The sequence below is a fragment of the Paenibacillus sp. YAE3 genome (genome assembly GCF_057546105.1).
Window position 1 is genome coordinate 115,343 of record NZ_BAAIYF010000013.1, and the last position, 57,671, is coordinate 173,013.

Genomic DNA, 57,671 nt, shown 5'->3' on the forward strand with positions numbered 1-57,671 from the left:
TCATGCCGTCAAGGACCGACCGCAAACCGTCGATCATTTGCTCCTTGCTCGCGGGTTGCGGCGGCGTATACGCCGGGGATGGCGGGACTTGGATCCGGATGTTCGGAAACTCCCCGTTTAAGAAGGCAATCCTCCCCCGTTCCGTCTTCTCTCCGGCCGTGGCGACGCCCTCCGCGGATTCGGCGCATGCCCGGACGTTCCTTAAATGCAGATGCAGGGATGCCTGAATCAAATGCATGTACATTTGCCCAAGCGACCATTCCTCTTCGCCGGGCTTGCGGTGCAATTCCTCCAGGCTGAAGCGTTCCAGCTCCCCGATGTAATGCCCGGTGATGTTCTCCAGGCTGCGGATCGTTTCTTTTGTATTCATCGCAATCACTCCTTGGTTCTTGGTTCTTGGTTCTGGAATAACCATAACAAAACGCTACTGACACCGTTATGTCAGTAGCGTTTCAGGAGTTTTTCGGCTTCTTTCCGAATGCGCTCGCGAAGGGCTTCCGGCTCGAGCACGGTCATGTCCGACCCCCAGCCCATGATCCAATGCAGAACCTCCTCGATGCGACGGACGCGCATCCGGATATGGAGTCCGTCCGGATGTTCCTCCAAAGCGTCGATATAGTAGTTGTCCGACTCTCTGATTCGGCCTTCGATCGTACGGTCGGCCGACAGGAGAATCACAAGTTCGCGATCATCGGCCGGCCTGTATTTCTCCAGGTCGAATCCGCCCGGAAGCTCATAGCCACACGCCAACACGCGAAGTTCGGACATGCGGGATACCCGAAAATGGCGGATATCCCCGCGCAGCTCGCAGGCCGCGACCAGCAGCCAGGCTCCCCGGTCATAGATCAAGCCATAAGGAGCAGCCGTGCGTTCGCTCACCCGGCTCCCCTCCGTCCCCGGACCGGCTTTGACGTAGCGGAAGCGGATTTTCTTCCGCTCCAGGAGCGCCCGGCGCACCAGCTCCAAGTTTTCCCGCTCCATCCTGCCGGCGTCCGCCTCCGGGGTCTGCAGCAGGCGCATGGTGGCCCGGATCCGGCCGGCTTCGGCGCGTACGGCTTCGGGGAGAACGGCTTCGATTTTGGCGTTGGCGGATACGGCATGAACGCCGTAATTCGGCTCCAGCTTCTTTTGCACGAACTCGCCGCCCAGCAGCAGGGCGACCGCCTCAGCGGCCGTCAAGCTGACGGGAGGCAAAAAAAATCCCTCCATCAGGGAGTAGCCTTGCCCGGGAGCGCCCACAACCGGCACGTTCGCCTCGCTGAGCGCTTGCATATCGCGGTAGATCGTGCGGACGCTTGTTTCGAACCGCTCGGCCAGCTCTTCGGCCCGAACGATTTTTCGGCTTTGCAGCTCCAGCACGATCGCCAGCAGCCGGTCTGTTCTGTTCATAGGGACGTCGGCTCCTTGCTCATCAATTTCGGCTTATTTTTCCGGTTCGGTCCGCCAATGCGCGAAGGCCTTCAAGCGCTCCTTCCCAGTGGCTTTTCATCGTTTCCCTGGCATGCATGTCCTCCAGCTTTTCCTGATGAAAACTGACGGTCGCCTTCCCCTGCGCGGCAGGCAGCACGCGGATTTGCAGCGTGGACGGATGATTCCAACCGGGACGCTGCCATCTCATCCGCAGCTGCTCCGGCGGCTTGACCACCCTGAGCTCTCCCGTAACTCCCTCTGCCGCGGCAAAGGTTTCTCCCGGTTTCAGGTCCAGCCCGTCCGCCTCGCCGATCCACAGCTTCATTCCCTCGGGGGAGACCAAAAGCGACCAAGCCTCCTGCACCGACAAGGGCAAGGTTCTTCGTACTCCGATTTGAAAACCCGCGGCGGCCGTCAAACCGACCGGTTTGGCCTGCTGCCCGTTCCCTGATTCTTGCTCCGTTCCGGACTTAACCATGGTGCGTCGCCTCCAATCTTTGAATGGGCCCTGCGTTCATAAAAAAATCAGGGCGATGAAGCCCTGACAAATCATTCGACGCCGATTCCTTAAACTCCTTGAGGCCGTTGCTATTCGGCCATATTTGTTCACAGCAGAAATATCGCTAAAACCGTCGTCGCAAGCAGTCCGATCAGCACCGGCTTCAGATTGCGGCGGGCGAGCTCGAACGGGCTGACCCCGCAAATGGCCGCCGCCGGGATCAACGCCCACGGGATCAGCGTGCCGCCTCCGACCCAAATCGCCGCCACTTGGCCCAATGCCGTCAGCGTTGCCGCACCCGTATGCGTCGCCGCCGCAAACAGCTGGGCGATGGAGCCTGCAAGCGAGATGCCGGAGAAGCCCGAGCCGTCCAGGCCGGTGATCGCGCCCATAATCGTCAGCGTCACGGCTCCGACCGCCCCGTTGAGGGGAACCAAGCCGGCCAGCGCTACGCCGAGGTCGTTGACGATGCCATGCGAGGCCTGGGGCAGAACCTTCCCGAACAAGTCGGTGAACGCCGAATCGCCCAAGTAAAAAAAGGCGGCGATCGGAATGACCGGGCCAAACACCTTAAAACCGAAGACGAAGCCGTCGATCAAATAGGAGGTGATTTTCTCCAGCCCCCGGTTTTGATGGGCAATAAGCGATATCACGATCAGAATGAGCACCGCCGTGCCTCCGACGAGCGCCGTCGCATCGCCGCCTTGGAGCTTAAGCACGAACATGGCCGCGACGTCGGCCAGGAAAAGGAGCAAAATCGCCACGGCCAGCATGTTTTTGGTTCCGGCAGGCAGCTTCACGCCTTGTTCATCCTCTTCGCCGCTGGAGGCGAGGGTGTTGCCTGCGCTTTTGACGGTCACCAATCCGTCCCTCCACGTTCCTTTTTTCAGGTCCTTTCGCATCATCCAAAATGCCGTTACGGTCGTGACGACCCCCATGCAGATCACAAGCGGCACGCTGGCTTCCATGACGCTCGCCACCGGAATTCCGGCCGCGTCGGCCGTGAGCTTCGGCGCTCCCTGGATAATATAGTCGCCGGACAACGCGATGCCGTGGCCGAACAAATTCATCGCCATCGCCGCGCCCAAGGCGGGCAAGCCGACCCGAAGCGCAACCGGAAGCAGCACCGCGCCGATCAGCGCGACGGCCGGCGAAGGCCAGAAAAAAAAGGACGTCGCCATCATGATGATCCCGATGCCCCAGTAGGCCAATGCCGGCGTCCGCAGGAACCTCGTGAGCGGCGCCACCATCGCCTCATTGATGCCGGTTCGGATCAGCACGCGGCTCATCGCGACGATAATGGAGATGATCATGATCGTCCCCATCAGCTCTTTAGTCGCATAAATAAACGAATTGAACACCCCGGATACGGAGCCGCTGATCGTGCCCGTCGCCAGCATGCCGAGCGCAAAAATGCCCGCGACGCAAATCATCGTCGTATCCCGCCGCCGGATAAGCAGCGCCATAATAAACACGATAAACGCCAGATACACGTAATGAATAGCCGTTAAATGAATGACCATGTCAGGGTCACTCCCTTCCCCTGCTGCAAAGTGTGCTATATGTTATGCAGGGGCCTGGGCATGGGTTCATGGCCTGGCTTTTTGGGCGTCCAAGCAAGCTCGGGGAAAATCAAGGGTACTGCTACAAGCAACATTCTATATTACAAATGGAGGGATATATCGCCCATCAATATCCGTAAAACCATACTCCAGCGCAAGGTCGCCTACCTGCAGCACCTGCCCGTGTTTCTCGTGCCTGTTAGGGTCTGCCGCTAATGCGGATACGGCCCGCCCGACATAATAGGTCGACTCGGTACGGCTGAGGGCCTCCACCTCTTGCCAATGATCTTCGTCGGTGCCGAAATTTTTCAGCACAAGCTCTGTTCTCATCCAACCGGGAGAAACCGCCGCCACCGTGATGCCGGTATTTTTCAGGTCGTGAGAGAGGCCGAACACGGTTCGATGGATTGCATTTTTGGCAAGATCGTAATAAAAGGTCGACAAATACTTGTCCTGATCCCGGAAGGTGGTATGCACGATGATGCCCCTGCCGGTTTCCAGCATCAGCGGAATGGCGTAGTGATTGGTCGCTATTTGGGCACGCACGCCGCTCTGAAATACCGCATCCCACATCTTTAACGGGTATTCCCAAAAAGTCTGCGGCTTTAGATTTGCTTCGAAATCATGCAGTCCCCAAACGTTGTTTACCAAAATATCAAGCCGCCCCTGCTCTTGGCGGATTCTTTCGATCAGCGCTTTTGTATCCTCGTCCCGCGTATGATCGCACCGGCATGGCACCGCCTGGCCTCCTAAAAGGAGTATTTCTTCGGCGGTTTCGTCGATGCTTCCGGGAAAACCGTTGGTCGACTCGCCGCGCAAGCTCCTTCCGGAAACGTAAACAACCGCTCCGGCCTTCCCAAGCTCTATCGCGATTCCCCGTCCCGCTCCGCGGCTCCCTCCGGTAACGAGAGCAATCTTCCCATCAAGCGGTCTTTCCATCGTATCAGCTCCTTCATTGTCATTGTTTATACTGATCATACAGGGGAACTACGTCACCAAATGTCATAAATGCAAAAAAAATATGCCGTCACGGAAGGCGCGGCTATCCGCACCGTCTGTAACGGCAATAGGGTTAAACCAACCGATACGTCGCAAAAGGCTTGCCGTACCGGAATGGCTCGCTGATCTCGTTCAGCCGGCTCAAAGCCTCCGCGTCCGGATTCAGCTCCAAGCTCTTCAGGTTTTCGTCCAGCTGCTCGGGACGGGTCGCCCCGACGATGACGGTCGAAACGGCAGGCTGTTCCATCAGCCAGGCGAGCGATAGCGTGCTGGGCGTGCAGCCGTGTTCTCCGGCAATCCGGCTCACTTGCTCGGAAAGCGTCAACGTCTGATCGTTGATGAACCGGCCAAAGCTCGGGTCCGTTTGCGCCCGCGATTTCAGCGGTGCCCGGTCGGCGAAGCTGTATTTGCCGGTCAGAATGCCCCCGGCCAGCGGGAAATACGGAATGATGCCTACGCCTTGATCCAGACAGAGGGGGATCATCTCCTGCTCCGGCGTACGATCGGCGAGCGAATAGCTGGTTTGAAGGGATACATAACGGGTGAGCCCTTTCATCTCGCTGATCCCAAGCGCCTTCATGAGCTCCCAGGCTGCATAATTGGAAGCGCCGATATAACGCACCTTGCCGGCACGCACCATGTCGTCCAGCGCCCGAAGCGTCTCTTCAAGCGGCGTGTGCGGGTCAAACGTATGGATCTGGTACAAATCCACGTAATCCGTTTGCAGCCGTTTCAGGCTGCCATCGAGCTCACGCATCAGGTGATACCGCGAGGAGCCCCGCTCGTTAGGACCTTCGCCGCGAACCAGGCCTGCTTTCGTCGCCAGCACCACTTCATGCCTTCTCCCCGCCAGAGCCTCCCCGATGATCCGTTCCGACTCCGTACCAGCGTAAATGTTGGCCGTATCGATAAAGTTGATGCCCCGATCGAGGGCATGATGGAGAATCCGGGTCGAAGTCTCCTGGTCCGCGCGTTTGCCGAACGCGTTGGTCCCGAGACCAAGCAAAGATACTTCGACCCCGCTGTTTCCAAGACGGCGAAATTTCATGAACATCCGCTCCTTTGCGCAACTTTTTGGTAACGTTTGGGCTAAATCCCGACGCATAAAATAACTAACACGATTGTTCCGCCGAACCGATCCTGCCCGAAAAGACGATAAAACGTCAAAACATATGCCGTTTCAAATCCCGCCGGCGGGGTAGCGGCACCTTCTTCACCAAGCATACCTCAATCGGCATCAGAGCTCCAAGCGTAAACCGGTAACCCGCGGACAGAACCGGCGGAAACACCCCGTTCGAAAATAACGCGCCTTTAAGCAACCCTTTTGTTGTTAGGAAACAATACGTTCTCCGCCCGGATTTGTCAATGATGCTCTTCAACAGGCAAAAGGAGACCCGGCTGCCTTGAGTTCGGGCCGCGCCGGGTCTTATCCTATCACTCTTCGTTTATGCCGACTGATGGGCAGACAGGTTCCGATCCGATGTTTTACGGCTCCGTGAAGCCTTGTTCGCCACCAGCGTAACCGCAAACGCGAGCAGCAGCGCAGCCGCCATGGAGATCGTAAACCCAACCGCGTTATTGGACAAGAGCGGCCCCATGAACGACGGGACGTAGGCCGTGCCGCGGACCTGAAACACGCCGACCAAACCGCCGCCGACCCCGGCCGCCGCTATCGCTCCCCCGAAGACCCACTTATTCGAAAACATGAACGGATAGGCTGCCTCCACAAAGGTGCCGAAGCCCATGTTAATCAGGAAACCCGGGGCAGCCACCGCCGCTTCGCCTTTGTCTCTCGGCGCCACCAGATTGGCCAATGTAATGCCTGCCGATACCATGACCAGCCCGACCATATCGATGGCCCCGAGGAAGCTGTTGCCCGTCTTCTCCATTTCAAGGAGTACGATCGGCAAAATCGCGGCGTGGTACACTCCGCCGAGAATCGCCGGCCAGATCAGCAGGCCGCCGATCACGCCCGCCACGATCGGGTTGAAGGAAATCGCCAGATTGATCAGGTACTTGATGAATTCTCCGGCCTGCAGCGCAAACGGAGCCACCAAATAATACATGATGAGCCCGGAAACCAGACCGGCGAACCCTCCGGCCACGATATTGACCGTGGTCATCGGAAAACGCCACTGCACGCATTTGACGAACAGGAACTGCACCAGCAGTCCCGCCCCGATTCCGCCGAGAATCCCCCCGATAATCCCGCCGTTCATGGACAGCGTTCCGGCGATGACGCCGGCTACGATGGACACTTCGTCCATATCGGATATTTGCTTCGCCGCGATTACCGCCAGCACGACCGGCAAAGCCTTCAGCATAATGTCAAACACGGCGCTTAAACCTTGAAGGGCCGGAATTTGGCTGAGCGCCAACACGATCGCCATGGCGATAAAACCGGGAAGGGATGACTGCATGATCCCTTTCAGATTGATCCTCCGCCAGGAATTGCCCTCAGGCTGCTTGTAGCCGTCGGGGCTTCCAAGCACAGGGACGTATTTCATCCCCCAATGCTTGCATAACGACGTTATAAACGACACCGCTCGCGTGCGGTTGGTCGTGCCCGTCGTACCCGAAGCGGCGATGACCTTCGCGCCTTTCGAGCCGATCAGCGCCATGGAGGTCCCGCCCGTGCCGACGACGGGGATGGACTTCTCCGCCGCTGCCCGGATCGCCTGGCCGTTGGCGCCTTCGGGATCGGCGCTCATGACGATCAAGCCGTCGATTTGTCCGGACCCGATCAGCGCAGCCATATCGGCGTCCAACTCAAAGGCGGCCTCGTTGACTTCCTTTAACGTGCCTTCCATGCGTTTTGCCAATCGGCATTCTTCCGTATTCCAACCATATAAAACGGCCGCCGTCGTTTCTTTGGCCGTATCCATCGATTCCGAGGCAGCGATAAATTGCACTGCTCCCAATTCCATGCCGGCGCTGCTGCATTGGGCCGCAATTTCCCCGACCAGCTTGTCCGGGTTTTTGCCCCCTAAATTATATAAATTGCCGCCGCTGCTGCCGATGACCGCTATTCGTTTCATGATGTGCTCCTCTATTCGCCATTTATTCGCTTTATTATGGTACCGTATTACCATATTATAAGAGTAAAATGTAATAGCGACAACCTTTATTCCGATAAAATGTCCGGTCAACCGGGAAGCGGCAGAACACCTATCATTGTTAACATTTTTGATGAACAAAAAAAGAGAGGGGCGCATCCCCCTCCACGATAATTTACCACCAGAACCGGTTCGGCTCCATCCGCCACGGGTGCGGCATCTCCGGGCCTGAAGGCCGCTGCTCCTGCCCATAACCCGGCTGCAGTCCCGGATAGGAGCGCGCATCATCCCCCTCATAAAACGAACCCTGCGAAACGCCGGGAACGTTCTCCCGATTCCGGGATTCGACGGGCGGGCCCAGGACGACGGATTGCCGGATCGGCGCCACCGCCTGCGCGAACTCCTCCGGATTGACGCCGTAAGCCAGTCCCATGATCTCTTTGGGCGTAAACCGGAGAAAATCCGCCGCGTATACGATATCCGAATTCGGACGGTCAAAGATCGCCATGATAAAGGTATCGTCCGTCAACGAAACGATCCAGTGGAACCATCCCTTCGGAAATTGGGCAACCTTTCCCGGCCCGAGCCGGTATGTCATTAACCGCTGCGTATTGGGGTTAAAGACCGAAGTCGTCACTTCGCCGGCAATTACCACGACCATTTCGCTCGAGTTCGTATGCCAGTGCGGCGTAATCATCACGCCCCGGCTCATGCGGATATTAAAAAACCCGATCTCGGCCGCAGGCAGCTGCGGGGAAAAAAGCTGGGTAATGTAATTCCGCGAATCCCGGCGATAAGTCACCACCTCGTTCGAATCCGCGCTTAAGTTCAAGGATGGGGATGTTAAGTCAACCGCCACTTCCGAAGCCTCCCTCCACAGGATCATGTCATCAATCCTTGGGTCAATGTCTACCCTAATGTATGCGCCGGTTCCTCCTCATGCTCCTAACGCTTTGCTAGGCATAGTCTAAAAAAATCGCTTCTTGTCGGCCGCCGGAATCCGCTATAATAAAACTCATAGCATGGAATGGATATCTTTAACAATGGTGGAGGGTTCTATGAAGCAGCAAAACGCAGCATCGTTATCGGACATCATCACGGAAGGAATCGACAAGACGCTCGCCAAGGAAATGCCAAACGCCGGCCCGAACGAGCTGGAACAACGGCGGCAGCAAATGAGCAAAGCAGAACTTATGGACGCATATCTTCTATCGTTCGATCAGGACTTGACGGGGCAGGTCATTCATAAGGTCGTGCTGCGGGTTTTTGGTTTGGATCTGGATCATGCCTTGGTGCTCCCGGAAGCCGAACGCAGGCTAGGGGGAATGCAAGCTGGCAGCAGCCCGATCCCTCCCCGCGACGTCATCGATTTGCAGCTGGCCGAATGCGGCAGGCGGCTGGCAGGCCCTGAAGTTCGCCGCCTGCTGAACCAGCTGTTCGGCGTGAATCTTGACGCCATATCGGCTTTGGACAAAGCAAGAATATCGCTGTTCTCCAAAGGCCAATGGATCGTGCGGCAAGATCGGGATTTGTTCGTCGTGTATACGGGCGAAGGGGACATCGATGTCAGCGTGTATCCCACGGCATATTTCCGGGAGCAGACAGGACAGGACGAACTGCCGGAGGACCTGGGACAGGCTTTGGCCGATCTGGGTTACAGCCCTGTTGCGGAGGGGCAGAGATATTATTATGTCAATCCGGACGGACAAGCCGTGCCGGATGCCTTTAAAGGCCAAACGATGGGTGCGATTATGGCCTCCATCCGGAATGCATACAGCCATCTATAACTTGCGCTTTCCTCATCGGCGTTCACTCAGCCGCCTCCCCGGCTGCGTTCCACGCTTTTGCCGCGCCAAAAAAAGGGCCCTGATCGAAGATCAGAGCCCTTTTTATCATACCGGTTATTATTTACCGAAAGAGGACAAAAACTTCACGCGGTCGCCCATCGGAGGGGTGTTGTTGTCCACCAATGCGATTTCGAGAAGCGCAGGTCCGCCGGCATTCAGCAGTCCGCTGAGCGCTTCCTTGTTCAGGTCACCCATTTCCTGGACGCGGTAGCTTGGAATGCCCATGGCTTCCGCCATTGCCGCAATGCTGATTTCCTTCTGGGCAAAGGTCGCGTGCGACCGCTTGTACTGCAGCTCATGCCCGTGATATACCATGCCCAACCGCGCATTGTTCATGATGACGAACAGGATCGGCAAATTGTATTCCTTGGCCGTCAGAATCTCCATGCCGTGCATGAAGAAGCAGCCGTCTCCCGTGATGCATACCACCGGACGGTCCGGATCGGCGAATTTCGATCCGATGGCGGAGCCGATGCCGCTGCCCATCGCCCCGAAATGGACGTTAATGTCGAACGTGTTGTAATCCAGAACGTTCATGTAATGGATCACGTAGGACATGAACTCCCCGATATCGACGGTGTAGCGCGTATCCGCCGGGAGATGCTTCTGCAGGTTTTTCAGCACGTTTTGCGTGTTGTATTCCTCTGTCGCGACGTAACTTTGCGGTTTTTCCAACGCTTTTGCGCCTTCTTTAGGCAGTCCGAGCGCTTTCAGCTCCTCGAGCAGGAACATCAGGCTCAGGTTGATGTCGCCCAGGACTGGGATGTCGATTTCGTATTTGCGGCCGAATACGGTCTTGTCAAAATCCATCTGCACGCAGAACCGATTTTTGGTCAGATTCATATTCCAGTTGTTTGTTGCAGTTTCGCCCAAGCTGGAGCCGAGAATCAGCAGGGCTTGTCCATCGCCATCATTGATGAGCACCGAAGTCCCTTCATGGCCCGCGAAACCGAATACCCCGGACAGAAGCGGATGCTCTTCGGGAATGAATCCCTTCGCCTGCGGCGTGGTCACGATCGGCCAGTTGAGAAGCTCCGCAAGCTCAAGCACCTGATCCACCGAACTGCGTACGCCTTGCCCGATGAAAATATATCCGCTCTCGCGTTTCGCCAGCTCCTCCGCAACCTTCTTGATCGTATCCAGTTCCGGCACGATCGGCGTTCTTTTCGGCGGCTCGGGAATCGTAACCTGCACTTCGCCCTGCTGCACGTCGATCGGCATCGCTACATGGACCGGCCCGGGCACGCCGGATATCGCGATTTCAACCGCTTTTGCCACCTCGGCCAGCAGATCCTTGGATTCGCGCACCGTCACGCTGTATTTGGTGACCGACCGGTATACCGGCTCGGCGTCCAATTCCTGCGACGCGTTCAATCCCACCGTATTGACCGGAACCGCACCCGTCAAAAACAATACCGGCAGATGCTCGCGCATCGCGTTGGCCGCGCCAGTGACAAGATTGGTTCCCCCCGGCCCGCTGCAGCCGATGGCTACGCTAAGCTGGCCCGAATATTTGGCATAGGCCGCCGCCATATAGGACGCAGCCCCTTCATGTTTGGTAACGACCGGCGTAATTTCGGGCATCTCCACCAGCTGGTCGAACAGGACGTTGACGGAACCGGCGGGAATGCCGAAAATATGCCTTACGCCTAATCCTTTCAAATACTCCAATACTGCGCGTGCTGCTTTCATAAAAAAACCTCCTAATAAATTTCTATTTATCTATGGTGTAAAGGAGTGACCGGGCCGAAAAGAAGGCTCAGTTCACTCCGCAGGATAGGTACAATTGAGCGATGTCCTCCGCCTTCATCGGACGGCTGAAATAATAGCCCTGCATCAGATAACAGCTGCGGGCAGCCAAAAACTCGGCCTGCTCCTTGGTCTCGACCCCTTCGGCAATGACGTTCAGGTTCAAATTCTGGGCCAGCGTAATAATCGTGTTCGTGATGGCCGCATTGTCGTCGTCCTTGATGATGTCCTGCACGAAGGATTTATCGATCTTCAGCGTGCTGATCGGAAAGTTTTTCAAATACCCCAGGGAGGAATAGCCCGTCCCGAAATCATCGATGGCAATATTAATGCCCAGGCCCTTAAGCTGCTCCATCGTTCTGAGCGTCACGTCGGTGTTTTTGATGATCTGGTTTTCGGTGACCTCCAGGTGCAGGAATTCCGGCGACAGGTCGGTTTTTTTCAAAATGTTTTTCACGACGGTGAACAGGTTGTTCTGCTCGAACTGCCTGACCGACAAATTGACGGATACGCTGATCGGCGGGAATCCTTTTTTATGCCACTTCTTGATCTGCATGCATGCGTTCCGCAGCACCCATTCTCCGATCGGGACAATGAGCCCCGTCTCTTCGGCGATCGGAATGAACTCGTCCGGCGGCACCATGCCCTCTTTCGGATGATTCCAGCGCAGAAGCGCCTCCACGCCGACGATCGTATTCGTTTTATAATTGATTTGGGGCTGGTAATAGAGAATGAGCTCGTCCTGATCAAGCGCTTTGTATAACGCATTTTCGAACTTGACGATTTCGAACGTTCTCGTGTCCATGCCCGTGCTGAAAAAATGATAGCTGTTCCCGGAGATCTCTTTCGATTTATACATCGCGGTGTCCGCATTTTTGATCAGCGTTTCGCTGGTGTCCCCATGGTCCGGAAAGAGGCTGATGCCGATGCTCGTTTTGATGTACACTTCATGGTCTTTGACGTAAAACGGTTCCTCGAACGAAGCGATGACCTGGTTAACGACCTTCAAAATCTCTTTTTTGCTTTTGATGTTCGGCAGGAAAATCGTAAACTCATCCCCGCCTTGGCGCGAAACGGTCGCGCTTTTCGGAATGGAGTCGACGAGCCGTTTGGCAACGTCCCGCAGCAGCAAATCGCCGTAGGTATGCCCCAGCGTGTCGTTAATGAATTTGAAACGGTCCAAATCCAGGTACAGAAGCGCTATTTTCCCTCCGTTCGCTTGGGCGTATTTAATGCCCTGATCGAGCCTGTCTTTGAGCAAAACCCGGTTAGGCAGGTCCGTCACGCTGTCAAAGTAGGCATGGTATCTGATTTCCTCCTCCATCTGCTTTCGTTCCGTAATGTCTTTGAAAGTCACGACGTCGCCGACGATATCGTCCCCTTCCTTGATGGATGAAATGACGTATTCGACCGGAAAGCTGGAGCCGTTCTTGCGGTAAAAGCAGTCGTCCGCATGGCATTTATCCCATTTGCGGTAATCCATGCCGTCCCCCCGCTCCCTATCTTCACCCTTGCCGTAAAAAATAACGTTGGCTGGCTGGCCGATCAGCTCCCTGGCTCCATAACCGAGCATCGCCTCGCCGGCGGGGTTGCAAAAGGTGATGTTGCCCTGAAGGTCAAGGCCGAAAATCCCTTCCCCGGCCGAGTTGAGGATAAGCTCCTTCTCCCGGCTCAGATGCTGAAGCTCGGCCACGACCCGCTCCAGTTCCCTGTTCTTGAACGTAATTTCCGAGGTCCTTTCCTCGATGATGACTTCCTGCTTCTCCATGTAAAGCAAATTCGACAACGTCGAAGCCGTGGCTTCCACAATGGATTGGCACAGCTGGATCGTAGCTTCCGAATACGTCATGATTTTTTCGCCGAGATTGACCACCGCGATGACGCCGAGCACTTCGCCCATCGAAACCAGCGGAAACATGTACATCCCTTTGATCCCGAAATCCCGGCAAGCCTCATGGTTAGGCCTGTCGTCCTTGGAAACGTCGGGAATGATGATCACTTTTTTCGTGCGCACGACCTCGTGGAAAACGCGATCATTTTCCGGGTCGATTTTCACCCTTTGATGCGTTCGCATCCAGTCTTCCTCGGACCAGTCGCTGTCCTTGCTCAGCTTGGCGGGCTTGATTCTTTTCCCGGCGAGCGGGTCCAGCAAATGGGCCCCGATGTTGTAGTTGTTCAGCACTTTGGCGATATAATAAAAGCTTGTGTCCAGCCCCTGCTGCATGGTCGAGCACATCGATAAGTTGCGTGTCACGTCAAGCAGAAGCTGCTTCTCGGCGATCAGATTTTCCTTATGCGTCAAATTGTTGGCGTTGCGGATGGCCACGGCCGCCATATTGACGTAGGCCTCGACCGTCTGAATCTCCGATTCCGTCAAATTCATCGGAATGCCGTAATCAAAAAGAAACACGAGCCCAAACAGCTCCTGCTCATACGAGATGGGAAGAACGAGCAGCGATTTGATCTCGAAGCCTTCGATCGCCCAGGAGTCGGGGCGCCGATCTTGTGATGTGTCCGGAATGTAGATCGTTTTTTGCGTTTCGATCACTTCTTTGGCGAGCTGATCGCGGTTGGTGTCGATGATATGCATGTCCAGCGTCATCCCGTTGATGATCTCGGGTTTGCCGACATACCCCCTAAAGGTCCCATCGCCTTGCGGCAGATAAATGCCAACCGAATCGCATTGGACGATCTCCTCCGAAATAGCTGTCGTTACATGCTGCAATACCTCTCGCAATTCCAATTTGGTGTTGATCAGTTTCGTAATATTCGCGAGCCGGGAATACCTCGTTTGCTCCTTAACCATCACACGCTCTCCCCTTGTCATCTTCGTTTGACATCGATGTATGGTCCTGCTAAATATGAACTATTTATGTTATATAGGCGTATGATCTCCCTATCCTAGACTTCCGTCATGCGTGATGAAAAAATATAAGGTCCTATTTTCCTTATTTTAACTCAGAACGGTATCTTTTTTATATATCGAATACTAAAAAAAATAGTAATTTTTAGTTATTTCCCCTACGATCAGCGAATTTGGGACGTTAAAGGGGGAAAATGCGTCGGAAAAGGCGGTTTTCGAGAAAGGAAAGTTTGCAAGTTTAAGGTGAATTCAAGCAATAATGTAATTAAAAGGAATCCTTTTTCCGGGAAGAGCCTTTTGCATTTCAGGTGCCTCGGACTGGATTTTTCCTGATCGGGGATGATTCAATGGGAATCGGATCCGTGTCCTCTTCCCGATAACGAAAAAAAGCCCCCTCGCTTTGAGACAAAAGGACTTTCTATCGGTTCGCGGTTTACCCCATCATTTTTTTGACGAGCTCCCGGTTTCTGTCTTTGAATGCTTCGTTATGCGAGGAAACCATGGCGACCGCGTCGGCGTCCGGCTGAAGGAACCGTTTCGCCTTGTTGACGGCGTTGGCCGCATCCTGGAAGGCTCCCGCAATGAGGTGCAGCTTGCCTTCATGTTTGAGGATATCCCCGGCGGCGTACAATCCTGGAACGGAGGACTCGCTGTTAGGCGTGCCCGCTATGAAATATTCGTCGGCGATGTCGATTTTGAGGTCGCTTTGCTGCAGCAAGGTCGTGTCGCGTTCATATCCGTGATTGATGATCACGTCATCCACGTACAGCTCCATCACATCACCCGTCTGCTGATGGGTCAGTTCGACCCGTTCGATCGCTTCATGGTCTGCGCGGGCATGCAGCTTGGTAATCGTCCGATGGAACAAACATTCCACCGAGCTGTTCAGCAGCTGCTCCACGGAAGCCTCGTGCCCGTTCAGCGCGTCCTTGCGGTAGGCGACGTAGACCTTTTTCGCGATGGGTTCCAGCTCGTTGGCCCAGTCGACCGCGGCATTGCCCCCGCCGGAAATGATCACCGTCTTATCCTTGAACCGCTTCAGCGATTTGACCGTATAATGCAGGTTGCTGATCTCGAAACGGCTTGCGCCTTCGATCTCCAGCTTTTGCGGGTTCAGAATGCCGCCGCCGACGGCGATGATGACCGTCTTGGAGAGATGGAGGCGCCCCGAACTGCCATGAAGCTCGAATATTCCGTCCCGGCGCCGCGTAATGGACTCGACCTTTTCGTTAAGCACGACCTCGGGGTTAAACGTCAGCCCCTGCTGCACCAGCTGCTCGATCAGTTTCGCGCCGGGAATCGGCGTCAAGCCGCCGACGTCCCAAATCATTTTCTCCGGGTACACATGTATTTTGCCGCCCAACTCGGGCTGGAACTCGATGATTTTGGTCTTCATTTCCCGCAGCCCGCTATAAAAAGCGGAATAAAGCCCGGCCGGCCCCCCGCCGACCACTGTCATATCGAAAATTTCTTCCTGACCCATACCCGCTCGCTCCTCGACATTTATTTATAATCATTCTTATTAATGATAACAATTCTCATTCTCAATAAAAATATACATGGATTTTCCTTGATTTTCAAGATTCTATTGACATCTGCGCAAAATCAACTTATTCTTTTAACGATATTGAGAATCATTATCAGTCATGTCCGAACATATTATGCTCCATTTAGGAGGGTTTATTTCGGCAATCATATCTTGTCTCTAAAAAATATTTTGCTATATGAGGGAGGGCCACTCATGGTTCGGCTGTACACTACGGAACTCAGCATCGGCTACGGCGAACGCTCTATCGTCAAAAATCTCAGCGTCAGCATTCCCGACAAAAAAATCACCGCCATCATCGGCTCCAACGGATGCGGCAAATCGACGCTGCTGAAAGCGATCACCCGCATCATTCCGCATCAGGGGGGCACGGTGATTCTCGACGGAGAGGACATCGCCAAGGAGAATACGAAGCTGCTGGCCAAAAAAATGGCCATTCTGCCGCAAACGCCCGAAAGCGCGGCGGGATTGACCGTCGGCGAGCTGGTGTCTTACGGTCGGTTTCCGTACCAAAAAGGCTTCGGGCGCCTGACGCCGCACGACGTCGAGGTGATCGACTGGGCGCTTGCGGAGACGGGCACGAAGGATTTCAAGTACCGCTCGGTCGATACGCTTTCCGGCGGACAACGCCAGCGGGTATGGATCGCGATGGCGCTCGCCCAGGAAACCGATATCATCTTCCTCGACGAGCCGACTACATACCTGGACATGGCGCATCAGCTGGAGGTGCTGGAACTGTTGCAGAAGCTCAACACAGAGCAGCAGCGCACCATCGTGATGGTGCTTCACGACATCAACCAGGCCGCCCGTTTCGCCGATTACCTCATCGCGCTGAAGGACGGGGAAATCGTCAAAACCGGCAGCGGCGAGGAAGTGATCCGCCCCGAAGTGCTGAAGCAGGTCTATTCCATCGATGCGGCCGTCGGCCGCGACCCGCGGACCGGTAAACCGATGTGCGTCACCTATGATTTGATCAAAACCTAGCGGAATCCAAAACATATATTTTGAGAAGGAGCGTCAATCCAATGAAAAAAGCATTTTTACCCCTTTTATTATGCCTTATCCTCGCTTTAAGCGCCTGCAGCAGCAAAAACGGAGCCGACGGTAAGGTGGAAGGAAACGCCGCCGCGGAACAAGCAAGCTCCGAAACGATCACCTACCAATCGGAAAACGGCCCCGTGAAGGTGCCGGCCCATCCGAAACGCGTCGTCGTTCTCTCCAGCTTCACCGGCAACGTATTGGCGCTTGGCGTCAACGTGGTCGGCGCCGACTCCTGGTCGAAAATGAACCCGAACTTCAAAGACAAGCTGAAAGATGCGGAAGAAGTTTCGGACGAAAACCTGGAAAAAATCATCGAACTGAACCCCGACCTCATCATCGGACTGTCCAACATCAAAAACGTCGACAAGCTGAAACAGATTGCGCCTACGGTCACATACACCTATGGAAAAGTCGATTATTTGACGCAGCAGCTGGAAATCGGCAAACTGCTGAACAAGGAAAAAGAGGCGCAGGCCTGGATAGAAGATTTCAAAAAACGCGCCGATGAGGCCGGCAAACAGATCAAAGCCAAAATCGGCGACAAGGCGACCGTGTCCGTCATGGAAGTTTTCAACAAGCAGCTGTACGTCTACGGCGACAACTGGGGCCGCGGCACCGAAATTCTGTATCAGCAGATGAAGCTGAACATGCCCGAGAAGGTCAAGGAAACCGCTCTGAAGGAAGGGTATTACGCGCTTTCTCCCGAAGTGCTGCCCGAATTTGCCGGCGATTACGTCATTTTCAGCAAGGACCAGGATTCCGGCAATTCCCTGGAGGAGACGGAGACGTACAAAAACATGCCTGCCGTTAAAAACGGCCGTGTTTTCGTCGCGGATGCCAAAGCGTTTTATTTCAACGATCCGATCACGCTGGACTACCAGCTCGATTTCTTTATCAAACATTTCCTCGGGAAGTAGTGCGCGATGGACAAGAAAACTGGACGAATCCCATTTACGTATAAAATGCTTGCGGCGCTGCTGCTGCTGATTGCCGTCTTCGTGCTGGCGATGCTGGTCGGAGCCGCCGACGTTTCGGCCAAGGACGTATGGATGGCCTTGACCAGCAAAAGCGCCGGGGAAAAGCTGTCGATGATCCGGGAAATCCGCCTGCCGCGGGAGGTCGCCGCGATCTTCGTCGGGGCGGCGCTGGCCGTCGCCGGGGCGATCATGCAGGGCATGACCCGCAACCCGCTGGCCGACCCGGGGCTCCTCGGCTTGACGGCGGGCGCCAATGCCGCGCTGGCTGTCACGCTGGCGTTCCTGTCCTCCGTCAATTATTTCGGCCTGATGATCGCCTGCTTTATCGGCGCGGCCGCAGGCGCGGCGCTCGTCTTCGGGATCAGCGCCGTCAAACGGGGCGGCTTCTCCCCGCTGCGGATCGTGCTGGCGGGCGCCGCCATCTCCGCCTTTTTGAACGCCGTTGCGGACGGGGTAGGAATTACCTTCAAAATTTCCAAAAGCGTCTCCATGTGGACCTCCGGCGGCCTGATCGGGGCGAACTGGAGCCAGCTTCAGGTGATCGTGCCCTTTATCGTCGCCGGCATCATCGTTGCGATGCTGCTGTCCAAGCAGCTGACGATCCTCAGCCTGAGCGAGGAAGTGGCCGTCGGCCTCGGCCAGAAAACCGCGCGGATCAAAGCGATCCTGTTCGTGGTGACGGTCCTGCTTGCGGGCGCTTCGGTCGCGCTCGTCGGCAGCCTCACCTTCCTCGGGCTGATGATTCCGCATATCGTGCGCGCCATCGTCGGCACCGATTATCGGTTTGCGATCCCGATGGCGGCCGTCATGGGAGGAGCTTTCATGATGATCGCCGATACGCTGGCGCGCACGATCACTGCCCCGTACGAGGCGCCCGTCGCAGCCATTGTGGCGGTGCTGGGTCTTCCGTTCTTCCTCGTCATTGCACGGAAAGGAGGGCGGGCAAGCTCATGATCCATCCGTCACTAATCCGTAAGCAGCGTCTTATTATGCTGGCCCTGCTTATATTGATTGTACTGACCGTCGTCGTCGGCATGGGGCTCGGTTACGCTTCCCTATCCTTCGACCGGCTGATTCCGACGCTCCTTGGCCAAGGCACGTTCAAGGAAAATTTCGTATTGTTCTCCGTACGGCTGCCGCGAATCGTCATTACGCTGCTGGCCGGGATGGCGCTGGCCCTTTCCGGTTCGATTTTGCAGGGAATTACGCGCAACGACCTGGCCGACCCCGGCATCGTCGGCATCAATTCCGGCGCAGGCGTCGCCGTATCGATCTTCTTTCTCTTTGCTCCGATCGAGGCCGGCTCGTTCATCTATCTGCTGCCGCTGATGGCTTTCGTGGGAGCGATGGTAACCGCCCTCCTGATCTATGTCAGTTCGTACAGCCGCAAATCCGGCCTGCAGCCGGTGCGGATGGTGCTGATGGGCGTCGGCTTCTCCATGGCGCTTTCCGGCATCATGGTCGTGCTGATTTCGTCCGCCAACCGGGAGAAGGTCGATTTCATTTCCAAGTGGATCGCGGGCAGCATCTGGGGGACCGACTGGCCGTTTATCTGGGCGCTTCTCCCTTGGCTCGTCGTGCTGATTCCTTTTACGATGTACAAGGCCAACAAGCTGAACATGCTGTCGCTGAGCGAACCCGTTGCCATCGGCGCCGGCGTATCGCTGAACAAAGAGCGCGTTGTGCTGCTGCTGACGGCCGTTGCCCTGGCGGCTTCCGCCGTGTCGGTAACGGGCGGCATTGCCTTTATCGGCCTGATGGCGCCGCATATCGCCAAAGCGCTGGTCGGCCCGCGGAACCAGTTGTTTATTCCGGTGGCGATCCTGACCGGGGGCTGGCTGCTCGTGCTGGCCGATACGATCGGCCGCCAGGTCGCGAGTCCGGACGGATTGGCGGCGGGCATCGTGGTCGCGCTCATCGGCGCGCCGTATTTCATCTATTTGCTGCTGAAAAAGTAGCAGGTTTTCTTATAGAAAAAGCTCAAGCAAAGACGCGAATTCACCTCGCATCGCTTGAGCTTTTTTACACATATATTCATGTTATAATTCTCGGAACAACAGATAGCTTATGGGCGGTCGGCCTTTGTTTATTTATACGCGTCTTTACAATGTAGCATACCCTCACGGCATCGAACAGACAATTCATTTGCCGTATTTGCGTCCTTATCCTCTTTGCAGCGGCTCGATTCGGTACACGCCAGGCTTGCCGGCTTCCTCGCGAATGACCCAGCCGAACGACATGACGGACGCAAGGCGTTCCTTCTGTTCGGGAGTCAGCTCGGCGATCACCGCTTCTTGCCCCGGCTCGCGAATGACCTCCGGCTCGAAGCCGCAGGCAACCAAAATCCAGGAGCGGAGGCCGCCAAGCGTGTTGTACTTGATGGAATAACCTTTCGTTACCGCAGACTCGAACAACTCAGGTTCGGCCGCCGCCAATTCGGCCAATGCCTGATAATCGAACTCAAACATGCTCGTATCCTTCGGCAAATCGCGCTCGCGGACTCTGCGCAGCAGCTCTTCGTTGGACCAGCCGTATGCGCGGAGGCCTTCCAGCATTAATGCATCCCATTGGGACAGTTTGACGCGCTCATTTTTCTCCATGCTTCAATCAGCACCTCTAATCTTTTAATGGTCTGCCACGAAATGGCCCGGGCTCACTTCACGCAGCTCGGGCACCACGCCGTCATCGGCCGTGGGCACCTCGTATTTCACCGCCATTGTTTCGTTTGCCGTGCGCGGATCGGGAATCGGAATGGACGACAGCAGCGCCTTCGTATACGGATGCAGCGGGTTGTCGTACAGCTCGTCGCTTTCCGCCACTTCGACCAGGCGGCCTCTGTACATAACGCCGATCCGGTCGGAAATGTGGCGCACCATGGACAAATCATGCGCGATAAACAGGTACGTCAGACCGAATTCGGCCTGCAAGTCCTCCAGCATGTTGACCACCTGCGCCTGCACGGACACGTCCAGCGCGGAGATCGGCTCGTCGCATACGACGAAGTCCGGACGGACGGAAAGCGCCCGCGCGATCGAAATCCGCTGCCGCTGCCCGCCGCTGAATTCATGCGGGTAACGGTACAGATGCTCCCGTTTGAGCCCGACCTTTTCCAAGAGCCCCGCCACGAACTCCTTGCGCTCATCCGCCTTTTTATATATGCCGTGGATATCCATCGGTTCCCCGATCAAATCCAGCACGCTCATGCTCGGGTTCAACGAGGAGTACGGGTCCTGAAAAATCGTCTGAATCCGCCGGCGGAACGGCTTGAGCTGCTTGTCCCGCAGCTTGGACAGGTTTTGCCCGTCAAAAAACACTTCCCCTTCCGTATAATCGTACAGCCGGATCAGGCAGCGTCCGACCGTCGATTTGCCGCTCCCGGATTCGCCGACGAGGCCGAACGTCTCGCCCTTGCGGATTTGGAAGCTGACGCCGTCGACGGCTTTCAGCACTTCGCCGCCTTTCGTGAAATGTTTCTTCAGGTTGCGCACATCAACCATGATATTTTCGTTCATTGGCCGGTTTCCTCCTCCCCGAGCGCTTCTTTCAGCGTGCTTTTGTCCTGCACGAGCCAGCACAAGGAGCGGTGGCCTTCGCCAAGGTCCGCCATCGGCGGAAGCTCCGAGCATTTGCCGAACGCGTACGGACAGCGGTCCCGGAACGGACATCCCGCAGGCGGGTCGATCAGGTCGGGAGGCGATCCTTCGATCGGCACGAGCCGCTCGCGGTTTGCGCCTACGCGTTTCGGAACCGAACGCAGCAGCCCTTGCGTGTACGGGTGACCGGTCCGGTAGAAAATATCTTCGACCGTCCCCTCTTCCATGACCATGCCGCCGTACATGACGACGACGCGGGAGCAGACCTGGGCAACGACGCCGAGATCATGCGTGATGAGCAGCACGGCGGTATCCGACTCCGTCTTGAGCTGCTTTAGCAAATCGAGAATTTGCGCCTGAATCGTCACGTCCAGCGCCGTCGTCGGCTCGTCGGCAATCAGCAGCTCCGGACTGCAGGACAACGCCATCGCGATCATGACCCGCTGGCGCATCCCGCCGCTGAATTCATGCGGATATTGCTTGACGCGGCGCTCCGGCTCGGTGATGCCGACCTTGCGCAGCATTTCCACCGCTTCCGAAATCGCCTCTTTTTTTCCGAGCCCGCGGTGGCGCCGGATGACTTCCGCCATCTGGAAGCCGATCGTCTTGACCGGGTTCAGCGACGTCATCGGGTCCTGGAACACCATCGCAATCCGGTTGCCCCGGAGCTTGCGCCACTCTTTTTCGGTAAGGCCGCTCAAATCCTCCCCTTGGAACAAAACCTTGCCTTCCGTGATTTTCCCCGGAGGAGCAATCAGTCCCATAATCGCCTTGGCGGTCACGCTTTTCCCGCTTCCCGATTCGCCGACGATGCCGACCGTTTCGCCGGCACCCACATGAAAGCTGACGCCGCGGACCGCTTGGTTTTGCCCGTCCCTGGTCTGGAATGAGACCTTGAGCCCATCGACGGTTAGCAGTTGTTTTGTCATCTTGGTTTCTCACTCCTTCATCGCCTTACGCCGGCGGTTTATCTTTTGCCAAGCTTCGGTTCGAGACCGATGCGCAGTATATCGCCAAGTATGTTGAAGCAAAGCACGGTCACGAAAATGAGCAAGCCCGGGAACACCGCCATATACGGCGCATTGACCACGTACCCCTGCGCGCCGTTGAGCATGCTGCCCCAGGTCGCGTTTGGCGCCTGCACGCCGAAGCCCAGAAAGCTGAGGGACGACTCCATCATGATCGCCGAAGCGATGTTGTTGGTGGCACTCACGATGATGACCGACAACAGTCCCGGCAGAATATGCTTCCGTATGATTCCGAATGCGCTTTGACCGGAAGCCTTGGCGTACAGGACGTATTCCCTCTCCTTCAGCGCCATCGTCTCCGCCCGGACGACCCGGGCGATGCTCATCCACATCAGCAGCGAAATAATGACGATGATGTTGCCCACGCTCGGTTTCAAGTACACGCTGAGCAGGAGCAGAATGAGGAAGGACGGGATCGACATGATGATATCCAGCAGGCGCATCAACAGGCTGTCGAGCCACCCGCCGAAATAACCGCTGATGATGCCGACCGTCACGCCGATCGCCGTCGCAAAAATCATGGACAGAAAACCGACCGCCAGCGAGACGCGGCCGCCGTAAAGCGCCCTTGTGAACGTATCCCGCCCGTAATCGTCGGTGCCGAACCAATGCGCCTTGCTCGGCGGCTTCAGCCGGTCGAGCGCATTGATCTGGTTCGGATCCTTGGAGGACAGGAAAGCAAAGATCGCAGCCAAAGCGATGATCAGCAACACGATAACGGCGGCGATCCCCAGCTTGTTTCCTTTAAGCTCACGGGCAACATTAATCCATTTACTCCGTTTCATGAGATCACCTCGTTGTTTTAATTCTCGGATCGACGATGCCGTATAAAATGTCCGCGAGCAGGTTCCCCAGAATCAACAGAACGGACGAGAACAATGTGATGCCCATAATGACCGGATAATCCATGCCCCGCACGGCCGTCATGCCAAGCGATCCGATGCCCGGCCACGAAAATACCGTTTCGGTTACGATCGCTCCGGCAACCAAATCGCCCATGGACATGCCGACCAGCGTAATGACCGGCAGCACCACGTGCTTCAGCACGTGCCGGAACAAGATGATCCGTTTCGCCGAACCGAATGCGTACTGGATTTGCACATAGTCCTCTTTCAGCTGGCTGATGGTGCTCGAACGGATATACCGCACGTAGACCGTCAAAAAGCCGATCGCCAGCACCACGCAAGGCAAAATGCCGTGCCTGATGACGTCCAGCGCCGAATTGACGCCAATCGTGCGCATGCCCATGCTCGGCAGCCAGTGCATCTTAATGGAGAAAAAGTACATCAGCAATATCGCCAGCCAAAAAAGCGGAAGCGAAATGCCGATGTACGCGATCATGTTGACCAGTTTGTCGACCCAGCGGTTGCGGTTCGCGCCCGCGGCCAAACCGAGCGGAATCGCCAAAATGACGGCCAGCGCGATCGCCGACCCCATCAGTCCGGCCGTTGCGGGCAGCCGCTCCAAAATCTGTCCCATGACCGGTTTGTGGTTCACGAGCGAATAACCGAAATTGCCCGTCAAACCATTTTTGAGCCATATGAAATATTGAATGTACGCAGGCTTGTCCAAGCCGAGATTATGCCTGACGCGTTCAATGTCCTCCGCATGCATGTTCGGTGTAATAAAAGAACGCACGGGATCCCCGGGCGCCGCTTTCACCAAAATGAAGCAGACGATCGACACAAAAAACAGCATCGGCACGGTTTGCAACAATCTTCTGACGATCAGTCTTTTCATGCTCTTAGTCCCCCAGCTTAACATCCTGGATTTTGAATATGCCTATCTATCGTTTACCCACCTGAAAAAAATAAAGCTGGTTCCAGCACCGGAGGAGGGATAACCCCTGCTTCCAATGCTGGATGACCGGCTTGATTGTCGTTGATCTTCCCGGCTTTCGCGTCCGGTTTTATCGAAACCCTTATTTCTGGTACAGCTTGGACGGATCTTCAAAAATCACGACCGGCTTCAGCACGGCTTCGTCCAGGCCGCCGAATTTTTTATCCACGGCAACGATTGTTTTCGTATAGGCGATCGGGTAAATGACCGCATCGGCGGCAATCGTTTCCTGAAGTTTTTTGTAGATCTCTCCGCGTTTGGCCGTGTCGGCTTCGCCGGCGCCTTCCTGGAAGAGCTTGTCGACTTCCGGATTCGAGTAATGCGCGTAGTTGGAGTCGCTTCCCGTCGTGTACAAAATGCTGTATGCGTCAGGATCGAAGCCCATGATGTAACCCCCGACGGTCAGTTCGTAATCGCTGGTTTCCGGATTCGTGAACTTGTCGCTGAACGCGGATGCATCCATCGACTGGATTTCCACGTTGACACCGACATCCTTCAGCTTCTGTTGCACATAGAGCGCAATCGCCTCTTGGGCCTTGTTGCCGCTCGTTACGATAAAGCGCAGCGTTTTGCCGACGACGCCGTTTTTCTGCAGCAGTTCCTTCGCTTTTTCTACGTCGTTGTCGTACGTCGTGACGTTGTTGTCATGATACAGCCCGTCCGGCGTGACGAAGGATTTGGCCGGATCGGCATAATCAGGCGACGTGTAAGCCACTTGAATCAGCTCTTCGCGGTTCAGGGCGTAGGACAGCCCTTGTCTTACTTCCTTGTTTTTCATCAGGCCCGTGTCGCTGTTTTCGTTGAACAGCATGTAAGCCAGGCGGCCTTCGCTGTAGTTCTTCATTTCGAAATTGCCCGTCGCTTCGATCGTCGCCGCATCCTGCGGATCGACGTATTTGATGTTGATTTCGCCGTTTTGCAGGGCGAGGTTCGAGGCGTTCGCATCCTTGGAAATACGGTACGTGATCGTGTCCAGATGCGGCTTGCCGCCGAAGTAGTTGTCGAAGCGCTCCAGCGTCACGTATTCGCCCGTTTTGTATTCCTTGAACTTGAACGGACCGGAACCGACCGGCGTATTGTTTTTAGGACTCTTTTCGATGTCCGCTTCATGTTCGAAAATATGCTTCGGAATCGGCGTGACCTGAACGAGCGTCGCTTCGAATGCCGGGCTCACCTGCGGCAGCTTGAATTCCACCGTCGTGTCGTCGACTTTTACCGCTTTGATCGGTTTGCCGTGAATGATGAAGTTGCCTCTCAGCATGCTGTTTTGTTTCTCGTCCAAAATCTTGTCGATGGTGAACACCACGTCATCCGCCGTCAGCTTCTCTCCATCGTGCCAAGTCAGGCCGCTTTTCAGCTTCAATGTATACGTCAAGTTATCCGCGGACGGCTCCAGGCTGTCGGCGAGATAAAAGGTTTTCTTGCCATTATTCACTTGGAAAAGAGGCGCATAAAGGGCTTGGTCAATCGTCAAGCTGACGCGGTCCCCTGCATAGTTCGGGTTCAAAATGACCGGATCGGCCTGTACCCCGATGATCAGATTGCCTCCGTCTTTAGGCTGGTCGCCGGTTGTTTGCGAAGACCCGGAAGACGAAGCGTCCGAAGGTGCTGCCGAATTGCCGGCATCCCCGGAGCAAGCCGTGACCAGCATGGTCAGCAGCGTCAAAATAACGACCCCTGAAAAATATTTACGCATGATGTCTTATCCCCCACTCTCTATTGACTGTTTTCCATTGTATATCGGATTACTAGGAATTACAATCCTTATCCGATGCTTGCGATTTTTTCCCATTTTAGCCTTTTAACCGACTAAAACATCTACTAACTTTATTTTAGTGCCAAACTGTAAAAAATGCTATAACTATTTTCGAATTTTGTCGAAGTTTCGTGTCGAAATAAGGTGGTTTTAAGAAAAAAAGCCCTGCCGGCTTCCATCGGTAATACCGACATAACCGGGCGGGCTTAATCAGGTGTTTCATGCAGTATTTGGATCGCTTGCAAGCCGCCTGAATCATAGCTGCCTGGAGACGACGTCAAGCAATTCCCGCACGCGGTTCAGCAAATGATGCACATAACCGGCATGCGGCGAACGCCGGGCCACGATCCCTAACCTCCTCACGCCGATCCAGACGGCCCAAAGATCGATCTCCAGCTGATCCCATGCCGTCAGGGGAACGACGCTTCGGTATCCTTCGCTTAACGCCGGAAAACCTTTATACCGCTGTCCATCGTGAAGTTTGAAATGCCCCAGATCGTATAAAGGGCTGCTTCCCTGAATCTCGCCGAAATCAATGATCCCCGTGTAGGTCCCGTTGTCCTGGAAAATATGCGAATCGTCGAAATCCCCGTGAACAAGCCGCGGCTCATGCCGGCCCATCAGCGGGAGCCCACGTTCCATGACCCTGCGAATAATAGAGCCCTCCGCTTTGCTGAACAGCTTTTCCGATAAAAATTGCACGTCGTCCTCCAAAAATTCCAGAAGGTGTTCATCCGCCGAACGGTTCTCCCCCCGCAATACCGCGCCGTCTTCGTTCCGCCCTCTCCTGATCCAGCCAAAACCGTCTACCGGTATCCCGTGCACCAAGGCAAGCTGGCTGCCGGCATTCTCCATGACCCGTTCGTATGACGCTTGAGACGTTACCTGCCCGGCATGAACCCCAGGGATCTCCCGCACCAGCATCACGGACAAGCCAAGCTCCTCCTGAACAGGCTCAAAATGAAGCACTTCCGGCACCTGCACGCCTTTTTGCAGGAGCAGCCGATGAACAAGTACCTCGGGGGCAAAGCTCATATTCTGCTCCGGCAGAACCCGCAAATAAAAAATCCCGCCGTTCGCGGCAATGCGATATACATAAGTGGATACGCCCGACGGCTCCCTTTCGATTTGAAATGCGGTTGAACGAAAATATCGGCGGGCCAGGGCCGAAACTTGTTCCAGCTCCGGTTCTTGGTTTTTGTTCATAGGGACTCCTCCTCCGTTTTTCCTAGCTGGATTGTATACGACGGCGGTGCATTTCTCCCGGGAAAAAACGTTTATAGGGAAAAATTACGGAGTGTTCGGAAGGCCCGCTGCCTGGGCGAACCCGTGACGAAAAAAAAGAGGAGCTCATGGGCGGACCATGGACTCCTCTTCGGGGTCAAAACCTTATTCTTTCGTAAATTCAATCGTGCTGCGCACGGTGTCGATCGGACGGACCAGCTTCTCGATTTGTGCGCGTTTGGGCTCGAGGAACGGAGGCAGCGACAGCTTTTCGCCAAGCGTTTCATACGGCTCGTCGCCCATGAAGCCCGGACCGTCGGTCGCGAACTCGAACAAAATTTGCGGCGCCACCCGCGCGTACAGCGATTCGAAGAAATGGCGGTCGACATAACCGGAAGTCGAAAATCCGAACTGGCCCATCCGCTTGATCCAATGCTCCAGCGCGCTTCGGTCTTCGACGCGGAACGCCGCATGGTGAACGGTGCCGAAGCCTTGCCGGGACGGAGGCAGCACGGCGTTGTATTCCACGACGACCTGCGCCCCGTTGCCGCCTTCGCCGACCTCAAACAGATGGAAGGAGCCTTCTTTTGCAATCTCCTTGAATTCCATCGCTTTTTCCAGCACTTCCTTGAAGTAATCGAAGTTTGCGATCCGCACGAAAATCGGGCCAAGGCCGGTAATCGCGTATTCCAGCGGAATCGGTCCCTTTTGCCATGGCGTGCCGGACGGTACGCCCTCGTTGTTTTCGTCGGAAATCAGCTGGTACTGCTGATCGTCGAAGTCCACGAAGGACAGCGTCTTTTTCCCGAACATCTCTTTGATGCCGAAATGCTTGACGTTCATCCGGTCGAACCGTTTTACCCAATAGTCGAGCGCCGCGTCGCTGGGTACGCGGAACGAGGTTTTGGAGATTTCGTTCGTGCCGTGCACCCCTTTCGGAATGCCGGGGAAATCGAAAAACGTCATATCCGTGCCCGCGCTTCCTTTATCGTCGGCAAAAAACAGATGGTACGTTTGAATGTCGTCCTGATTGACGGTTTTTTTCACCAGGCGCATGCCCAGCACGAAGGTAAAAAATTGGTAGTTTTTCTCGGCGCTGCTCGTGATCGCCGTAACGTGGTGGATTCCTTTTAATCCATTCATGGCAGATTCCTCCTTGGGATTAACGTTCCCATTCGTTGTATTTAAAATCAATAAACTGAAGCTTACATAATTTATATTAAAGAATCTTTAATTCGAGATAAATATAACACTGAAGATCTTTCTTGTCAACAAATTTGCGAATGGATATAAACACCCCAAAAAACTGCCGCAAGCTTTGGGCTGGCATGGAGCATGACCTCGCCGCGGGGCATCCGGACCAGAGTGGACCGAAGTTTCCCGGGCCGGCACAAAAATAAGGCCACCCCTGACCGGGATGGCCTCTTTGCCGAAGGAACCGGGTATTTCCGTCAAGCGGTTTTCGATGCCGCTCCTTTTTCGGCGCGCCGGGCGAACCAGGTGGCCAGCAGCGAGCCGGAGATGTTGTGCCAGACGCTGAAAATCGCGCTCGGAACGGCCGCAACCGGATTAAAATGCGCCGATGCCAGCGTGGCCCCGAGACCGGAGTTCTGCATGCCGGTTTCGAACAATATCGCTTTGCGTTTGCTCAAGTTCATGCGGAAAAGTTTTGCGAACAAATAGCCCAGCGCATACCCGAGCAAGTTGTGCAGGATGACGACCGCGAAGATCAGCAGCCCGCTTTCGATGATTTTCGTTCTGCTGCCGCCGACGACGATCGCCACGATCAGCACGATCGCCAGCGTGGACACGAGCGGAAGGGCCTGGGCGCTCGCTTCGGCCTGCTTTTTGAACAGGGTCTTGACGATGACGCCGAGAACGATCGGCAAAATGACGACCATCAGGATGTCCTTGATCAGCGCGCCGCCGTCGATCGGCATCCAGCGACCCGCCAGCAGGCTGATCAGCGCCGGCGTGGCGAGCGGAGCGATCACCGTCGATACGGATGCGATCGATACGCCCAGCGCGACGTCGCCTTTGGCGAGCAGCGTCATGACGTTCGAAGAGGTGCCGCTCGGGCAGCAGCCGACCAGAATGACGCCCACGGCGATATCCGGCGGCAAATTCAGCACCAGCGCCAGCACGTAGGCAAGCAGCGGCATGATGATAAAATGGCCGACGACGCCGATCAGCACTTCAAACGGACGGCGAAAAACCTCGCGGAAATCGGCGGAGGACAACGTGAGCCCCATGCCGAACATGACGATCCCGAGAAAAAGCGATACGTACCCCTTTAAAGGGATAAAGACCTCCGGCATAAAAAAACCGAAACAAGCGAACAAAATGACCCATACGGAAAACGTTCCTCCGACAAAACGGCTTACTTTTGCTACGGCGTTCATGGCCTAACCTCACTTCCGGTGTAATGTCAACGTAAGAGTATTAGGCATCATTTTACGCCGATATGAAGATATTGACAATGGTAAAAATTTCATATTTCAGTCCGATATTATGATTTGAATTCACATAAAAAAAGAGAGGCATTACGCCCCTCTTTTGGCTGCCTTATTCCTGCGGCTCGCCCGCAGCTTCCCATTTTGCGACCTCTTCGCGCACGATCGGCGCGACCTTCGTTCCAAGCAGCTCGATGGCTTTCATCACGTCGTCATGCGGCATGCTGCCTACGGGAACGTGGAGGAAAAACCGGGTAATGCCCACCCGTTTGCGAAGATGGATGATTTTCCGGGCCACCGTCTCCGGATCGCCGACGTACAGCGCTCCCTCGAAGCTCCGTGCCATGTCAAAGCTGCTGCGGTCATAAGGCCCCCAGCCCCGCTCCCGGGCAAGGATATTCATGCTGTATTGCGTCGACGGGTAAAACTTATCCGCCGCAAGCTCCGTTTCCTCCGCCACGAAACCATGGGAATGGGAAGCCACGGGCAGCTTCGACAGATCATGTCCCGCATGCGCGGCCGCCCGCTTGTACAGCTGCACCAGCGGCGCAAACTGCGTCGGTCTGCCGCCGATGATCGCCAGCACGAGCGGCAGGCCGAGAAGGCCGGCGCGCACGACGGACTCCTGGTTGCCGCCGCTGCCGATCCAGACCGGGAGCGGATCCTGAACGGGACGCGGATAGACGCCGCGGTCCTGGATCGCCGGGCGGTGCCCGCCCTTCCAGGTTACCTTCTCCGACGCCCTGATCTTAAGCAGCAGCTCCAATTTCTCGTCGAACAACTCGTCGTAATCGTTCAGGTCATAACCGAACAACGGGAACGATTCGATGAAGGATCCCCTTCCCGCCATAATTTCGGCGCGTCCGTTCGAAATGCCGTCCAGCGTAGCGAAGTCCTGGAATACCCGCACCGGGTCGGCGGAAGACAGCACCGTCACCGCGCTCGTCAGCCGAATCCGCTTCGTTTGCGGCGCGGCGGCCGCAAGCACCATCGCCGGCGAAGAAACGGCATAGTCCTTCCGGTGATGCTCTCCGACGCCAAATACGTCTAGTCCCACCTGATCCGCCAGGATGATTTCCTCCACGACCTCCCGAATGCGCTCGGCATGGCTGAGTACGTTGCCGGTGCGGACGTCCGGCGTCGTTTCCGCAAAGGTACTGATTCCGATCTCCATGGGTGAGCCCCTCCCTTATCCATATATGTTTCGCTGCCAGGCAGCAGCTTAAACATGTGTATTTTAATAATTGATATCTTTATATTGAACTATTTGGCAGGGTTTTTCAAGCACCTGATTTCCTTCTATATTATGGCGGCATTATGGCGGCCGTTTCCCTTGCCATCATTTGGCACAAAACCAATTCGACATGGCGTCGTCCAACTATACGAAGAGAAATGTTGGGAACTCTTAACATCAGTCAACAAGGAGATGAAAGTATGTCCAAAAGCAAAGCGTTGCTTCTTTCTCTGTTAACGGCTTCGCTGCTTCACGCTGCCCCGACGCATGCTGCAAATGTGGCTCAGGTTCAGGAGGAAGCCAAGTCGGTATCGATTTTTCTGGACGGGCGCCAGCTTCAGCCTGAAGTGGAGCCTTACAACGTAAACGGTACCTTGCTCGTTCCGATGCGCGGGCTGTTTGAGGCGGAAGGCGCCCGATTGACTTGGGATAACGCCACCAAAACCGTCACCGCCAAAAAAGGGGACGCGACGCTTGTTTACCGCATTGGCGAGCACACCGCTTCCTTAAACGGACAAGCTTTATCCGTCGACGTTCCCGGCCAAATCGTAAGCGGGTATACGCTTGTTCCCCTTCGTTTCGTAAGCGAAGCGCTCGGGGGCACCGTAAAATGGGACCCGGGCTCGCGCACCGTTACCGTTACCTCGGCCATCCATGCGGAAACGTCCATTCTGTGGGGAGTGAACTTGCGCGACAAGCCCGACGCCGAGAAAGGCGCTTCGCTTGCCATGCTGGCCGCCGGGACGAAGGTCCATGTCCTGCAGGAGGTCAACGCCTCGTGGCTGAAGGTGCAAACGCCGGACAAAATCACCGGATACATATCGGCCAAACCGAAATATACCGATTATGCGAGCCCGAGCCTCGCCGAACTGCAGGGGGACGCACTGATCGCTTACGAGAAGACCTTTTGGGGCGCGCCGTATGTTTTCGGAGCTTCGCCGGACCAGACGAAAACGTTCGACTGCTCTTCCTTCGTCAAACGCGTCTTCCAAGACACGCTCGGGATCGATCTGCCGCGCGTTTCGTACGACCAAGCCAAAGTCGGCAAAGAAGTGCCGGTCGATCAGCTTCGCAAAGGGGACCTGCTCTTTTTCACCGCTCGCAATTTGCCCATCGGCCATGTGGCTATTTACGCGGGCGATAACCAAATCCTGCACACCTATTCCAAAGAGCTCGGCGTTCATATGGAAGCCTTTGACGGCCAGTGGAAGAAACGGTTCGTCACCGCGCGGAGAGTGTTTTAAAGTCTTATCCCCGAACCTTTTTCAGGGCCGCCTGCGGGCGGCCTTGTTTCTTTTTCCCGGAGCTTTCAACCTTTCCAACGCATTTTGCATGTAACCTAAACCCGTTTTTTCCGTATATAGGCATATAAAACACGCTGTTGCTTTCAAAGTAGCCGGACGCGTATAGTGAGATTGGTTTTCTTATTCTTAAAAAATCCAATGGCATGGGAGGGAAATGATTGATTTCGACTACCGATCAGGATTGCATTCATGAACGCGCCGATCGGCGTATGGAGCCTTTTTACTGGATACTGACCTTCGAGGTCATGACGTTCGTGTTGGCGCTTGGCGCCGGGCTTGTCATCGGCCCGCTGTACTTCGCCTACAGGTACCAATCCTGGGCCTTCCTGCTGCTGATCCTGCTGGTGCCGGGGTTCTGGCTGATCCGGTTCTCCGTCCGTTACTTGCGGTCCGCGATTCGCAAAAACCGTCTTCTAAGCCGGTACAGATTGTGCCGCGACCGGATCGAATACCGGATATACCATCATCCCGATCCCGAAGTCAGCGAAGGGACGATCCCGCTGGATCGGGTTGAACGGATTTACGTTTCGTATTATGTCGCGCTGTACCATTATGCCTACCGAAAAAGCAAATTCAATGAACAACAGCCGACGTATCATATTTTGCCGATGATCAACGTCGTTTACCGGGAAGAGACGGACCGGCGCGTGCTGGGCGTTCCCTTTTTCGAATATTTCGATGCCGAGCAATGGCTGAAAGAGCTGCAGAGCCGGGACATTCCGATTTGGGCGACCGCCGTGCTGCCAAATGCCCTGCCAAAAGAGGAGCAGCTGCCCCAGCTTGAAGACGAATCCAATTCAAGGCCTTTTCCTTTCCACCATCATCTGCAAAAAGAACTGGAGCAGCTTGTCAGGGAAATCGAACACGGCAGACCGGGTCAAGCCGCCAATGCAGAGAGCCCTCCCCAGCAGGAGGCCGGTACTCGCCATCCCGCAGGGATCAAGAGATTCAAGCCGCAATGGACGACACCGATCATTTTTGCGCTTTTATTCGCTTTCGTATACGTTTTTCTGAAGATTGCCTTCAAGGGAAGCATTGCATCGGACGGCGTCGGCATTTGCTTTGCCGTTTCGCTCGTCGGCGGACTAATCTATCTGTCTTTGGCAAAACGACTGACGTACTGGGTTCCGCTGCGCTATGCGATCATATTGTTTTTCGGATGGGCCCTGATCGGCGCAATGATGCCGGAAACCGATACCGGTGCCGGCGAAGAGTATTACGTCTCCACGTTGACGGCCGCCATCTTCGCAGCGTTTGCCATTTGGCCGGTCTTCGGCATCCTGTACTGGATTCGCCGCCGGCGCCGGAGCCGCTCTTAACATGAAAAGCCGGTCGGACTTGAAGCACAAGCAAAGCAAGATGAAAGGAGGCGTCGGCACTGTCGCTCTATACGGAAATGTTTTTTTCCAAGTGGCATCTGATTACCCTTGTCCTGATCGTGATCGCTTGGGTGGCGCTGATTGCGGGCGGATATGAACGGCGCGTGGTGCTCCGCAGCGGTTTCGGGGCGGTCGTCATGCTGTACATCGTTACGACGATTCCCATCGCTACGATCACGTACAACGAAAAATCGATGGAAATGAAAATGCGCGCGGAAGTCGCCCGCCACTATGAATATAAAATGGAGCAGCTCGGCGATTCCGTGCGCGAAATCGACCGTTTGGCGCTGGCCGCCGGGTCGTTCCGCGATGACAAATCATTCAAAATCAAATTATATGCCGGAAACTACAACGATTCGTACCGATTCACGGGAACCTTGATCGTCACAACCTATGATGAGCAGGACAAAGAGCTGGATCGGAGAACCTACGAAAAGGTGACCGTTGAACCCGGCGAAGTCAAGGAAATCGATACGTATTATTCATCAACGTCGTTCGAAAAGTATAGATACGAATTTATACCGCAAAATGAATGAAGCGCTTGGAAGGGGTATCGATTCGTTACATGTATGATGCAAGGGGCGCCCGTCGGGTGCCCCTTGGCTTTTCATCCTTTCCGAATGGTTTCGGGAACCAGCCCCACCTTCTCCTTATCCCGCGCTTTGCTCCGCCTCGCCGTAGGCGTCCAAAACGGCGCGGAAGCTTGCCGCAACATCCCTGGGATTTTCGTAGCCGGCTTCGTACATAAACGGGCCGTCGTAACCGATGTCGACAAGCGCGCGCAGCACGGCCCCCCAGTTGACGATCCCGCGGCCCGGGATCCAGTGCCGTTCGTCCACGCCGTCATAGTCGGACGCATGCAGCGTCCTGATGCGGCGGCCGATGGCACGGATGAAGTCCTCCGGCGTTTCCGTCAGCAGATGGTTCGTATCGCAGCACACGGCCGCTTCGGGGGCGTCCTTGATGAGCGCCGCGATTTCCGCGGCGTGGTTGCCCAAGCAGGTCCGCGGAAGATCCTCCACGGCCAGGCGCAATCCCCGCTTCGCGGCCTCGCCGCTTAACAGACGGACGGCTTCTCCGGCTCTTGCAAGCCGCTCTGCCCGCTCCTCGTCCGGAATCGGTTCAAAGCTCGGATGGATGACGAGCATTTTCGGTCCCCAGCCCTTGGCCCAATCCATGATCTCGACAAGCCCCTCGATGGCGGGGCCGCGAACCGCGTCATCCAGATCGGAAATGTCCCAGAGGCTGCCGAACGGCAGGTGCACCGACCAGATTTCGAGCCCCAGCTCCGTCGCCGCCTGTACCGCCCTGCCGTAACGCGCGAAATTCGCCTGCGTCACCGTATCCGCAGGCGCTTGGTAGTTGTCCAGGTTCAGCTCGATGCAGGAAAAACCGGCCTCCCGGATCTCCTCAAGGGAGTGCCCCTCCTTGTCGTCCCAATACGTGCCCAGCTTCCATTCCGCGGGATTGATCCCCATGACGTTTGAACCTCCATTCAAATATTCTGGTCATTGATGTGTTTTTCCCATCTTACACCGCAGCAACTTGCGAAATCACTCTTATTTTTTAAAAAATCGGCAAAACCTTAACGTCATGTTCGTAACAATCCATTCATGAAAAACAGCCCCCGCAGTAAACCGCGAGGGCTGTTTCGATTTTGCCGAATCGTAAAAAAATACAAGGCTTAGTCAATCAATTTCGTGACTTTCAATAGGCGTTCCATCAAGGCTACCGTCTCGGCGCGCGTCATTGGCGATTTCGGAGCCAAATCCTTTGCGTTGCCTTGGGCAATGCCTTCGGACAGCAGCGTCGCCACGGATGGCTTCGCCCATTTGGCTACATTGGACCCGTCTGGGTATCCTGCAAGCAGGCTATTGATCTCGGTCTCGCCGATGGCGTGGCCCGGACGGATCAATTGATAACCGCGGGCAATCATTGCCATGCCTTCTTCACGCGTGATATTCTGGTTGCCACGGAACGCGCCGTCGTCGTAACCGAGGACGATGCCGAATTCGCTGGCGATGGAGATGGCGCTGCGGTACCAAGCATCGGATCGTACATCGTCGAACGTATTCTTCGGTTCCTCCTGACGCATCAATCCGAGTCCCAAAACAACGATCTCCGCAAATTCGGCGCGGGTTACGTTGCGGTTTGGCGAGAACGTGTTGTCACCGTTTCCTTCCAAATCAAGCCGGGCCGAAATATTGTTAACATTGCGCTGCGCCCAGTGGCTTCTTACGTCATCAAAATCTTGAGGATTCCAAATGACCGAATAGGTACCGCTGCTGCGCAGATCATGGATTTCCGCATAATAACGGTTGCCGATTTTCGTCACAACCGTCGGCAAATGGAATACGGTTCCGTCCGGATTGACGACGACGCCGGTCGTAATCCGGTTCGGATCGATGCCTTCCGGCAGCGCGATGTATTTTACGGCATATCCGTTTAATTGTCCGGATCTTACCGTAGATCCTTTATGCGTAAAGGTCATGTCCAGATCAACCGGATCCACCAGCAAATCGTATCCTTTTGATTTCGCCTGGTTTTTGGCGTTTGCGATGACGGCATCCGCAGAACGTTTAATGTCGATATGCACGGCGATATCGCCTGCTGCCGCGTTGCCCAGCTGCTGGGCGATTTTGCTTACATCCAGCTGTCCGCCCGGAACCGGATAAATGGCGAGCTGGTTGCCGATTTCAAGGCTGGCTTTTTTGTCGGCCAGTTTTTGCACATCGGCTGCCGTCAAGCCGTCGACGCTCAGGCTGCCTTCGTTCGGGGATTGGATGGCAAGTTTTTGCCCATTTCCGCCCGATAAAATATCGTTCAGTTTAGAAGAATCAACTTGAACGGATGTCTGCTTTCCGTTATCGGTTGTGGTCGTTTTGCCCGTGGCAAATGGCGTATCGTTGCCGTTTACGGACGTATCAATACCGGAATTACCGGACGGCGGTGTAGGCGTTGGGCTTGTCGTGCTTCCGCCGCCGTTATTGCCGCTGTTGCCGCTGTTGCCGCCGTTGCTTCCGCTGAATTCTCTATAGATCGTAATCGTATATTCTTTGACATTGTTATCCGCATCCGTCACGCGAACGACGATCGTATTTTCGCCTGCATGCAGCGGCAGCTTGTCGCTTGCCGTGCCATTAGCCGTTTCCGTAAACGGACCGCCGTTGAGCGAAATTTCGATCTTGGAATTCGGATCAAACAACTCAGGGTTAATCGTCACGCTATACACATCGTTCGTAACGGTAGCCTGATATTGTGTTGCGCCATTAAATGGTGGAGACAACGGGATTTTCGTTCCGTCCCAGCTGTTTACCTCCAGCCCGGCAAGCGCAGTATGATCCGTCGTGTCGACTTGAATGTCTTTTGCGGCTTTGGACACCTTGGTGTCTTTTTCGGTCGCCGCTTCTACTTTATAATTTTTTCCGTTTTCCAGCGGCTTGGATGGCGTAAAGCTCCAGTTGCCGTTCGGATCGGCCGTCACGATTTGCACATCGATCTGCACCCCGGACTCATCGTAAACGGCAACGGTTACCGTCGCGCCCGGCTCTGCCGAACCTGTAATTTCCGGCTGCGCGGACGTTACCTTCTCGCTGGCAGGCCCATCAATGGAAAGTTCGGGCAGGACGGTGTTGACGGTCAAATCTTTGCGTCCCGTCGTGGTCTCGAGCTGATCCTTTTTCGCGCTGACTTCGTAGGTGTATTTGCCGTCTTTTAATCCCGGTTCGGGAACGTAGCTCCACTCCCCGTTCGGGCCGGCCGTCACCTCGACCGGTTGTCCAACGACGTTGCCGGCTTCGTCATAGACAGCAACCGTTACCGTCGCGCCAGGAGCGGATACGCCGCTAAACACCGGTTTTTCTGTGTAAACAGTGTCGCCGCCCGGTTTTGTGACCTCCAGCTTGAGCTTCAGGTTGTCTTGCGCCTTTTTCAGAGCTTTCTCAGCCGCATCAACATCGGCTTGGGTTTTGCTCGTTTGGTTCAGGATGTTTTTCGCGTCTTCCAGCGCCTTTTGATACTCCTTCCAGCTGGCTTCGTCATAATCTGCTTGATTCAGGGCGTCTCCGTTTTTAATCTCCTCGTTTAAATCGGTGACATCGACGAAGTTGACCGTTTTGGTGGCGCTGATTTGGATATTGTTATCGTTAGGCATGCCGCCGTACTCGACGATGTAGCCTTTTACATTTGCATTATTAGGAGCATAGTCATTCCACTTCCCGGCTGTTTTAACGGTACTACTCGGATCGTCCGGACCGAAAATATGGGCAACATATTCCGTTCCTTTGTAGTCGTTAGGTTCCCCGGAGTCCCAATTAGCATATCCAACCGCTTTGGGATTCTTTTGAGAGTAGCCTGTATAAAATTGCAATCCGTTGCCGTTGTCCTCATTACCTTCCGGACCCGTTACCCAACGCCAATCCCCGGTATTTCTGACTTCACCATTTTTCCGTTGAATATCCTCCGCACCAATCCATCCGAGGCCTTCCGTTTTTTCCTTCACAAAGGTACTTTCTTCTGCTGAAGTAATCGTTACAAGATACCCTTTGCGCCCAAAGTAGTCCCGATCTTTAGCGGCATCTACCGCTTGGCCCCAAGTAATTGAAGATCCTGTATTGATATATTCGTAAAAATGTCCATTCCCTTCATACGGCAGTGCGCTGCCAAGCGAAAACTTAATGGTTCTGTCCGATACCTTACCTGAAGCAGGCGTAAACAAGACGCTGTTCAGCGCATCGATGTACTGCTGAGCGGTTGCGGCTCCCGTTAATTTAAGGATCCCGTTTTGGTCGTTATATTTACCCTTGATTTCGTTGGTATCCGTAAATTCCAGCTTGTCCCCCGGTACAAACCCTTCAATGATTACCGTTGCCGCATCCAAAGGCTTATCGTAATCAATCGATAAATTTCTATCGATGATTACGCTTTGAGCTGACCCGTTTCTGTCGTAGTTTACGCTCGTTGTCCCATTCGAGGTCTTGATAGCCACATCGGGATCAGCCGCTGCCGCGTTTGCCGTTAGCGGAGCAAACCCCGCAGGCAGCCCGCTTACGGTCAGCATACAGGTTAGCAAGGCTGCAGTCGATTTTTTCCACCTTATTTTTTTCCTTTTTGTAGACACGATCTCTCGTCCCTTCCTTAATGTTGTCGGAGAAATGTCCCACTCATGGTGATTATTTTCCTTCGACGAAATTCTGCAATTTCCCCATTTTTACATTGTAGCAGCCGGAACTATACCAAATCTCTACAACCCATTCGTCTCCCCTAAAATAAAGGGATGCCCCGATATTTCTTCCGGAGCACCCCAAACTCATACGTTATAAAATATTGAATACTGCATCATGTAACGTTTATCCCTTGATCCCCTACTCGTCCTCCCCAAACACCGGCTGAATCGTCACCTCGAACGTAAACGACTTTTCATTCAGCTGGTATTTCTCCATCAGACGCGGTCCGCAGGAGTTGGAGCCGACGCCGCTCATTTTGTAGTCGAGATGCACGATCGTTTCGTCGCGGCGCACAAGCTCGACGTTATGCTGAGCCTTCGTCAGATCCCCGGGCGTATAATGGCTCGCATTAAAGGAGAATCTGTCCGGCGCCGTGAAGCGGAGCCCCATGCCCAGATGGTTGCTTACCACCGCCCATTCGGTATGATAACGGGAGCCGTTTTCCTGCGGCATGATGTAATCGGTATGCATCTGGTCGACGCTCGTATGATATACGTCCCGCTTCACGCTCAGCTTCTTGTCGATGTAGCTCTCATGCGGCCCCAAACCGTAATAGGTTACGGCCTCGTTTCCTTTTGGCATCGTAAGCTGCAGGCCGAACCGCGGCAGGAAATCGACCGTTCCCCCGACTTCGACGTCGGTTCTAATCGTAATGGAGCCATCCGCGAAAACGGACCATTCAGCCGTCCCCCTCAGGATGTTCCGGATCGAATATCCGCCCATGGAATAACTCACTTCGATCGTCACCCGGTCGGAAGCAGGCTGCTGCCAGCATACGCTGTACACCTTCGTCACGGCCCGGTCCAGCCCGGCGTTCGCCCAGGCATGTTTTTCGTTGCGGTCATTGTCGGTGGGCGCCCGCCATACCTCGAAATGCGCCGGAGCGGCAAGCATGTTGACGCCGTGCTTCGCGATCCCCGTGAAGGTGCCCAGACTCAAGTCGAACGTATGCTTGAAATCGAACCCTTCGATGACGAGCAGCCGTCCCTCTTCAGCGGCGTGAACCGATTTTGCAGGACCCACAGCGCCGCCTTGCTCCGCACTCGTCATACGCGGTCTGACTTCAAATTGCATGCTTGCAATCCCGTATCCCGCTTCTGCCCAAACCTGATCTTCGTTCAGGACCACGATAAACTCCAGATCGACGGCTGCAGCTATCGAGGCGGGAATATTCAAGTCGACCGTCACCTCCGCGCTTGCATGCGGAGCAAGCTCCGGCACGGCGAGTTCTCCATGCGCAAGAAGCGTGCCTTCGGCTTTCAAGCGGTAGCGGATCGCAAGCTTGCCCAGCGTGCTGAAATCATAGCGGTTCGTGATGCTGAAACGCCCTTTCGCCGCATCGATCGCTTCGATCTGCACCGGAGCGTAGACCTCCTTCAGTTCCAAAAGCCCGATATTCGGCTTGCGGTCCGGGCTGACCAATCCGTCGAGGCAGAAATTGCCGTCATGCGGTTTCTCGCCGAAATCGCCGCCGTATCCATAAAACGGCCTTCCGTCTTCGGTATAGGTTTGAATGCCGTGGTCCACCCATTCCCAGACGCAGCCGCCCATCAACTTCGGATAAGCATAAATGATCTCCCAGTAGTCTTTGAGATCGCCCGGGCCGTTGCCCATCGCATGGCTGTACTCGCAGAGAAACATCGGTTTCCGTTTTCCGTCGTCCTTCGCGTAAGCCTCCAAATCGGGAACGGACATATACATGCGGCTTTCCATGTCCAGGCAGCTTTGATCGAATTCTTGCTCCGGATCATGGGCTGCGCTTTCGTAATGTACGAGCCTGGACTGATCGCGGGCATGCGTCCATTCGGCCATCGCGACATGGTTCGGCCCGTAATAGGATTCGTTGCCAAGCGACCAGATGATGACGGAGGCATGGTTTTTGTCCCGCTCCACCATGCGGATTTGGCGATCCAGGAAGGCTTCCTTCCATTCCGGATTTTTCGGGAAGCTTCGGTTGTCTTTCGTGCCGTAATAAAGCGAAAAATCGCCGTGGGACTCCAAATCCGCCTCGTCGATCACGTAAAAGCCGAACTCGTCGCAAAGATCCAGAAAACGCGGATCATTCGGATAGTGGGAGGTGCGGATCGTATTGATGTTATGCCGCTTCATCAGCTTTAAATCCTCGATCATATGCCGGAGCGGTATCGTTTGGCCGAGCTCGGGATGGGAGTCATGGCGGTTGACCCCTTTGAGTTTGATGTCTTGTCCGTTAATACGGAATACCCCGTCTTTGATTTCGATGCGGCGGAAACCGACCTTGAAGCGCAGAACTTCCTCCCCGCTCGAAATAAAAACCTCGTACAAATGCGGATGTTCAGCGTTCCAAAGCATGGGTGAATCCACCGGAAGGTCGAAGGCATGTTTTCCGTCCACGTCTCCGCGCTGATTCAGCAGTTCCCGCCCGCTTGGATCCGTCAGCTGAACGCCAACGGACGCGGCGCCGGTGGTATCCACCTCCACCCTGATCCGTGCCGACTTCAGATCCTCGGCAAGCTCGGTCCGGCAGAACACGTCGCGAACATGGGCTTGATCGCGTGCCAGCAGGTACACGTCCCGGAAAATGCCGGTGTAACGCCACTGATCCTGGTCCTCCAAATACGAGCCGTCGCACCACTTCAGCACCATCACGGCGATTTTATTGCTGCCTTGGCGCACGTACGGAGCGATGTTGAACTCCGCCGGGACGCGGCTGCCCTGGCTGTATCCGACGTATGCGCCGTTAATCCACAAATAAAAGCAAGCGTTTACACCCTCAAACATAATATACGTGTCTTTGCCGGACCATTCCGGACCGATCCGAAACTCCCTGACGTATAATCCGGCGGGATTGTCGTCCGGCACGTAAGGCGGATCATAAGGGAACGGATAATTGACGTTCGTATATTGAAGCTGGTCGTAACCCTGCACCTGCCAGCAGGAAGGAACCAGCAGGTCATCCCAACCCGATGTATCGTACCGTTCCCCGGTCCAATCGGTGTCAACATCCTTTGCGCGCGGGCGATAATTGAATTTCCAGCTGCCGTTCAGCGTTTGGTACCAGGGCGAGCCCGCCCGTTTGCCGGAACGCGCGCTTTCCGTGTCTCCGTAAGGAATATAGGAAGCGCGGGCCTCTTCGCGGTTCTCTTGCAATATTTTTGGATTCTCCCAATAAGGTTTTAAGGTCACTTGGATTCCGACTCCTCTCGTAAGCGAACGATGGCCGCATGCACTCGAAGGGCATCGTCCCCGCTTCAGCGTTATGTTATATTAACATTATAAAAGGGGCGTACAGCTTGATACAGAACGCGATTTTCTTATTTATTCAACGATTTTCACATCATGCCGCTATCGCCTGAGGGGTGGGAACATGGCAAACAAACTTGGATTTCTGATGCAAACCGACACGGTCATGAAGCTGCCCGTCTATATGACGGGCGCCGGGCATTGGGATCACCAGGACCCGATCCACAGACCCGGCGGTTATCCCCAATTCCAATGGCTGCACTGCGTATCCGGCCAAGGAGAACTGGCGGTCCGCGGGCAAACGTACCGGGTCAGACCCGGTTCGGGCATGTTTTTGTACCCGGATGAGGAGCATGCCTATTACGGCGTTGAAAAACCTTGGGAAGTGTATTGGATGACCTTCTTGGGGCCGGAGGTGGAAGCGCTGGCACGGCTTGCCGGCATGAACGAGTCCGCGGTCTATCCGGTACACAGGCAGGAGCTGATCCTCAACCACATGAAAAATGCGCTGTCCCTAACGTTTTCCGACAAACCGCTTGCGGGGCTGGAATGCTCAAAGCTTGCCTACATGTTTTTTATCGATCTGATGACGGACATGACCATGCACGCACCCTCCACCGATCAAGGATATTTGCGCCTTCAGCCCGTGTTTGACTACATGGAGGAACATTACGCCCGGGATCTTCCGCTGCAGGAGCTTGCCCTGCAAATCGGGGTGTCCGCCCAGCATTTGTGCCTCCTGTTTCGGAAAATACTGAACAAACGCCCGATGGAGTACCTGAACCAGCTTCGCATCCACAAGAGCAAAGAACGCCTGCTGGAATTTCCCGAAGCCCGAATCGGCGAAATCGCAAGGCAGGTCGGATTTACGACGCCGGGGTACTTCAGCACGTTATTCAAACGAACCGAGGGGATGACCCCGGAGGCTTTTCGCAAGCTGAACGGAGTGAGGTGACATTTGCCTACAAAAAAAAGACGCGCCCGGGTCCCTATCGCCGCTTAAAGCGACAAAGGAAAATGCCCGTACGCGTCCCTATTCATTTAAGGGGCAGAAACGGCCCGTGACCGATTACAGCACGATCTCCCGTCCGCGTTCGGCGGACTCGTAGATGGCGCTCAAAATTTTGATCATGTCGACGCCCTGCTCCGGCGTGAAAATCGGCCGCTCATGGCCGAGCACGCAGTCGATGAAATGCTGAATGTTGGCCGTATGCTGCGGAATCTCGTCCTTAAAATACGGTTGCTGGTTGATCAGCGCTCCTTCGTTCTCCAAATAGAGGTTCAGCTTGTCGTTGACCAGGCTGAAGCCGCCTTCGGTGCCTCTCCACTCCAAAAATTTTTCCTCTTTTTCGATATTGGACGCCCAGCTGAATTCGATCTGCAGCGACGCTCCGTTATCGAACCGGATGAAACCGGCCGCCAAGTCCTCGACGTCGAACGTGCCTTCCGGCACCTTGCCGGACGCATCCGGACGGTCGGCGAATTTGCGGTACGTCGAGCCCGATACGGTAACCGGCTTCGGATTGCCGCTCAGCCACATCGCGAGGTCGATCATATGTACGCCCAAATCGATCAGCGGCCCGCCTCCCGACAGCGCCTTCGTCGTAAACCAGCCGCCGCGCCCCGGTATGCCCCGGCGCCGGACCCAGCCGCAGCGGCCCATGTACAGTTCGCCCAGCTGGCCTTTTTCGACCAGCCTTTTAACGTACTGCGCCTCCTGCGAAAAACGGTTGTTGCGCATCACCATCAGCAGCTTACCGGTTTCCCGGGCCGCATCGGCCATTTTTTGCGCTTCGACCGGATTGACCGCATCCGGCTTTTCGCAAAACACATGCTTGCCCTGCCGCAAGGCGGCGACGGCGATTTCCGAATGGAACACGTTCGGCGTGCTGATGCCGATGATGTCGATCGACGGGTCCGCCAGCACTTCGCTGAAATGGTCGTACACCTTCGCTCCCGGAAAGTTGGCGGCCAACGCCTCCGCGGAAGCGCGCAATGCGTCGCAAAAGGCGACGATCTCCACCTCGGGCCGGGAAAGCCAGCCCGGCAAATGGGCCGATTTAAACATGCTTCCTGTCCCGATAATGCCTACCTTTAATGTCATTCAAGTCTCTCTCCTTCATAAGTTCTACGGCTATGCCGGAGCCTGCATAGACCCCCCGAAAATAAATAGAACTGCTCCTGACGCGACGTAAGCGAATGCCCCGCATTTTTTTTAAAATAACACATCTTCCCCCATTATTCACCAACGAAAAATTCAGCAAACCAAACCGAAAAAGGAGCATGGGACGGTACTCCCCATGCTCCTTCCCAGCCGGTCGGATGTTACGATCGATATGGTTGCCGCACTTTAGTTTTTCAAGAAATCCGGTTGTGCGAAGCTGGGATTCGGATATTTGTAGAAGCCTTCTCCCGTCGCTCTTCCCAGCTTCCCTTTGTCGATATATTCCGATTTCAGCAGGTCAGCTATTCTTTGGAACTCTTCGTCCCCTGTCGCTTCCGCTTTCGCGCGCCCGATATTGTATGCGGTGTTGATGCCCACCACGTCCAAAATCGCAAACGGTCCCATCGGCGCTCCCGTTGCCACCATCCAGGTTTTGTCGATCGTTTCGACGTCGGCCACTTCCTTGATCAACAGGCGCTGAGCCGCATCCAGCAGCGGAACAAGCAAAGAGTTCAAAATATACCCCGGCTGTTCTTTATGCAAAGGCAGCGCAACCATGCCAATCGCTTTCGCGAATTCGACCACGTCCTGGAACACGCCCATGTCCGTTCCCGGATGTTTCATGATTTCCGCCGTATTGTTTTTCCAAATCTCGTTGGCGAAATGCAGCGCCAAAAATTTCTCCGGACGGCCCGTAGCTTCAGCAAATTGGCTTGGCAGCAGGGTGGAGGAGTTGGTCGCAAAAATCGTTTTTTCCGGGGCTGCCTTTCCGAGATTCGCATAAAAATCGGTTTTGATCGAAACGACTTCCGGAATGGCCTCAATCACCAGATCGGCATCCGCCACCGCTTGCGGCAAATCGCTGCTGAACGACATCCGGCCGTATGCCGCCTCAACCTCTTCCTGCGTTGCTCCCAGATCCGCCTGATAATGCGGCTTCAGCTGCGAGATTCTCTCTTTGGCGCGTTCCAAAGCTTCATCATTGATATCATATACCGTCACCTGAAATCCCTTAAAAGCGGTTTGGTACGCGATTTGGCTGCCTAAAACGCCGCTTCCGGCAACCGTGATGTTTTTATAGTTCATGATCGGTTCCTCCCAAGTCATAAGTCTGTTGATTCATGCGGAGACGGGGCAATCCAGGTCACCCTTCCGCTTGGGGTTCGTCCTCCCGGCGGAGTTTCACGAATCCCCCCCGCAGCTTGGCCAATCCTTGAAGCAGCGAGTCGATGTCGCTTTCCCCGAATTCCGACACGAGCTGGTTCATTAAGGAAAGAAACAATGGCGTCATTTCCTTTACCTTGCTTAAACCGGCCTCCGTAATGGAAATGACCATGCCGCGCCGGTCGCGGTCGTCCAGCTCGCGCGCCACATGTCCGCCCTTTTCGAGGGCGTCGATCATGGAGCTTACCGCTGCCCGGGTTACCTTCAAATGGTCGGCCAACGCCGAAGGATTGGACCGGCCGTCCGGCTGATAACGGAGCACGCAGAGCAGCATGTATTGCCCGTAGGAGATGCCGAATTCCCGAGCGCGGCGCTCCAGGTCCTTCTGTATTTCGGTGGTGAGGAAAAACAGGTTGGCCAATACCCTCCCCGTTTTGTATTCCGTTTCCGAAACATTCAATTTGCCCGAGTATCGTTCGATCGCATGCAAGAAATGAAACATCTGGTCCCCCCACGTATATAGTTCACTTTTTAATAATAAACCAGTTAACTAATTTTGGTCAACGTGAAGGGAACATATCCTTTTAATGAACCACGGCCGGATATGTTCCTTTTAAACCATTCGCTATCCTCGAGTCTGCAAGCCGTTTTGCCGCGACGGCACAACCGATTATTCGTTCCCGCCGCGGTCCACCATTTGCTGCTGCGCCAGCCGGATCATTTCGCGCACCATCGAACCGCCGATTTTGCCGCCGATCTGGCCCGCCGACTCCGTGGTTAAATTGCCGTTGTTGCCCGGCTCAAGCGGAACGCCGAGATCCTTCGCCACTTCATACTTCACGTCGTCCGGACGGCTGGGATCCACGTTGTAGCCCTCGCGCCGCATCACTTCCGCTTTAAACGCCTGCATGCCGCGCTCGGCTCCCGGGACCGCGTATCTTCTGTTTCTTCTGGACATTGCACTCACTCCTATACTCATGTTTTTAACTAAGTTGCCCGAAACATGGAGCCGCCATCCTTGCTAGTTTCTGGCCCGGCGATACGGATCGGGAACGAACATGAAAAAAAGGATGTCCCCAAAAGTCGCAAACGACTTTTGGGGGACATCCTTTGTTGTTTTCACCCGTTTAGGCTTGCGGCTTGTTAGCCGCCCATAATGACTCGAGGTCTTCCAGGGATTTTTCCTTCGTCTCCGGAACGACGCGCCAGCTGAACACGACGGTAACCAGCGACATGATGCCGAAAATCCAGAACGTCATCGCCGGACCCGCCGAGGACAGCATCGGAGGGAAGGCCTGCGATACCACGTAGTCGGCCGCCCACAAGGCCATCGACGAAATCGAGGTGGCAATGCCGCGCACGCGGTTCGGGAAAATTTCCGAAATGACGACCCATACGACCGGTCCAAGGGACACGGCGAAGGCAGCCACGTAGATCAAAATGAAAATAAGCACGAGCGGTCCGGACGTATGCCCCGTTTGGAAAGCTATGCCGATCACGGCCAAGCAAATCGTCATGGCGGCCGAACCTACGAGGAGTAGCGCCTTGCGTCCAACTTTGTCGATCAGCCAGATGGCCAAAATCGTGAACAGCAAGTTGATCAAGCCGACCAAAATGGTCTGGATCAGCGCCGCATTCGTGCCCGCTCCGGTCTCTTTGAAAATTTCCGGCGCGTAATACATCACCGCATTGATCCCGGTAATCTGCTGCAGGATCGCAAGACCCACGCCGACGATCAAGGCCATGCGCAAGCCGGGCCCGAACAGCTGCCGGAACGATCCTTTTTCCTGTTTGAACGATTCTTTAATATCAAGCACTTCCTGCTTCGCCAGCTCTTCGCCGTGGATGCGCAGCAGGATCGGAAGAGACTCGGCCGCCCGTCCCTGCTTGATCAGCCATCTTGGGCTTTCAGGCACCAAAAACAGCAGGACCAGGAACAATACGCCGGGAACGACGCCGGCTCCGAACATCCAGCGCCATGCGGAGGATACGTCCCAAGCATCGTCGCCCAAACTTGAAATCCACAGATTGACGAAATACACGAGCGAAATGCCCGTGACGGTGGCCAGCTGGTTCAATGCAACAAGCCGTCCGCGGTATTTGGCGGGAGCGATTTCCGCATTGTAAAGCGGGCATAGGGTAGAGGTAATCCCGATGCCGATGCCTCCGATCATCCGGGCGACGATAAAACCGCTGAACGTGCTCGGAATCGCCGAGCCGACGGAACCGATGATAAAAAGAATGGCCGCCGTAATCAATATTTTTTTGCGTCCGAATTTCTCGCTGAGCACCCCGGTGCTCAAAGCGCCGACGACACAACCGATGATCAAGCTGGAAACGGCCCAGCCGACCTCGAATTCGCTTAAATCGAAACGTATTTGCATAAAGCCGACCGCACCCGAAACGACCGCGGTGTCAAACCCGAACAACAAACCGCCGAGAGCGGCGACGATCGAGACCAACGTGACGAACTTCATGCTGATTTGCTGTTGATCGCTTACTTGCTGTATGTTTGAGCTCATCATCCGATGTCTCCTTCTATGATGTAATAGGATTAACGAAAACTGCTGTTTCCATACTGCAGATTTCTTTAATACCATTGTAACACCGGGGACTCTGCACTTATTTGCGTTATGACAGCATAAAATTGCCCGGGGTCCCGGTCCGTTCCGCAGGACTAGCATTATTTTTTCCCGGCCACAACAAAAAAGTCCATGCCATGCGGCATGAACTTTATCAGGATTGAAGATGCACCCGATATTCCGAGGGGGACACCCCCGTCACTTTTTTGAATACGCGGCTGAAATAATTCGGATCTTTATAACCTACCGCGTAACAGACCTCCTTCAGGCTCAGCTCCCCGTTTTTCATCAAGTCCTTGGCCTTGTCGATGCGAAGCCTTGTCACATAGTCGATAAAGGTTTCGCCGGTCTGCTGTTTGAACACTTTGCTGAAGTAATAAGGATTCAGATGAACATGCTCCGCCGCATCCTCCAGCGACAGCTCCTCCTGGAATCTTTCGCGTATGTACGCCAGCGCCTTGTCCAGCATATTCGTCGTGTTCTGCTCCCGCTCTTCCCGGATCTGCCTGATCGCCAGCTGGACGTAGGTGCTTTCTTCGGCCGGTCCCTTCCCGTAGGGACCCTCCGCTCCGGCTCCGTCAGCGGCCTTCAGATCCTCGAAACGATAGAGGCTTCCCCATTTGTCCTCGAACTTGGAGGCAAACACGGCCTCATAATAGGACCGCCTGATCCCTGCCGCCTCGCTCTGCACGGAACCGATGCCGACGGAAATGGTGATCCCGCATTGGTTGGCAAGCGATTCGGCCAGCTTGGCACCTAATTGCGCGGCACCTTCCCGTAACGCTTCATCGCCGGCCTGCGGACCGGCAAGCAGAAATACGGCCATATGGCTGTGGACCATGGAGCTGACGACGGCGCCGCAGCGGTCTTTGGCAATGTCATGCGTTAGCGTTTTGACCGTGTCGTACACCTTTTTCTTCTGGTCGCCGATCTCCGGAAAGGCAAGCACGATGGCGCAGCCCTTGCCTGCAGGCAGTTTCAATATGTCGGCCAGCTGCGAAACCTCGGTCTCGTTGACTTGATCGGACATAAAATGGAGCGCCAATTCCGTTTCCGCAAGCGGCAGCAGCTGAAAGAACTTGTCCCGGACCGCCAGCTGCTCGTTGCGTTCCCGCCGGTCCTCCGCGATCTCATCCACCAGCCGTTTCAGGACGGCGGCAATTTGCTCCCGCTTGGCGGGTTTCACCAAATATTCGTGCACGCCAAGGGATAAGGCCTGTTTCGCATAATCGAAATATTCATAGGCGGTGATCAGGACCATTTTGACGCCGGGATTGTGGGCCTTGATTTCCTTCAGCGCCTCAAGCCCTTGAATGCCGGGCATTCTGACGTCCATCATGACGATATGGGGGTGGAACTCGGCCGCTTTCTGAATCGCAGTCCTTCCATTTTCCGCATGCATGATTTGAAACGTGTCCGGCAGCATCCGGTTCACGATCCATTCGATTCCTTCCCTCTCCAGGGCTTCATCATCCGCGATCAACAGGCGATACATGGTTTTCCTCCTTTCCCCGGACAGGTATCCTCAGAATGACCGTCGTCCCTGCTCCCGGCGCGCTTTCGATGCGGACCAGATCCTTTCTGTCGTAAAAAAGCTCCAGCCGTTTGAACACGTTGCGCGTGCCCAGGCCGGTGGAATGGCCGCTTTTGCCGTCCGCATTCTTCGGGGACGCCTCGTCGTAATGGAGCAGCGAATCCCGAATCTCTCCGCTCATTCCGGCCCCGTTATCCGATATCGACACCCATGTTTCGTCCGGCTTGCACTGAACCGCCAGTTTGATGACGGCTCCTTCCTCCATGCCCTCGATGGCATGCACAAACACGTTTTCGAGGATCGGCTGCAGCGTCAGCACGGGCACCAAAACGTCCAAGCCCGCCTCTTCGATCTCCGTTTCGAACCGGATCCGTTCCCGGAAACGGGCCTGCTGGATGATGAAATACTCCCTTGCATGCTCCACTTCATCCCGCAAAGGCACCGGACGGTCCAGCTGACGGAGGTTGTAGCGGAGCAGGTTGGACAAGGAGACCGTCAGATCGCTCGTTTTTTCGGCCCCTTCGATCAAAGCCAGCTTGGATAGCACGTTTAAGGAGTTGAACAAAAAATGGGGGTTGATCTGATTTTGCAGCACCGCAAGCTCCAGCTCTTTGACGAGCCGGTCCTTCTCAAGGCCTTCCTTTTCCTTTTGAATAAGCAGCTTCAAATTTTCCTGCATCTGCCGAAACGCTTCGGATAACGTCCGGAATTCGTCGTGGACTCCCATCGGAGGCGGGGTCGCTTCCAGATTGCCCTCTGAAATTTGCTCCGCCGTCCGGACGAGCCCCTGAATCGGTTTCGTGATCCGCAGCGAAATCCAATAAGCAAACACGAGACTGATCACGGTATTCGCCGCAAACACGGCTATCCCCCAATGATTCATCACATCGGTTTGCACGAGGATTTTCCGGTAAAACGGCTGATAGTAGCTGAGCTCCTGATCGATCAATTGATAGGCCTCTTCCCGGATGAACCCGGCCGTCGTCTCCGCGTCGGCATAGGAGGACGCATAGGCAAGCGGCGTACGGCTGTTTAACGCGTCCATCACGCTTTTTTCCTGCGATATAAACGTTGCCAGCATATGGCGGTAACTCCGGACGGCAAGCTCGACCGAAGCCACCGGCTGCTGTGCCGACAGGCTTGTCTGCAGCGCTTTCAGCTCGGCTCTTTGGTTTTCGAATTCCTTGAGGCTGCCGGGGCTGCGGTCCATGATATGGACGTTGATCGCCCGCAGGTTCTCACGGGTCTTCTCGTCGATTTGTTTATATAATAATACCCGGTCGAGCATCATATTATAGCTTTGCTGCACGGTGCGACCGCTCTGGAATACGAAAAAGGACACCGCATTGTTCAAAATAAACAGCAGCGGGATAACGATGAACAACATTCGGCGCATATTCACGGCGCAGTCCCTCCCGTTTGCCCATGCTCCCGAACGAGAACGCTCGTCGCAATAAAATGCTGCGGCGGCAGCTTCTCCCCCCGAAACCATCGATCGAGCAGACGAATGGCTTGTGCGCCGATTTCCCGCGGCTCCTGCACGATCGAAGCTTCAATGTCTCCCGCCGCGATGCCTTTGCGGGTTGCCTCCAAATCGTCAAAACCGTATACGCGCACGTCTTCCCTGCCCGCTGCCTTCATGCCTTCGAGAATGCCTCCGGCATCAAGCGCGCTGAATCCGACGATGGTGCCGATCTCTGGATGCTGACGCAGCATGGCCTCTGCCTTTTTGGCCGCGCCGATCCGCGAGATGTTCGACGAACGGACATCGACGACTTGATAACCGGGTATCCCCGAGACATACGCCCGGAATCCTTCCAGCCGCTGCCTTTGGTTGTCCGCAAACTCGCTGCCGACGATGACGCCGATGCGTCCGCCGCCTTGGGCGCTTCCGACCACAAGCTCTCCCATCCGCTCTCCCGCCTTGCGGTTGTCCGTGCCGACGTAAGCCAGACGCCGGCTTCCCGGCTCGTCCGCATCGACCGTCAGCACCGGAATCCCCTGATCGATGGCTTTGGCGATGAGCCGGTCGTAATCGGCACTGCCGAGCCCTTGAACCAATATGCCGTCCGGTTTGGCGGCAATCGCTTTTTCCAGAAGCCTGGATTGCTCCGAAGGGTCGATCCGGATCGGTCCCGTGTAGTCGATTTTCATCCCGAGCCGCTCCGCCGCTTGATCCGCTCCCTGCTTCATTTCCCGCCAGAACGGATTATCGAGCTCCTGCGCGATCAGAACGATATGCTTTGCGGGCGGAGCCGCCGCTTTGCCGGGTTCCATGCGATGGATCAAATCATCCACCATCGTCGTCGAAGCGAAAAAACGAATCAGGACGTACCCAAAAACCAAAACGACCACGACCAGTCCGAGGGACCACTTCCTGTTTGACATGTTCTCCCTTCTTTCAGCGCAAGCGTTTCTATCGATCATTTTGCCCATTCCAATAGTATACCATCATGCGCCAAGCCGGGTGATGCCCCCGGTCGAAAATCAGGTCGGAATCGTAATGAGGAACGTCGTGCCTTTGCCCTTTTCGCTTTCTACCTCGATGAATCCCTTCAATTTGTCGACGGTGCTGTAAACCATCAGCATGCCCAGGCCCGTCCCTTCCTCCTTGGTGGAATAATACGGCTTGCCGAGCCGGGAGATTTCTTCCTTGGTCATGCCGACGCCGGTGTCCTCGATACGGATGACGATATTTTGCTTTTTCTCCGAAATGTCGATGAACAGTATTCCGCCGCCCTTATCCTTCATCGCTTCGATCCCGTTTTTGTACAGGTTGATGAGGCACTGCTGGACCTGGTTCCGGTCGTAATGTTTTTTCAGCGAATTGTTGAAACTGAACGCCACTTCAACCTTGTGGATGGACGCGTAAGGCATGATGACGCTTTTCGTGTATTCCAGCTCCTCGCTCATGTCGGAATAGACCATGTTGTCGGATTGCGGCTTGGCAAACGAAAGATAGTCGCTGACGATTTTTTCCGCGCGCCGCAGCTCCTGCAGGGACAATTCCACATATTCCTTTTCCTCCGGCCCGATCGCCTTCGATTTGCTTAACAGCTGGAGAAATCCGCTCGTAACCGTCAAGGGGTTGCGGATTTCGTGGGATACGCTGGCCGCAAGCTCGCTGACGACGTTCAGCCTCTCCGAATGCATGATCCGGTCGCGGTTTTTCATGTTGGAAATGATCTTTTCGATGAGCACCATCAGAACTCCCATAAACGCCACATACGTCGTTAAAGTGTTAAGGGCGAGCACCCCAAAGTGATTGTTTAATGCCCCCGTGGCAAAACTTAAAGTACACAGGTAAAAACCGATCGTCAAAAAAGAGGCGATCATCGCCCAAAGAATGCGCCCCCTGGAGCTTAGCTTCATAAATTTGGCGCTGTAATACGGCACGATGACCATGATTGTCGTCGAAAAAAGGAAAGACTGCATCGTCCCTTCCCCGCCCACGTAAAACCGGTACAGGTTCAAGATGATATATAAAAGGAATACGCTCCGATATCCTCCATATAACGCGACCACCAGAAACGGAATGTATCTTAAATCCACGATAAACCCGATGCTGAGCTGAATCGGCATCGAAATGCAGAGAATCATCGACGCGGCCGACAACAAAACGAGGATCTTTCCATGGTAATCAGATGGACGGTTCTCGAAAAACACGAGAAAGACGATGACCGGAACCAATAAAAACAGGAAATTTAAAAGCAACGTTTCAAACAAAGGTTAACTTCCTTTCGGCCCTTATGCTGCATGACGTACACTGTCAGATTATATTGAATGATTACTATAAGACATTACGCCAAATCGATGTTATAAGTAAAGTCAAAAATGCCAATGAATGTCCCCCCTTATTTTGGAAAACGGATCGCAAACAAAAACCGCCCCTCGTCGGAGCGGTCTGTCGATGATTTCATAGCTTTGATGTCACATATGCCTCAATATCATTTCCTTCGCATCATTCTTGGGCAAGTCCGGTTTTATACGCATTCTCATGGACCAGGCCACGGATGAACGCCTCGAAGTTCGGGGCCAGCTTGATCGCCTTATGGTTCCGTTCCTTATCGACGTACACCACTTCAGGCTCGCCGTCGTTGCCCGACGGGCGGTAGTCCAGCATGACGACTCCGGATCCGGAAGGACAAGGGCAGATCACGACGCCAAATTCCGGATACCCATCGGTTTCAATGATATGCCGGCTGCCTTCGGGGCCGCACAGCGAGAATCTTTTCTCCCTGCCGATGCCCATAATGCCGGAAATCGTAATGTGATCCGGGTCTCCCGCTTCGGTTCCGCGGACGGGGAAACATCTGCTGCGCGGAATTCCCCCGTTATGCTGCTTCATCATCTCAATATAGGAGGCAGGCAGCTTGAATACCAGCGATTCCTCCACGGAAGCGATCAAATCGTCCGCGGGCGGACCGGATATGTAGTGTTCCGCGCCTTCCGCGCCGTCGTCCCAAAAACCGGCCGAATCGGGATCCGCATCGGTTGCGGAAGCGGCGGGAGCGGCGGCAACGACCGGCTCCGCCTTGGACTCCGCCGGAACGGGTTCGCCGGCCGGTTCTTCGACGGGTTCCGATTCCGCCAGTTTCTGCCGGATGGAGTCCAGGAACTCCAGCGTATCCTCATCGCCGGGGTCCAGCTTGTCCGCGGCTTCAAACGCCTGCAAAGCTTCCTCGTAACGGTCCAAATAATAATAGGCGAGCCCGATGCGGTAATGCCAAAGCGGATCGTCTTGTCCTTCTTCGGCTACGGTCAGAAACTGCTCGACCGCCTCCTCGTAACGCTCCAGATTATTCATTGCCCTCCCCAGATGGCTGACCAGCTCGTAATCCCGCTCTTCCTCCGGAATGTCCGCGATCGCATCCACGATTTGCTCGAATTCATCTTCTTCATGCCATGTTTCCAGCTGTTCCAAAAGATCTTCACGCATATTTTTTTGCCTCCCACCAAAAGCCCTTTTTCAAATTATACCATTCGGGGGATAGCGTCTCCAGCATGGGAGGAAAAGCATAAATCAAGGGGGCTCAAAATAGGCCGTCCGTTGCAAAGGATTTTGGAAAAGACTATAGAATTTTACATCCAGCAGCTGGATTTCCCAATCATTTTCCAGTTTATGCCTTTATTCCATTTCCCGCCTGCCGTTACAATCCATCCTGAAGGAGATGATATCGATGAAAGCTTATAAGTGGAAATGGTTTGCTGTATTTATCGTCCTCTTTGTCGTTTACGGCTTGGGTTGGAGGGAGGACCAGGCCGAGGCGGCATCCGTCCTTACGCTTGGCAGCGAAAACCGCGAGGTCCGGGATGTGCAGTATCGGCTCAAAACTCTTGGCCTTTATGACGGAGCGCTTGACGGTACCTATGGCCCAGGCACGGCGTCCAGCGTCATGAAATTTCAAAAGGAGTACGGGGTTCATCCGGACGGGGCCGTAGGACCCGCCACATGGAGAAAACTTAAAAAATATACGCTCAGCGAAAGCGAAATGGAAATCATGGCCAAAATCATCTACAGCGAAGCCCGGGGCGAACCCTATAAAGGGCAGGTTGCCGTCGGAGCCGTCGTAATGAACCGAATCCAATCGGACGAATTCCCGGATACCATCCAAGGCGTCGTCTTCCAAAAAAATGCGTTTACGGCCGTCAGCGACGGGCAATACGGGATGAAGCCGAACCGGACGGCTTACCGTGCCGCCTTGGATGCCGTTCGCGGATGGGACCCGACCCGCAACTCGCATTACTACTACAATCCGAAGACGGCAACCGACAAATGGATCCGGACGCGCACCCCCACCCTGAAAATCGGCCGCCATTTGTTTGCGAATTAATCGAATTGCAGTCCTGGGGGCCATCCCCCAGGCTTCTGATCGCTCGGACGATCGCTGCAGGCATGGGAGCCGCCCGGCGCCCCGCCGAGATTATAAAAAAAGCACCCTCCCGGGTGCTATTGCAACGCTAGGGATTACGCTTCTTCAATTCACGGGGGTTAACGGGGTCAAGCGATTCGATATCCGCGCCCGCCTCTTCGAACGCATCCGCGATGTCCTCCCAAGCCACCAGCTTGAAGTTCTGGTTGACGACTTCCCCTTTTTCAACATTCTGATCGTCTTGCGCCACGAACAAACCTTCTTCGAACGCGTCTCCCAAATCGTAATTCAGGACGTCGATGCCGTCCGTCTCGGTCGTGCCGTCAATATCGCGGCCATCCGCGATCGTGAAGCTTCCGAGATATTCATTGTCGTCTTCCCGGTCATAAACCGCGTATCGGTTGCTTCCTTGGCTGGAAACGATGAGGTAACCATCGCCGTCCTTTCCGTAATACATCGTTAACCCTTCGACGTCGGCCGTCAGCCGCTTATTGTCAACCGCCGCGATCAATGTGCCTTGCGATCCCCCGCCGGGCTCCGCGTCAAATGCCCAAACCCCCACGTCCTCTTCGGCGATATACATGCGGCCGTATTCATCGTCCACCACGAGCCCTTCGGACTGGGAACCGAGCGTGAAGGAGCGGACAAGTTTGCCGTCGATTTTCCCGTTTCCGTTGTCATACAACTCGTATTGTTCAAATTCGCCGTTTTTCCCGAGCACAAGCGCATAAAATTTTCCGCTGCGCAGGCTGTGATACAAGCTGAAACCGTACACTTCGCTCATGGAAGACACGATCGGCTTTCCGTTGATCCCGGTCAGTTCCCCTTTTGAAGAAATCCGGAACAGATCGATGGAATTGGTGGTCCGGTTCGTCGCCCCGGCGATATCGATTTTGGCGTCTCCTAGTTTAAAATCGTATCGTACATCGACATTGTTCATGCGCCCCAGGGCATAGGCATAATTTTGACGGCCTTCAAGATCGTAGACGAGCAGCCCCCCGGCTTTGTTGGTCGCAATGATTTTGCTGTCTTCCGGATCGGTTGGATGCAGCCAGATCGCGGGATCGTCCGCGGCATCGTCGCCATGGCTGACCGCTTCCGTCTCAACCTTCGCTTTGACGGAGACCGGTTCGTACGACGTGCCGGCATAAGCCGACGTTCCAAACATCAAACACCCCCCGACAACCGTCAGCATCGCTGATTTTGTCCATCTCAACATAAACTCTCACACTCCCAATGGATAGAAAATTTGGCATGCACCTCCAATGTAATGGACAAGCGTCAAACCCGCATCAAAAGATTGTAAACATCAAGTAAAAATATGAAATATTTGGATTTATAAAACTGCTCACCCCGCGGAAAAAAAACGGACCGCTTTTCGCGGCCCGCTCTGGCCGGGCGTTCCCGGCAGTTGCATGTTTATGCTGATTTTGATCCGTTCGCCTAATCCCGGCTCGCCAGCTTCGAAAGCAGGCGCAAAATTTCGACGTACAGCCACACGAGCGTCACCAGCAGCCCGAAGGAGCCGTACCACTCCATGTATTTCGGAGCCCCTTGCCGGGCCCCTTCTTCGATAAAGTTAAAATCGAGCACGAAGTTCAAGGCGGCGATAATGACGATAACCACCGAAATGCCGATGCCGATCGGGGTGCTGTCATGCAAATACGGCACGGTCACGCCAAACAGCCCTAACACGAAACTCAGCAGGTACACGAGCGCGATTCCCGCCGTAGCGGCGAAAAGGCCTTTCTGGAAGCCGGCGCTGGCTTTGACCAATCCCGTCTTGTAAACGACCAGCATAGCCAAAAATACGCACATCGTCAGCAAGGCAGCCTGCAAGGTAATGCCGTAATATAAAGATTCGTAAGCCGCCGATAAAGCCCCTAAAAAGAGACCTTCCCCAATCGCATAAATCGGCGCCAAAAACGGTGCCGTCGTCGGCTTAAAACTGATGACCAACCCAAGCACCAATGCGCCGATCGCCCCGCCGATCATGTAGGGATACATTTCGTACCCGTTAAAAAACATCACCCAGGATACGACCGCCGCCCCGATCAGGAGCGCCAGCAGCATAAACGATTTGTTGACCGTCCCGCCGATCGTCATGGTCTCTTGGCCGTTGTAATGTTCGCTTCTTTCAAACGTTTTTTTGTTAAGCGTCGGATTTCCGCTGCGACCGATCAAATTCATTTCCCCCCAACATTTTTAATGCTATTCTAGCATACGTTGGAATATTTTAGGATACCAAATCCGGATTCATCAAACGCCTTATTGCATTTCGTTTCGTTCTTTAAGGTAAGCTTCGATCACTTTCTTGTTGTTCTCGTCGATCCGCAGCGGAATTCCGGCACAATTCACGACGATGCCGTTCATGTTTTCGGACAAGGCCAACAGGTCGTCGAAACCGGCGACATTGCTGCTCCACACCGTTTTATCGTAAACCTTCTCGAATTCGGGCCAATCCGTAAATGCCGGGAGCCACGTCGTATCGTTTTCCGCGCCCAACACGCCAAACCGGATCTCCGTCCCTTCCCGGATCGTTTTGATG

Annotated in this window: 47 protein-coding genes (2 of these 47 running past the window's edge); 10 read left to right on the plus strand and 37 right to left on the minus strand. The window is 54.9% G+C overall.

Annotated elements, in window-relative coordinates:
- The 8 genes from AC27KL_RS22685 to AC27KL_RS22720 form a co-directional block, all read right to left on the minus strand.
- Nucleotides 1-370: the 5' portion of a DinB family protein gene (locus AC27KL_RS22685; RefSeq protein ID WP_487171149.1), read on the minus strand. Its footprint begins 161 nt before the window's first position; only the first 370 of its 531 coding nucleotides appear in the window; its start codon is at nt 368-370; its stop codon lies off the left edge, out of view.
- Nucleotides 371-441: 71 nt separating this feature from the next.
- Nucleotides 442-1,389, minus strand: a complete 948-nt coding sequence (locus tag AC27KL_RS22690; RefSeq protein WP_487171150.1) for a helix-turn-helix transcriptional regulator — start codon at nt 1,387-1,389, stop codon at nt 442-444.
- Between the two features lie 22 nt (nt 1,390-1,411).
- Nucleotides 1,412-1,888 (minus strand): SRPBCC family protein, encoded by a 477-nt coding sequence (locus AC27KL_RS22695; RefSeq protein WP_487171151.1) that lies wholly within the window; start codon nt 1,886-1,888, stop codon nt 1,412-1,414.
- Between the two features lie 128 nt (nt 1,889-2,016).
- On the minus strand, nt 2,017-3,432 hold the full coding sequence (locus AC27KL_RS22700) for a hypothetical protein (RefSeq protein ID WP_487171152.1): 1,416 nt from the start codon (nt 3,430-3,432) through the stop codon (nt 2,017-2,019).
- A 135-nt stretch (nt 3,433-3,567) separates the two neighbouring features.
- Nucleotides 3,568-4,410, minus strand: coding sequence for an SDR family NAD(P)-dependent oxidoreductase (locus tag AC27KL_RS22705; protein WP_487171153.1), 843 nt, complete (start codon nt 4,408-4,410; stop codon nt 3,568-3,570).
- 133 nt (nt 4,411-4,543) lie between these two features.
- On the minus strand, nt 4,544-5,518 hold the full coding sequence (locus AC27KL_RS22710; protein ID WP_487171154.1) for an aldo/keto reductase: 975 nt from the start codon (nt 5,516-5,518) through the stop codon (nt 4,544-4,546).
- Nucleotides 5,519-5,915: 397 nt separating this feature from the next.
- Nucleotides 5,916-7,508, minus strand: coding sequence for a PTS sugar transporter (locus AC27KL_RS22715; RefSeq protein ID WP_487171155.1), 1,593 nt, complete (start codon nt 7,506-7,508; stop codon nt 5,916-5,918).
- Nucleotides 7,509-7,701: 193 nt separating this feature from the next.
- Nucleotides 7,702-8,385: a cupin domain-containing protein gene (locus AC27KL_RS22720; protein ID WP_487171156.1), complete on the minus strand. Its 684-nt coding sequence runs from the start codon at nt 8,383-8,385 to the stop codon at nt 7,702-7,704.
- 199 nt (nt 8,386-8,584) lie between these two features.
- Here AC27KL_RS22720 and AC27KL_RS22725 point away from each other — a divergent pair, with 199 nt between their 5' ends.
- Nucleotides 8,585-9,313 carry a hypothetical protein gene (locus AC27KL_RS22725; protein WP_487171157.1) on the plus strand — a complete coding sequence of 243 codons (729 nt, stop codon included), beginning with the start codon at nt 8,585-8,587 and terminating at the stop codon, nt 9,311-9,313.
- A 117-nt stretch (nt 9,314-9,430) separates the two neighbouring features.
- Here the strand turns inward: AC27KL_RS22725 and AC27KL_RS22730 are convergent, their stop codons facing one another.
- From AC27KL_RS22730 to AC27KL_RS22740, 3 genes are all read right to left on the minus strand, one after another.
- Complete coding sequence (locus AC27KL_RS22730; RefSeq protein ID WP_487171158.1) at nt 9,431-11,065, minus strand: thiamine pyrophosphate-binding protein; 1,635 nt, start codon at nt 11,063-11,065, stop codon at nt 9,431-9,433.
- 67 nt (nt 11,066-11,132) lie between these two features.
- On the minus strand, nt 11,133-13,928 hold the full coding sequence (locus AC27KL_RS22735) for a sensor domain-containing phosphodiesterase (RefSeq protein WP_487171159.1): 2,796 nt from the start codon (nt 13,926-13,928) through the stop codon (nt 11,133-11,135).
- A gap of 490 nt (nt 13,929-14,418) precedes the next feature.
- A complete protein-coding gene (locus AC27KL_RS22740; RefSeq protein WP_339322690.1) occupies nt 14,419-15,468 on the minus strand; it encodes an NAD(P)/FAD-dependent oxidoreductase in 1,050 nt (349 codons plus the stop codon).
- Nucleotides 15,469-15,726: 258 nt separating this feature from the next.
- Here AC27KL_RS22740 and AC27KL_RS22745 point away from each other — a divergent pair, with 258 nt between their 5' ends.
- Genes AC27KL_RS22745 through AC27KL_RS22760 form a run of 4 tightly spaced genes read left to right on the plus strand, consistent with a single transcriptional unit; the run spans nt 15,727 to nt 19,507 of the window.
- A complete protein-coding gene (locus AC27KL_RS22745; protein WP_487171160.1) occupies nt 15,727-16,515 on the plus strand; it encodes an ABC transporter ATP-binding protein in 789 nt (262 codons plus the stop codon).
- A gap of 41 nt (nt 16,516-16,556) precedes the next feature.
- The gene (locus tag AC27KL_RS22750; RefSeq protein WP_487171161.1) at nt 16,557-17,489 is read left to right on the plus strand and encodes an iron-hydroxamate ABC transporter substrate-binding protein; all 933 of its coding nucleotides are present in this window, start codon (nt 16,557-16,559) and stop codon (nt 17,487-17,489) included.
- Nucleotides 17,490-17,495: 6 nt separating this feature from the next.
- The gene (locus tag AC27KL_RS22755) at nt 17,496-18,503 is read left to right on the plus strand and encodes a FecCD family ABC transporter permease (protein ID WP_487171162.1); all 1,008 of its coding nucleotides are present in this window, start codon (nt 17,496-17,498) and stop codon (nt 18,501-18,503) included.
- Entirely contained in the window at nt 18,500-19,507 is a 1,008-nt protein-coding gene (locus tag AC27KL_RS22760; RefSeq protein WP_487171163.1) for a FecCD family ABC transporter permease, read from the plus strand. Before AC27KL_RS22755 ends, AC27KL_RS22760 begins: the two co-directional genes overlap by 4 nt.
- A 204-nt stretch (nt 19,508-19,711) precedes the next feature.
- Here AC27KL_RS22760 and AC27KL_RS22765 read toward each other — a convergent pair whose 3' ends face one another.
- From AC27KL_RS22765 to AC27KL_RS22810, 10 genes are all read right to left on the minus strand, one after another.
- Entirely contained in the window at nt 19,712-20,149 is a 438-nt protein-coding gene (locus AC27KL_RS22765; RefSeq protein ID WP_487171164.1) for a hypothetical protein, read from the minus strand.
- A 24-nt stretch (nt 20,150-20,173) separates the two neighbouring features.
- Nucleotides 20,174-21,061 (minus strand): ABC transporter ATP-binding protein, encoded by an 888-nt coding sequence (locus AC27KL_RS22770; protein ID WP_339322695.1) that lies wholly within the window; start codon nt 21,059-21,061, stop codon nt 20,174-20,176.
- Complete coding sequence (locus AC27KL_RS22775) at nt 21,058-22,071, minus strand: ABC transporter ATP-binding protein (protein WP_487171165.1); 1,014 nt, start codon at nt 22,069-22,071, stop codon at nt 21,058-21,060. The genes AC27KL_RS22770 and AC27KL_RS22775 overlap by 4 nt, the downstream gene beginning before the upstream one ends.
- Before the next feature lie 38 nt (nt 22,072-22,109).
- Nucleotides 22,110-22,955 carry an ABC transporter permease gene (locus tag AC27KL_RS22780; RefSeq protein ID WP_487171166.1) on the minus strand — a complete coding sequence of 282 codons (846 nt, stop codon included), beginning with the start codon at nt 22,953-22,955 and terminating at the stop codon, nt 22,110-22,112.
- A 4-nt stretch (nt 22,956-22,959) separates the two neighbouring features.
- Nucleotides 22,960-23,910 (minus strand): ABC transporter permease, encoded by a 951-nt coding sequence (locus tag AC27KL_RS22785; RefSeq protein WP_339322698.1) that lies wholly within the window; start codon nt 23,908-23,910, stop codon nt 22,960-22,962.
- A 181-nt stretch (nt 23,911-24,091) separates the two neighbouring features.
- A complete protein-coding gene (locus AC27KL_RS22790; RefSeq protein ID WP_487171167.1) occupies nt 24,092-25,705 on the minus strand; it encodes an ABC transporter substrate-binding protein in 1,614 nt (537 codons plus the stop codon).
- Nucleotides 25,706-26,020: 315 nt separating this feature from the next.
- Nucleotides 26,021-26,971, minus strand: coding sequence for a phosphotransferase family protein (locus AC27KL_RS22795; RefSeq protein WP_487171168.1), 951 nt, complete (start codon nt 26,969-26,971; stop codon nt 26,021-26,023).
- Between the two features lie 183 nt (nt 26,972-27,154).
- Nucleotides 27,155-28,132, minus strand: coding sequence for a ring-cleaving dioxygenase (locus tag AC27KL_RS22800; protein ID WP_339322700.1), 978 nt, complete (start codon nt 28,130-28,132; stop codon nt 27,155-27,157).
- A 308-nt stretch (nt 28,133-28,440) separates the two neighbouring features.
- Nucleotides 28,441-29,391, minus strand: a complete 951-nt coding sequence (locus tag AC27KL_RS22805; RefSeq protein ID WP_487171169.1) for a bile acid:sodium symporter family protein — start codon at nt 29,389-29,391, stop codon at nt 28,441-28,443.
- 163 nt (nt 29,392-29,554) lie between these two features.
- Nucleotides 29,555-30,616 carry an LLM class flavin-dependent oxidoreductase gene (locus AC27KL_RS22810; RefSeq protein WP_339322702.1) on the minus strand — a complete coding sequence of 354 codons (1,062 nt, stop codon included), beginning with the start codon at nt 30,614-30,616 and terminating at the stop codon, nt 29,555-29,557.
- Between the two features lie 260 nt (nt 30,617-30,876).
- On the opposite strand from AC27KL_RS22810, the gene AC27KL_RS22815 reads away from it, so the two are divergent.
- The 3 genes from AC27KL_RS22815 to AC27KL_RS22825 all read left to right on the plus strand — a co-directional run bounded on the left by AC27KL_RS22815 (nt 30,877) and on the right by AC27KL_RS22825 (nt 33,895).
- Nucleotides 30,877-31,920 carry a C40 family peptidase gene (locus AC27KL_RS22815; RefSeq protein WP_487171170.1) on the plus strand — a complete coding sequence of 348 codons (1,044 nt, stop codon included), beginning with the start codon at nt 30,877-30,879 and terminating at the stop codon, nt 31,918-31,920.
- Between the two features lie 218 nt (nt 31,921-32,138).
- The gene (locus AC27KL_RS22820; RefSeq protein ID WP_487171171.1) at nt 32,139-33,299 is read left to right on the plus strand and encodes a hypothetical protein; all 1,161 of its coding nucleotides are present in this window, start codon (nt 32,139-32,141) and stop codon (nt 33,297-33,299) included.
- Between the two features lie 77 nt (nt 33,300-33,376).
- Nucleotides 33,377-33,895 carry a hypothetical protein gene (locus AC27KL_RS22825; RefSeq protein WP_487171172.1) on the plus strand — a complete coding sequence of 173 codons (519 nt, stop codon included), beginning with the start codon at nt 33,377-33,379 and terminating at the stop codon, nt 33,893-33,895.
- A gap of 114 nt (nt 33,896-34,009) precedes the next feature.
- On the opposite strand, the gene AC27KL_RS22830 is transcribed toward AC27KL_RS22825, so the two are convergent.
- The 3 genes from AC27KL_RS22830 to AC27KL_RS22840 form a co-directional block, all read right to left on the minus strand.
- Nucleotides 34,010-34,837 (minus strand): sugar phosphate isomerase/epimerase family protein, encoded by an 828-nt coding sequence (locus AC27KL_RS22830; protein ID WP_487171173.1) that lies wholly within the window; start codon nt 34,835-34,837, stop codon nt 34,010-34,012.
- Between the two features lie 206 nt (nt 34,838-35,043).
- On the minus strand, nt 35,044-38,478 hold the full coding sequence (locus AC27KL_RS22835; RefSeq protein ID WP_487171174.1) for an S-layer homology domain-containing protein: 3,435 nt from the start codon (nt 38,476-38,478) through the stop codon (nt 35,044-35,046).
- 244 nt (nt 38,479-38,722) lie between these two features.
- The gene (locus AC27KL_RS22840; protein ID WP_487171175.1) at nt 38,723-41,749 is read right to left on the minus strand and encodes a glycoside hydrolase family 2 TIM barrel-domain containing protein; all 3,027 of its coding nucleotides are present in this window, start codon (nt 41,747-41,749) and stop codon (nt 38,723-38,725) included.
- A 181-nt stretch (nt 41,750-41,930) separates the two neighbouring features.
- Between AC27KL_RS22840 and AC27KL_RS22845 the strand changes: the two genes are divergently transcribed.
- Entirely contained in the window at nt 41,931-42,761 is an 831-nt protein-coding gene (locus AC27KL_RS22845) for a helix-turn-helix transcriptional regulator (protein ID WP_487171176.1), read from the plus strand.
- 114 nt (nt 42,762-42,875) lie between these two features.
- On the opposite strand, the gene AC27KL_RS22850 is transcribed toward AC27KL_RS22845, so the two are convergent.
- The 10 genes from AC27KL_RS22850 to AC27KL_RS22895 all read right to left on the minus strand — a co-directional run bounded on the left by AC27KL_RS22850 (nt 42,876) and on the right by AC27KL_RS22895 (nt 54,189).
- Nucleotides 42,876-43,910, minus strand: a complete 1,035-nt coding sequence (locus AC27KL_RS22850; RefSeq protein ID WP_487171177.1) for a Gfo/Idh/MocA family protein — start codon at nt 43,908-43,910, stop codon at nt 42,876-42,878.
- 246 nt (nt 43,911-44,156) lie between these two features.
- On the minus strand, nt 44,157-45,056 hold the full coding sequence (locus AC27KL_RS22855) for a 3-hydroxyacyl-CoA dehydrogenase (protein WP_339322710.1): 900 nt from the start codon (nt 45,054-45,056) through the stop codon (nt 44,157-44,159).
- Between the two features lie 58 nt (nt 45,057-45,114).
- Nucleotides 45,115-45,636 carry a MarR family winged helix-turn-helix transcriptional regulator gene (locus AC27KL_RS22860; RefSeq protein WP_487171178.1) on the minus strand — a complete coding sequence of 174 codons (522 nt, stop codon included), beginning with the start codon at nt 45,634-45,636 and terminating at the stop codon, nt 45,115-45,117.
- Between the two features lie 168 nt (nt 45,637-45,804).
- Nucleotides 45,805-46,092: an alpha/beta-type small acid-soluble spore protein gene (locus tag AC27KL_RS22865; protein ID WP_212951500.1), complete on the minus strand. Its 288-nt coding sequence runs from the start codon at nt 46,090-46,092 to the stop codon at nt 45,805-45,807.
- A gap of 169 nt (nt 46,093-46,261) precedes the next feature.
- A complete protein-coding gene (locus tag AC27KL_RS22870) occupies nt 46,262-47,656 on the minus strand; it encodes a sugar porter family MFS transporter (protein WP_487171179.1) in 1,395 nt (464 codons plus the stop codon).
- A 214-nt stretch (nt 47,657-47,870) separates the two neighbouring features.
- Nucleotides 47,871-49,211, minus strand: a complete 1,341-nt coding sequence (locus AC27KL_RS22875; RefSeq protein WP_212952619.1) for an AraC family transcriptional regulator — start codon at nt 49,209-49,211, stop codon at nt 47,871-47,873.
- Nucleotides 49,186-50,646: a sensor histidine kinase gene (locus tag AC27KL_RS22880; protein WP_246537268.1), complete on the minus strand. Its 1,461-nt coding sequence runs from the start codon at nt 50,644-50,646 to the stop codon at nt 49,186-49,188. Before AC27KL_RS22880 ends, AC27KL_RS22875 begins: the two co-directional genes overlap by 26 nt.
- A 2-nt stretch (nt 50,647-50,648) precedes the next feature.
- Nucleotides 50,649-51,638: a substrate-binding domain-containing protein gene (locus tag AC27KL_RS22885; RefSeq protein ID WP_487171180.1), complete on the minus strand. Its 990-nt coding sequence runs from the start codon at nt 51,636-51,638 to the stop codon at nt 50,649-50,651.
- A 99-nt stretch (nt 51,639-51,737) separates the two neighbouring features.
- A complete protein-coding gene (locus AC27KL_RS22890; protein WP_036714417.1) occupies nt 51,738-52,976 on the minus strand; it encodes an ATP-binding protein in 1,239 nt (412 codons plus the stop codon).
- 235 nt (nt 52,977-53,211) lie between these two features.
- Complete coding sequence (locus AC27KL_RS22895) at nt 53,212-54,189, minus strand: SMI1/KNR4 family protein (RefSeq protein ID WP_212952615.1); 978 nt, start codon at nt 54,187-54,189, stop codon at nt 53,212-53,214.
- Between the two features lie 241 nt (nt 54,190-54,430).
- Between AC27KL_RS22895 and AC27KL_RS22900 the strand changes: the two genes are divergently transcribed.
- On the plus strand, nt 54,431-55,084 hold the full coding sequence (locus AC27KL_RS22900; protein ID WP_487171181.1) for a cell wall hydrolase: 654 nt from the start codon (nt 54,431-54,433) through the stop codon (nt 55,082-55,084).
- Nucleotides 55,085-55,211: 127 nt separating this feature from the next.
- On the opposite strand, the gene AC27KL_RS22905 is transcribed toward AC27KL_RS22900, so the two are convergent.
- The 3 genes from AC27KL_RS22905 to AC27KL_RS22915 form a co-directional block, all read right to left on the minus strand.
- Nucleotides 55,212-56,339 carry a phytase gene (locus AC27KL_RS22905; protein WP_487171209.1) on the minus strand — a complete coding sequence of 376 codons (1,128 nt, stop codon included), beginning with the start codon at nt 56,337-56,339 and terminating at the stop codon, nt 55,212-55,214.
- 227 nt (nt 56,340-56,566) lie between these two features.
- The gene (locus tag AC27KL_RS22910) at nt 56,567-57,307 is read right to left on the minus strand and encodes a Bax inhibitor-1/YccA family protein (RefSeq protein WP_036714448.1); all 741 of its coding nucleotides are present in this window, start codon (nt 57,305-57,307) and stop codon (nt 56,567-56,569) included.
- Nucleotides 57,308-57,391: 84 nt separating this feature from the next.
- Nucleotides 57,392-57,671: the end of an SseB family protein gene (locus AC27KL_RS22915; RefSeq protein WP_487171182.1), read on the minus strand. Its footprint extends 707 nt past the window's final position; only the last 280 of its 987 coding nucleotides appear in the window; its start codon lies beyond the right edge, outside the window — the gene reads right to left on this strand; the stop codon is at nt 57,392-57,394.

What these genes read in the sequence shown, in the direction of transcription:
- AC27KL_RS22690 (WP_487171150.1), bottom strand. Translation starts at nt 1,389, where the DNA reads ATGAACAGAACAGACCGGCTGCTGGCGATCGTGCTGGAGCTGCAAAGC.
- AC27KL_RS22695 (WP_487171151.1), bottom strand. Translation starts at nt 1,888, where the DNA reads ATGGTTAAGTCCGGAACGGAGCAAGAATCAGGGAACGGGCAGCAGGCC.
- AC27KL_RS22700 (WP_487171152.1), bottom strand. Translation starts at nt 3,432, where the DNA reads ATGGTCATTCATTTAACGGCTATTCATTACGTGTATCTGGCGTTTATC.
- AC27KL_RS22705 (WP_487171153.1), bottom strand. Translation starts at nt 4,410, where the DNA reads ATGGAAAGACCGCTTGATGGGAAGATTGCTCTCGTTACCGGAGGGAGC.
- AC27KL_RS22710 (WP_487171154.1), bottom strand. Translation starts at nt 5,518, where the DNA reads ATGAAATTTCGCCGTCTTGGAAACAGCGGGGTCGAAGTATCTTTGCTT.
- AC27KL_RS22715 (WP_487171155.1), bottom strand. Translation starts at nt 7,508, where the DNA reads ATGAAACGAATAGCGGTCATCGGCAGCAGCGGCGGCAATTTATATAAT.
- AC27KL_RS22725 (WP_487171157.1), top strand. Translation starts at nt 8,585, where the DNA reads ATGAAGCAGCAAAACGCAGCATCGTTATCGGACATCATCACGGAAGGA.
- AC27KL_RS22730 (WP_487171158.1), bottom strand. Translation starts at nt 11,065, where the DNA reads ATGAAAGCAGCACGCGCAGTATTGGAGTATTTGAAAGGATTAGGCGTA.
- AC27KL_RS22735 (WP_487171159.1), bottom strand. Translation starts at nt 13,928, where the DNA reads ATGGTTAAGGAGCAAACGAGGTATTCCCGGCTCGCGAATATTACGAAA.
- AC27KL_RS22740 (WP_339322690.1), bottom strand. Translation starts at nt 15,468, where the DNA reads ATGGGTCAGGAAGAAATTTTCGATATGACAGTGGTCGGCGGGGGGCCG.
- AC27KL_RS22745 (WP_487171160.1), top strand. Translation starts at nt 15,727, where the DNA reads ATGGTTCGGCTGTACACTACGGAACTCAGCATCGGCTACGGCGAACGC.
- AC27KL_RS22750 (WP_487171161.1), top strand. Translation starts at nt 16,557, where the DNA reads ATGAAAAAAGCATTTTTACCCCTTTTATTATGCCTTATCCTCGCTTTA.
- AC27KL_RS22755 (WP_487171162.1), top strand. Translation starts at nt 17,496, where the DNA reads ATGGACAAGAAAACTGGACGAATCCCATTTACGTATAAAATGCTTGCG.
- AC27KL_RS22760 (WP_487171163.1), top strand. Translation starts at nt 18,500, where the DNA reads ATGATCCATCCGTCACTAATCCGTAAGCAGCGTCTTATTATGCTGGCC.
- AC27KL_RS22765 (WP_487171164.1), bottom strand. Translation starts at nt 20,149, where the DNA reads ATGGAGAAAAATGAGCGCGTCAAACTGTCCCAATGGGATGCATTAATG.
- AC27KL_RS22770 (WP_339322695.1), bottom strand. Translation starts at nt 21,061, where the DNA reads ATGAACGAAAATATCATGGTTGATGTGCGCAACCTGAAGAAACATTTC.
- AC27KL_RS22775 (WP_487171165.1), bottom strand. Translation starts at nt 22,071, where the DNA reads ATGACAAAACAACTGCTAACCGTCGATGGGCTCAAGGTCTCATTCCAG.
- AC27KL_RS22780 (WP_487171166.1), bottom strand. Translation starts at nt 22,955, where the DNA reads ATGAAACGGAGTAAATGGATTAATGTTGCCCGTGAGCTTAAAGGAAAC.
- AC27KL_RS22785 (WP_339322698.1), bottom strand. Translation starts at nt 23,910, where the DNA reads ATGAAAAGACTGATCGTCAGAAGATTGTTGCAAACCGTGCCGATGCTG.
- AC27KL_RS22790 (WP_487171167.1), bottom strand. Translation starts at nt 25,705, where the DNA reads ATGCGTAAATATTTTTCAGGGGTCGTTATTTTGACGCTGCTGACCATG.
- AC27KL_RS22795 (WP_487171168.1), bottom strand. Translation starts at nt 26,971, where the DNA reads ATGAACAAAAACCAAGAACCGGAGCTGGAACAAGTTTCGGCCCTGGCC.
- AC27KL_RS22800 (WP_339322700.1), bottom strand. Translation starts at nt 28,132, where the DNA reads ATGAATGGATTAAAAGGAATCCACCACGTTACGGCGATCACGAGCAGC.
- AC27KL_RS22805 (WP_487171169.1), bottom strand. Translation starts at nt 29,391, where the DNA reads ATGAACGCCGTAGCAAAAGTAAGCCGTTTTGTCGGAGGAACGTTTTCC.
- AC27KL_RS22810 (WP_339322702.1), bottom strand. Translation starts at nt 30,616, where the DNA reads ATGGAGATCGGAATCAGTACCTTTGCGGAAACGACGCCGGACGTCCGC.
- AC27KL_RS22815 (WP_487171170.1), top strand. Translation starts at nt 30,877, where the DNA reads ATGTCCAAAAGCAAAGCGTTGCTTCTTTCTCTGTTAACGGCTTCGCTG.
- AC27KL_RS22825 (WP_487171172.1), top strand. Translation starts at nt 33,377, where the DNA reads ATGTTTTTTTCCAAGTGGCATCTGATTACCCTTGTCCTGATCGTGATC.
- AC27KL_RS22830 (WP_487171173.1), bottom strand. Translation starts at nt 34,837, where the DNA reads ATGGGGATCAATCCCGCGGAATGGAAGCTGGGCACGTATTGGGACGAC.
- AC27KL_RS22845 (WP_487171176.1), top strand. Translation starts at nt 41,931, where the DNA reads ATGGCAAACAAACTTGGATTTCTGATGCAAACCGACACGGTCATGAAG.
- AC27KL_RS22850 (WP_487171177.1), bottom strand. Translation starts at nt 43,910, where the DNA reads ATGACATTAAAGGTAGGCATTATCGGGACAGGAAGCATGTTTAAATCG.
- AC27KL_RS22855 (WP_339322710.1), bottom strand. Translation starts at nt 45,056, where the DNA reads ATGAACTATAAAAACATCACGGTTGCCGGAAGCGGCGTTTTAGGCAGC.
- AC27KL_RS22860 (WP_487171178.1), bottom strand. Translation starts at nt 45,636, where the DNA reads ATGTTTCATTTCTTGCATGCGATCGAACGATACTCGGGCAAATTGAAT.
- AC27KL_RS22865 (WP_212951500.1), bottom strand. Translation starts at nt 46,092, where the DNA reads ATGTCCAGAAGAAACAGAAGATACGCGGTCCCGGGAGCCGAGCGCGGC.
- AC27KL_RS22870 (WP_487171179.1), bottom strand. Translation starts at nt 47,656, where the DNA reads ATGAGCTCAAACATACAGCAAGTAAGCGATCAACAGCAAATCAGCATG.
- AC27KL_RS22875 (WP_212952619.1), bottom strand. Translation starts at nt 49,211, where the DNA reads ATGTATCGCCTGTTGATCGCGGATGATGAAGCCCTGGAGAGGGAAGGA.
- AC27KL_RS22880 (WP_246537268.1), bottom strand. Translation starts at nt 50,646, where the DNA reads ATGCGCCGAATGTTGTTCATCGTTATCCCGCTGCTGTTTATTTTGAAC.
- AC27KL_RS22885 (WP_487171180.1), bottom strand. Translation starts at nt 51,638, where the DNA reads ATGTCAAACAGGAAGTGGTCCCTCGGACTGGTCGTGGTCGTTTTGGTT.
- AC27KL_RS22895 (WP_212952615.1), bottom strand. Translation starts at nt 54,189, where the DNA reads ATGCGTGAAGATCTTTTGGAACAGCTGGAAACATGGCATGAAGAAGAT.
- AC27KL_RS22900 (WP_487171181.1), top strand. Translation starts at nt 54,431, where the DNA reads ATGAAAGCTTATAAGTGGAAATGGTTTGCTGTATTTATCGTCCTCTTT.